The following is a 57,523-nucleotide window of genomic DNA, read 5'->3' as shown; positions in this document are numbered from 1 at the left end:
GTTTGACATGGTTCACCTCGAACGGATGGCGCTGGACGGCTGGAAGCTCACTTTTATCGCACCGGTTCATCGCATGCTTGGATGCATACTCGGCTTTATAGGCTGCAATGCGGGCAGGACTATTCGGCGAGTTTTGGTCCTCGTGCGAGGAAGAGGGCAGCTTGTTAACGCTGCACGCACCCAAACAGAAAATCGGAAAAACGAAGCCAATCAATTTGATCATCGCGGCACAGTAAGCTTACGCTTCACCTCCCCGCAACACCCACGGGCTTCCGGATCTTCATCAAGATCGGAAAGCTCGTCTGCAATCCGGCGCTGTCGTGTTCGTTTCTAGCGGAGCTCAGGGCGGCGTGGATGAGTTTGTCCTGGTCTTTGACCCAGTTGGCGGCGCGGAAGAAGATGGGGCGCTCATTTTCTTTCTCGCGGATCTGGACGCCATTAAGGCCGATGTCATCGACGATGACGCCATGAGGCAGGCCATGCACATCGAGGCTGAGGATGCCGTCGTTGCCCATGCGCACGGCGCGAATCCATGCCTTCACGGTTTGGCCGGGGGCGAGGGTGATTTCGAGGGGCTTGGTTTCGTCTTTGATCTCGCGCATGACCGGCTTGCCACCGGCATCAGGCTCCATGACGATGATGAACTTCGGTGCGGCACCGAGTGTGACTTTGCCCAAAGTGCCAGCGTCATGCGTGAAGGCTTTGGATTTCGCGGTGATCTTGAGTTTGCTCCAATCGGCGTTTGCAGCGGCATCTGGCGCGGCGTGGAGGCTGCCGCTGATCAGATCGTGCCCGGCTTCAATGAGGAGCGGTGAGGAGGCATAATAACCAGCGGGCAAGCCGGTGACTTCGATCTGGATGGGATCATCGTGGCCATCAGTGCGATCTGCGCGGAAAGAGAAGCCGACGGAGGCACCGGGCATGACGGTGGGATTCATGCCGGCGAGTTTCACGCTGAAATCGGGCATCGGTTGGCGAATGGAAAGAGCATAGACGTAGCGCTCACCACCCCAGGCGCGGGTGTCAGAGACTTTGATGATGTAACGACCATCCGCTGGTGCGGTGAAGGTGAGGCGGGAGTCACTGCCGAGCTTGCGGTCGCCGCTGTCGTCGTTGGTGTAGTTGAGAGTGAAGACAGGCAGGCCGTTTGGCACGATCTGGCTGCCGATGGGCTTGGGCTCGACGATGTAGCATGGCTCGTCGAGCGAGTGCGAATTTGCCGTGGTGTCAAAGTAGGCGCGGCGTTTGCCACCCGTGGTGTAAAAGAAACAGCCGCCGTCCGGGCCACGCGGCATGCGGATGATTTTCATCACGTCGCCATTGAAGTAGGCGAACTCGTTCAGCTCCATTTCCTCCCAATTTTGCAGGCGTATGTCGGGGTTGTTGGCATCGACACTGCGGAAGTTATTATAGCTGTCGCGCACGGCTTGGAGCAGGATGCGCTGCACAGGTTTGCCGTCGGCATGCAGGACTTCCAGTTTTGTGTCAGCGGGTGAACCGGCAAGGTCTGCGAGTGTTTCGATGATCCACGTCTGGCCTTTTTTGGCGTCGAAGGCGAAGCAATCGGTGTCGTTCGCTTTTGCCAGGATTGCATTCACCGTGACAGGCGCGGTGACGTTTTGTGCCTTGGCAATGTCGTCATTGCTTTCCACTTCTTCGATTTGAGCAAGCGCGCTTACGCGCAGCGCGGGCATGGAGCGGAAACGCAAGGCCTTGGCATCGAGCGGCACGCTCATCTGGCCTTCCTTGTCGGGCTTCATCATCACGGTGGCTTTGTCGCCGAGGTGATGACCGATGAGGGTGACTTTTGTGTCCTTGCCGATTTGCGCGAAGAGGGGTGACCAGGCGGTGACGTAGGGCAGTGCGCCGAGGGTGAGGCGGTAGGCGTGATCAGCGCTGCCATCCATGGTGGTGTTGCTCACGAGCACGATGTAGTCACCATCCGCAGGCGCTTTCCATGCGAGGAAGGGATCGCTGCCGCTGTCGAGACCGCGATTCACGGCGAGCACGGTGCGATTCGTGTCCATGATCTCGATGGCCGGTGATTTCGCCATGCTGCCTACCTGTGCGACGGCGAGATCAAAGACGAGTTCCTCGCCGGCTTTGGCTTTGAAACGATAGGCGTCATGCTGGCCGATCTCGGTGAGGGTGCCCCAGAGGCTGGCGGGCAACGAAGGGACGCTGAGCGGGGCCGTTTTGAAATCAGCCGCCTGTGTGATGGCGGGGGCAAGATCATCGGCATAGATTTTCATCCGTGCTGATTCGCCACCGGCGCTCTTGAGCCAGACTTCGTATGTGCCGCGCGGCACTTCGGCACCGGCGGTGATTTTGACGCGGGCCGTGGTGGGTTTGACCGAGGTTTTGATGAGCTGCACTTGCAGTCCGGGATGCGAAGCCATGACTTGCGTGTCTTGAGTGAAGCCTTTGCCAGCAAAGGTCACCAACAGCTCGCCACCGATGTGTGCGGCGCGTGGGGTGACGCGAATGAGTTCGGTCTTGGCGACCATGGCTGGCTTCGCAGGTGCAGGGGCCATCACCGTCTTGCCGGTGGTGGATTCGTAGACGCTGAGGCTGCCATCCACGCGACCGGCCACGAGTTGTGCTTTGTCGGTGAAGGCGAGTGCGGAGGACCAGTCAGGCTGCTTTTCCAGCGGGATCTTTTCCGTGAGATCGGCGGTGTTCCAAATCTTGAGCGACTTGTCGGTGGAGGTGGAGGCGAGCAATTGTCCATCGATGGACACCGCGAGATTTAGGATGCCACCTTCATGGGCGAAGCGACTGGTGATGATCTTGTTGGTGCCCTCTTTGGCATCGGCGCTGATCAGCCATTGGCGGATGCGATTGTCACCGCCTGCGGCGAAGAGGTGCTTGCCATCGGCGCTGAAGACGACGCTGGTTTGCTCTTTGGTGGGTTGTGAGAGTGTGTCGAGACGCTGGCCACCCGGGATGCTCCAGAGCTTCACGGTGCGGTCGGCGCTGGCGCTTGCGAGCACCTTGCCATCCGGACGGAATGAGAGGCCATTCACCGCGCCGTTGTGGCCTTTGAGCAGGGCGAGCTCCTTGCCCGTCGCAGCATCCCATAGGCGGATTTTTTGATCGTAGGCCCCTGTAGCGATCATCTTACCATCGGGCGACACAGCGAGGGCATAGGCGGCATCGAGATGACCTTCGAATGACTGCAGGGGCGTGCCATCGCTGGTCTTCCAGCTCTTCACGATGCCCACGATCCCTGCCTCGCCGCCGGCGGCATACATCGTGGCGCCATCCGGTGAAAACGCGATGGCATTGGCCTTGCCCTTGAAGCCCGTGAGCTTGCGCACCATGGCCCGAGTGACAGGATTGAGCAGCGCAACCTCGCCGTAACGGCCCACTGCGACGAGCTGGACTTTTGGCGAAAAAGCCACGGCCTGGATCGCATGCTTCAGGGGCACCGTTGGCATGATTTTCTGGGTGATGACCTCCCGCGGCGTCGGCTTCGTCTCGGCGAGGACCGGCCCCTTGGCACCGGTGTCGATCCAGGTCTTAATCAACGCAATCTCCTCGGGTTTGAGTTTTTCGCGCTTGCCGGGTGGCATGAATTCGTTTTTCCCGCCACGGCCTGAATGACCTTCGAGAAACTTCACCAGCATGCTGTCATTGGCTTTGCCCGCAACGATGGCCGCGCCCTCTTTGCCGCCCTTCATCAAGTTTGCAAAAGTGTCCAGGCGGAACTCGCCATCTGCGTCCGTATCGTCATGGCAGTCGATGCAGTAGGTGTCCCAGAGTGGAACGATCTGCTTGGTGTAGTCCACGGTCTGGGCGTGGGCGGTGTTGGAGAAAACCGCGAGGAGAAAGATGGAACGGAACAGGCGCATGCAAGGCTCGTGGTTAGTGATTGAACAAAAACTCCTTCGATCCCATCAGGCTCCAGAAGATGTCTTCCAGGGTAGTGCGACGGTCTTCGGGTTTGGCGGTGGCGAGCATCGCGCTGGTCTTGGTGATTTCGCGTTCGGTGGGGAGACGGGCGAGGGCGATGAGGTAGGCTTCTTCGACGATCTTCTCATTGCTGAGCTTGCTGGAGAGCAGCGCATCGAGGCGGTTGTTTTTTTGGGCGAGTTTTTGGTTGAGGGTGTCGCCGTTGGAGATGTGCAGGGCCTGGGCCATGCTGGGTTCATTGGTGCGTTCGCATTCGCATGTGGCCACGCGGTCGGCACGACCGAAGCTCTTGAGGAAGTAGCTGGCGATGTTGCTGTCTGGCAGTTGCAGGGCGCGGAAGCCCATGGGGTAGCTTTCGCTGGTGCCTTTGTTGGCGTTGCGTTTGTCGATCTTGAAGGTGGTGGGTGCAGCGGTGACCTGGGAAACAGTGTCGAGCAGGACTTCGGCTTTCAGGCGGCGCGGCACGTAGTGCGAGCCGTAGCGAAGATCGGTGATGTTTTCCGGCTGGGTGATGCTGCTGCGCTGGTAGGTCTCGCTTTGCAGGATGGTGCGCATGAGGGCCTTCAGGTCGAATTTCTGCTTCACCAGATGCTCGCAGGCGGCGGCGAAGAGCGGCTCATTGCTGGCGGGATTTGTCACACGCAGGTCATCGACGGCTTCGACGAGGCCGGAGCCGAAGAAGTTAGCCCACACGCGGTTCACGATGGCGCGCTGGAAGAGCTTATTATTGGCGCTGGTGAGCCATTTTGCGAGGGGTACGCGGCGGTCTTCGGTGGAAGTCATGGAGACAGCCGTCGTGACATCCAGCGGGTGCGGTGCCTGCGGCTTGCCGGTGAGTGGCTGCACGAGTTCGCCATCGGCGGCGGAGAAGAGCACGCGTTCATCGGCCTGCGCACCGTTCTTTGTGCGCACGCGGGAGAGCATGTTGGCAAAGGCGAAGTACTCATTGTTCGTCCACTTTTCCATGGGGTGGTTGTGGCACTTGGCGCAGGCGATGGAGGTACCGAGGAAGGCAACACTGATGGTTTCGGCGCACTTGGTGGGCTCGTCATTCAGGATGAAGAAATTGCCCGCGCCATTTTCCAGCGTGCTGCCGGTGGCGGTGAGAAGATCGCGCACCATGACGTCCCACGGTGTGTTCGCGGCGACGTTGCGACGGATCCAGTTGTAGTAGGACCACATGGCCTGCGGCATGAGCTTGTCGCCATTGACGAGCAACAGATCGCTCCAGCGGTGCGACCAGTAATCCACGAACTCAGGCCGCTGCAGCAGCGCTTCGATCAGGCGGTCGCGTTTGTCGGCGGCTTTGTCCGCGAGGAAGGCGCGGGCTTCCTCCAGCGTGGGCAGAATGCCGATGGTATCGAGAAAGGCGCGGCGCAGGAATTCGTGGTCTTCCGCGCGGCCGGAGGGCGGGATGTTCAGGGCGCGCAGTTTTGTCAGCACCTGTTCGTCGATGAAATTGCGTGGCTTCATCTGGGCGAATGCCGCCTGATCAACTGCAGCATCGCTCGGCACCACCAGCGTGGAAACGGCGAGGCGGCTGAGATACCAGGCGCTGATGACTGTTTCACCCCGACCGGTGGTTTTGACGACGCCATGCTCGTCCACGGTGGCGACGCTGGCGTTGACGCCGTTGTATTTGGCCCAGCGCGTCACGTCCTCGCTGTGGCCGTCGCTGAATTTCGCGGTGACTTTGAGCGGCAGCGTGATGCCGGGCCTCGTCACCAGCTGTTTCGGCTCCACATCGAGCGCGACGATGAGGGGATCACTGGCCTTGGGTCCCGGCGCACCTGCGGCGATCCAGTCAGTGATGGCCTTGTATTCCGGGGAGTTCACCTCGAAGCGCTTGTCACCCTTGTGCGGCACTGCTTTGACGGCCTTGAGCAAAAACAGACTGCGTGCCGGATCTTCCATGGTGAGGCGGCGGCCATTCGCACTGCGCGTGACGGAGATCCAGTCCCCCTCGTCATCGAACCCGCGCAAGGAAAGACGAAAGCCCCCCTGCCCTGCGGCGGCTCCATGACACGCGCCCATGGCGCAGCCGTAGCGCGTGAGGATGGGCTGGATGGTGTTGCGGAAGGACGGGGCTTCGGCGGCAGCCGCCGAAGTGAGAGCCGCGAAGGCGATGAAGGAACGAAACGTCATGGATGACACACGATGAGGGTTGGCGGGAGGCGTATGCTCGTTCTACGCAAACAGCTCTTTGATGGCCTGCGTGCCGAAATCGACGACAGGATAGGGCCTGCCCTGTGGTCCGGGAAGCTCGGTGGTGAGATCGATGCCGAGGGCCTGGTAGATGGTCGCGACGATTTCTTTCGGTGCGACGGGGCGTTCGGTGGGGTAGCCGCCGATGTCGTCGGATTTGCCGATGACTTCGCCGCCTTTGATGCCGCCGCCGGCGAAGTTGACGGTCCAGCAGTTCGGCCAGTGGTCGCGGCCACCGGCGGGATTGATCTTGGGCGTGCGGCCGAATTCGGCGAGGCAGGTGACCATGGTGTCGTCAAGCATGCCGCGCTGGAAAAGGTCCTCGATGAGGGCGCTGTAGCCCTGGTCATACATGGGGGCGACGATGTCGCGCATGCCTTCGATGCTGGTGAAGGGCTTGGAGCCGTGGATGTCCCAGGTGATCTCGCCGAAGACGGTGATGAAGGTGTTTACGGTGACGAAACGAACGCCCCGCTCAACGAGGCGGCGGGCGAGCAGGCAGCTCTGGCCGAAGCGGTTCATGCCGTAACGCTCGCGGACTTTGAGCGGCTCCTTGGTAAGGTCGAAGGCCTCGCGGGCCTGCGTGCTGGTCATGATGCGGTAGGCGGACTCGAAATTGGAATCCATGAGCTTGGCCTGCTCGCTGTATTCAAAATTGCGCACGCTGCTGTCCACCAGTTCACGCAATTCGCGGCGGCGTTCGAGGCGAACCTCGCCGATTTCCTTGGGAGGCAGGAGATCGGGCACTTTGAAATCTTTGACAGCAGGGTCAGCGTTCAGAACGAAGGGATCGTAGGCTTTGCCGAGGAATCCGGCGTCCTGACCGTGGGGCATGTTGCCACCGGTGGGGCCCATCGACTCGGGCAAAATCACATGCGCCGGCAGATCGCTGCGGCGCCCTTGGAGAAATTCCAGGGCGCTGCCGACGTGCGGTGTGTTCACTCCGCCGGTGAAAAGGCGGCCCGTCTGCATCATCTGGTGCCCGGTGTCATGCACTGCGGCTGCGGTGTGGTAGCAGGAGCGGACGAGGCTGAATTTGTCCGCGATCTTCGCGTGCAGTGGCAGGATCTCGGAAATTTCGAAAGCATTGCTCTTGGTGCGGATGGGTTTGAAGGGGCCGCGAATCTCGCTCGGCGCATCGGGCTTCATATCCCAGAGATCCTGCTGGCTCGGGGCACCGAGATTGAAGATCATGATGCAGGCCTTGTTGCTCTTTTTGGAGTCCACTTTGCCCTCCGCCTTTAGTTTGGCGAAGCCGGGCATCGTCAGCCCGATGGCGCCGAGGGCGCCTGCCTGCAGGAAATCACGACGCGAAATGCCGTCGCAATTGGTGATGGAGCCTTGGCCGGAGAACTTGAACATGGTGCGCGTGGGGGTTGAACTCCATAATAATACGCAGTCCGAGGCTGAAACTGAATGGATGATGCCGCTTTCGAAGATGGGCCTTTCCGGCCCCCGGATTCTTTAGCCAGAAACATTCTCGTAAATAAAGGGTTGTTCTTTTACGCCTCTGTCGTGCTAGTCTTACCTCCTAACCTTCCCATGAAAGCTCTTCTCATCAGCCTCTCGTTGTTTTTGACCGTTTCTCTTCAAGCGCAAACCGCCGCGCCCAGCAGCCAGACCACACCACAGGATGCTGTGACGCAGGACGGTCTGTGGCAGGGGAAATTCAACGGAGGCAACTACATCGTGCGCTGCAACGCCATCATCGCGCTTTCCAAGCATGAGTACATCTCCGATGGCGTGGCCCGTGTTGTGGAAGTGAACCTGACGCTCAACTCCGCCATGATCGTGCGTTTTTACTATCTTGAGCCTTACAAGCCGGAGTCTGGCAGCAACACGGTGGGTGTCGGCACTCAAGCCTTGGAAAAGGCGAAGGGATTGTTTGAGCAGGCGGCCGGACGCATCTCGCCCGATCTGGTCACCCCGAAAGTAGTGAAAAACTATCCGGCGTCCACGCATGCGCATACGGTCGAGTTTGTCCTTAAGGACGAAGCCAAGCTCAATTTGCTCTTCGGCAGTCTGCAACGCGCGTTCGAAACGGGCCAAGGCCGGACTTGGAGAGAGTGAGGTACATCGGGCACTCCTGCCCGCCATGAAACTCATGCTGCGGGCTGGAGCGCCCGCTCCACATCAGACGTTGAAGCGCCATTCGACGACGTCGCCGTCACGCATGACGTATTCTTTGCCTTCGATGCGCCACTTGCCCTTTTCCTTTGCCTTCGCATTGGAGCCGAGTTCGACGAGGTCATTGAAATGGACGATCTCGCCGGCGATGAAGCCGCGTTCGAAGTCGCCATGGATGACGCCAGCGGCCTGGGGAGCCTTCATGCCTTTGACGATGGTCCAGGCGCGGGTTTCCTTTTCACCGGTGGTCAGGTAGGTCTGCAGGCCAAGGAGGTCATAGACGCCCTTGATCAGGCGGGAGACGCCGCTGTCCGTCACGCCGATGTCGGAGAGGTAGGCTTTGGCTTCTTCGTCGCTAAGGTCGATCAACTCGCTTTCGATGGCAGCGCTGACGACGACGGCGCTGGCCTCGTGGGCATGCTTTACGTATTCACGCACCTTGCCAACGAAGGGATGGTTGTCAGGATCGTTTGAAGCGGTCGCGAGATCGTTCTCGGCGACGTTGCAGGCGAAGATGCAGGGCTTGGAGCTGAGCAGGAAGAAGGATTTCACCAGCTTGCGCTCCTCCTCGGTCATTTCGAGCGTCACGGCGGGCTTTCCGGCGTCGAAATGCGGGATCAGCCTTTCGCAGATGGCGAGTTCGGCCTTCGCGTCTTTTTCGCCTCTTTTCGCATTCTTTTCAGCCTTGTCCTTGCGGCGCTGGATGGCGTCCATGTCGGCGAGAATGAGCTCGGTGTTGATGACTTCGATGTCACGCACGGGGTCAATCGTGCCGCTGACGTGGGTGATGTCGCCATTTTCAAAGCAGCGGACCACATGGACGATGGCGTCCACTTCGCGGATGTGACTGAGGAATTTGTTGCCCAAGCCTTCGCCCTGGCTCGCGCCTTTGACGAGACCGGCAATGTCCACGAACTCGATGGCGGCAGGCACCAGTTTCGAGGACCCGGAGATCTTCGAGAGCACGGCGAGGCGCTCATCCGGCACGGTGACGACGCCGGTGTTCGGCTCGATGGTGCAGAATGGATAGTTGGCTGCCTCCGCCTTGCGGGTGCGGGTGACAGCGTTAAAAAGGGTGGATTTGCCAACGTTAGGAAGGCCTACAATACCGGCTCTGAGCATAAGGGCGGCGAGATTAGCGGTATGCGGGTAGGAGCGCAAGCTCGCGCTGCAAACCCTGCAGAACTAATCAGGGCGAGGACGCGCCTGCGACGCTGGAGGTATTTTGAATCCGCAGGTTACCGGTGCTGAAGTTTATGATGGCTCCTGCGTTGCTGCTGGCTGGAGGAAAGTTGTGCAGCCTGCCCCTGGCTGGAACGCGTGCCGATGCGCATCGCCTCACGCATCGTCTGCTCCACGGCGGGGCCGTCTGCCGGGTCCATGCGGAAGAGCCAAAAACGAAATTTCGGTAAAATCTAAGTTTGTGCGCCAATACTGATGGGGATTCTCCTGAAGTTTTTGGCGAACAACGCACCATGCTTGCTCTTTCCGCCACATCGACGAGTGTCAGCGCCCTTTTTGCGGTTCCACCATGTCTTTTGAGCTTCTTGCCACCGATCCTTCATCCCACGCCCGCCGCGGGAGGCTGACGACGCCCCATGGCGTGGTGGAGACGCCGGTGTTCATGCCCGTGGGGACTCAGGGCACGGTGAAGGCCATGCACCCGGAAGAGCTGAAGGCGCTGAACTCGCAGATCATCCTCGGCAACACCTACCACCTCTTTGTACGCCCCGGCATGGAGATCATGCAGGCGGCGGGCGGGCTGCATAAGTTCGCGAACTGGGACCGGCCGATTTTGACGGACAGCGGCGGATTCCAAGTGTTCTCGCTGGCGAAGCTGCGGAAAATCAAAGAGGAGGGCTGCCACTTCCAAAACCACCTCGACGGCACGGCGATGTTCATCGGCCCGGAGACCTCGATGGAGATTCAGGCGACGCTGGGCTCAGACGTGGCGATGCTGTTTGATGAATGCACGCCCTACCCATGCGAGGCCAAGGAGGCTGAGAAGAGTCTTGATCTGACCCTGCGCTGGGCCAAGCGCTGCCGGACCTGGATTGACGAACACCGGCCGCAGACTGGCGGCGGGGCGCAGCAGCACTTCGGCATCGTGCAGGGCAGTGTCTATAAGGAGCTGCGTGAAAAATCCGCCCGTGAGCTGGTGGCCATGGGGTTTGACGGTTACGCCATCGGCGGACTGAGCGTGGGCGAGCCGGAAGAGGACATGATGCGCATCGCCGAGTGGGTGACGCCGCATCTGCCTGCGAACCAAGCCCGCTATGCCATGGGGCTGGGCACGCCGCCGCAGGTGATCGAGCTGATCGCACGCGGGATCGACATGTTTGACTGTGTGCTGCCTACGCGGCTGGCGCGAAATGGCGCCGCCTTCACCCATGAGGGCCTGATGAACCTGCGAAATGCCTGCTATGCGAAGGATTTCCGCCCCATTTCCGAAGACACCCATCCGCTCTGCCAGGGCTTTTCAAGGGCGTACATCCGCCATTTGGTGCAGGCACAGGAGATTCTGGGTTTGCGGTTGATTTCTCTGCATAACCTGCATTTCTACGCGTCCCTCACGTCCAGGGCACGTCAAGCGATCGATCAGGGTTGTTTCGCCGAGTTCCGGGCTGAGGTCGTCGCGAAATATAAGTCCACCACCGCAGTTCCCGAATCATGATCTCCATCCCTCTCGAAAACACCCTTCTTCTGGCCCAGGCCGCACCTGCTGGAGCCCAAGGCGGCCTCCTTGGCAGCCCGATGATGCTGCCGATCCTCATGATCGTGGTGATGTATTTCGTCATCTTCCGCCCGCAGCAGAAGCGCATGAAAGAGCACCAGAAGCTGATCGCCAGCGTGGGCGTGAGCGACCACGTCATCATGGAAAGCGGCGTGCACGGCATCATCACCAGCGTGAAAGACCGCACTGTGATGGTCAAGATCGCCGACAACGTCAAAGTCGAATTCGAGCGCGTCAAGATCGCCGCCGTGACGAAAAAGTCCGACGTCGTTGAAGCGACCGAAGCGTAAGCGGCCCTTTTGATTTTCCCAACCCACCTGCCAACCTGTCCATGAATCCCTTCGCCACCTTTTTTGTCGGTGCTTCCCTGTTAATGATGCTGCTCGTCTATGTCGGCACCGCCGTGCATACGACCAAGCGGCGCGTGGGCACGCTCCTCATCATCCTCACCGCCTTCTCGGCCATCTATACGATCGAAGCGATGAAACTCCAGCTGGGCATCGACCTTCAGGGCGGCAGCGAGTTCATCGTTCAGCTTGCTCCAGGCAAGAATGATGACGGCAGCCCCAAGGCAGTGACCAGCAGCGATGTGCAGCAGGCGATCGCGATTCTTGAAAAACGTCTGAATGCTGACGCTTCGAAGGATCTCACCATGCAGCCTGAAGGAGCTGACCGGATCGTGATTCAGATGCCCGGCATCACCGAAGTGGAGATCAAGGAAGTGCGCGAAAAGATTCAGACCGTGGCGCACCTCGAGTTCCGCAGGGTGCACCCAGACAGCCAGGCCAAGCTGGAACAGATCAAGGCGCGCGGCGGCATCAAGGAGCCGGGCTGGATCGAAATGTTCTACAGTACTCCTATCACGGGTAAAGATGGCACGGTGATCAACCGGTCTGAACTCGTCCGCGATTCGGCTGATATCGAAGGAAAATATGTTTCCAAGGCCTTCCGCACCGTCGATGCCGAAGGCAACAAGGTGTCACTCCAGTTTGACAGTGCCGGAGCCAAGCTTTTTGATGAGCTGGCCGCTGTGCATTATCAGAAGGAAATGGCCATCATTGTGGACGGCCAGATTCACTCCGCACCCCGGCTGCAGGCCAAGCAATACGGTGGCAGGGCGGAAATCTCCGGCGGCGGCGGCAAGGGTTTTTCCCAGCAGGAGGCTGACACGCTGGCCACGCTGCTGAGCAACCCGCTGCAGAACCCAATGAAGATCCTGTCTGAGAGCTCGGTGTCCTCAGCTTACGGCCAGTCTTCCATTGATCAGGGCAAGTGGATCGGCGTCGCCGCGCTGATCATCACCACCTGCTTCATGATGTTCATCTACCGTCTCGCCGGTCTTGTGGCGATTGTCGGTCTGGTCATCAACATCGCGATCCTGTTCGGTGCGATGGCGTTGTTTGGCTTCACGCTCACCATGCCTGGTATTGCTGGTGTCGTGCTGACGATCGGCATGGCGGTGGATGCGAACGTGCTGATCTATGAACGACTTCGTGAGGAAATGGAGGCGGGCAAGACTTTCGCCGCCGCGCTGGAAGCCGCTTATGAAAAGGCTTTTTCCGCCATTGCCGACTCCAACATCACCACGCTCATCTCAGCGTTAATTTTGTTCCTCATCTCGGGCGGTCTGGTCAAAGGCTTCGCCGTCACGCTCATGATCGGTCTGATCTCCTCGATGATCGGCGCGCTGATCGTCACCCGCGTGATCTTCATGTGGGTGGTGGACAAGAACATCCTGAAGAAGATTCACACGACCAAAATCATCCCGGACAAGGTTTTCGACATCCTGTCCTCGGCTCCCAAATTCATCATCGCCTCACTCGTTGTCACCGCGATTTCGTTTGGCACGCTTGCTTACAAGTGGGACGCAAGCTTCGGCATCGACTTCCGCGGTGGCAGCCGTGTCGACGTGACGCTGGCCAAGGGCAAGGACATCCCCGACACCGATTTCGACGCCCTTTTCAAAGGACTCAAGCAGGACGACGGCAAACCCCTCGGCAGCTACTATATCCAGCGCAAGAGCGCGGGCGGCACAGAAAACCTGAGCATCCGCTGCGAAGAGAACAGCGGAGCGGTGATCCAGCATGCGATCACCGGCAAATGGAACAAAGACACCGTCGCCGGCACCAGCATCGCAACGGTGGGCTCCGTGATCGGCACCGAACTCGCCAAGCAATCCATGTGGGCCATGTTCGCCGCGCTGATCGCGATCTTTGTGTACCTGCTGATGCGGTATGAGTTTGCCTTCGCCGTCGGTGCCATCGTCGCGCTGTTCCATGACGTGCTCATGGTGCCCGGCCTGTGCGTGCTGTTTGGCCAGGAGCTCAGCATCATCCACGTGGGCGCGCTGCTCACCATCGCCGGTTACTCCATCAATGACACCATCGTGGTGTTTGACCGTATCCGTGAAACCATTCAGAAGGGCACGGGCGGAAGCATGCGCGACATGATGAACGAGGCCATCTGCAAGACCCTCTCCCGAACCCTCCTCACCGGCCCAACAGCCCTGGCGCCGATGATCGTGCTGCTTTTCCTCGGCAATCCTGCCATGCTTGAGTTCGCCATGCCGATCACCATCGGCGTGCTGCTCGGCACCTACTCCTCCATCTTCATCGCCTCTCCGCTGGTGCTGTGGTACGCCAAGAGGAGCGGTACCAGCCTCAAGCACCAGGTGCTGGATGCACAGATCGAGCAGCTCAAAGCCCAGCAGGCCATCGCCGCTGCGACCGTGGCTGCCGGCAAGAAGTAATCGGAATTTCGAAAGGTCTTCGTTTCGGTCCCCATCATCCATCTCCATGGCAAGGCAGGCGTTTTGCGCCTGCCTTGCCGAAGGAGGTGAATCGAGAAAGGTAATTTTTCAGCGGTCCGGAATAAGAAGTCCGGAGCAAACGCTGCCTGCAGGCAGGGGAGAAATGTACTGCCATTCAATGCTGGCCTGCGTCCGGCATGGCCTTATTCTTGGACTCAAGCCATTGTTCAAGATGACGCGCTCCTGGGCGCTTGAAGTGGCGGCATCATGATCCCTTCAGGCTGGCCCTTGTTCATTCATTCCAAACGGGGGATCTCCCGATGATCCCCTCCTCCTTGCGAGCCATGCTCTGGAATCCACTCGAGTAAGTTTTTCGATGGACTGTTAAGCACAAAAAAGAGGGCGGCATTGCTGCCGCCCCCTCTTGTTAGTTGAGCTTGTCGTTCGCTTAGTTGTTCGCTGGCGGCGCTGGGTTGGCCGGTTCTGCAGGTTTCACTTCGAGCGGGGATGGAGCGGGGGTGCCGGGAGGGGCTCCGATCGGAGGAGTTGTGCCGGGAAGCGTCGTACCCGCAGGCGGTGTTGTCACTCCGCCCTTCGGACCGTTGGGATCATCAGGAGCCAGCGTCGTGACGGCCGTAGCTGCGGCGGCGGCCTCAGCGGCTTTCTTCTTCGAAGCTGCGAGCTTTGCTGCATTTGCCTTCGCCTTTTCAGCGGATTGTTTGAGGTAGGTCTGATAGTCCGGCCCATTGCCCGTGATCGTCACTGGTGTGCCGACCGCGGTGTGTTCGAAGAGAATTGGCGCCATCTTGGAGGGCAGGCGGATGCAACCATGCGAGGCACGGCGCCCGGGTTTTGGAATGGGCCCAATGTGCATGCCGACACCGTCGCCGGTGAGGCGCATGAAGTAGGTCATCTTGGCGGCTTCAAAGTGGCCGCCTTCGGGCAGCAGATCGCGGCCCTGCTTGAAGTCCGAGTTCACCACCTTGCCGTTCTTGTCGAAGCCCTTGCCGTAGAGATTCGAGACCTTGTCCTTAATTTTCTCCAAGACCTTGAACTCGCCGGTGGGTGTTGGGAAGCTGGGGATGCCGCTGGCACAATAAGTCCAGCCAACAACGTCCCTGCCGTTGTACAGGGTCACACGTTGCACATCCACGTTCATGACCATGCTAGTGATGGGCTTGCTGCCACCGGTCCATTCACCCGGATACTTCCATTCGGCTTTCACCGGCTCCGGTGGGGGAGCGGGCTTTTTACGGGATGACTGGCATGAAGCAGCCAGCAGCATCATGCCAAGGACGAGCGCGGCCCGCAGCGGAGGAAGGGTGTTTTTGAGTTTCACAGCGGCCCGACATTAGGGGGCCTGTTTCCCGCGCTCAAGTACCAGCGGAAACAATATTTTCAGGAAAGATCGAACACTTCCGCAGGACGCGAAATGAGCAGGTCCGCGCCGCACTCGATCAGCTCTGCCTCGCTGCGGAAGCCCCAGCGAACTCCCACGGCGCGCATGCCGCTGTTCTTCGCAAATTGCATGTCGATGCCCGAATCTCCGACGTAGGCCATTTCATGGGTCTGCAAGCCAAGGAAGGACGCCATCTCGTGCGCACCGGCGGCATCCGGCTTGCGCGGGACTTCGGCGCGCTGTCCCAGGATGTGGTCAAACACTCCCGTGCCAAAGAAATGCTCGGTCATTGGCACGGTGAAGCGATGCGCTTTGTTCGAAATCACGCCCAGTTTCAAGCCACGGCGCTGCAGTTCTGCCAGCATCTCCAGGATGCCCTCGTAGGGCCGGGTCTGCGCCTGCCAGAGCAGATCGTACTGCGCCCGATATTCCTCGACGCAGACTTTGATCAGCTCATCGCTACGCACCGCCTGGGGCAGCGCCCGCTCGACGAGTTTCTCCATACCGTCTCCCACCATCTGCTTGAACACTTCCTTCTCGCAGCGCGGATACCCCCGGGCATCCAGCATCCGGTTGATGGACTCGGCGATGTCTGCGAGCGAGTCAATCAGGGTGCCGTCGAGGTCGAAAATGAAGGCTTTGAGGGTGGGCATGAATCCTTCATGCCGCGAAATGTCGCTGCGATCAACTTGCCAGAGCGCGCAATGCAGCGAAAAACTCCCATGCTCACCGATTACCACACGCACACGCCGCTTTGCCTGCATGCCGAGGGGAATCCCGTCGATTACGCGCGGCATGCGCAGAGCATCGGCCTCGGGGAGATCGGCCTGTCTGACCACAACCCGATGCCGGAGAAGTATGATGACTGGCGCATGCTGCGCTCCGACCTGCCGCGCTACTTTGAGCTGGTGGAAGAGGCGCGTGCGGCGCTGCCGGGCTTCCCGATCCGTCTCGCGCTGGAATGCGACCACATCGAAGGGTATCAGAAGTGGATCGATGAGACGGCGGGCATGGCCGACTGGGATTACCTCATTGGCAGTGTGCATTACATCCATGACGGCATCGCGGTGGATGATCCGAAGCATGTCTCACGCTGGAAGACGGCGTCTGACATCGAGCACATGTGGGGCATGTACTGGAAGCTCTATGAGCAGATGATCCGCACGAAGCAGTTCGATTTCCACGCGCACCCCGACCTGGCCAAACGCTTCGGACTGCGGCCTGAGGGTGATTTGCGACACTACTACGAACCGGTGATCCAGGCGCTCGTGGACACCAGCGGCATCCTCGAAGTCAGCACCGCCGGCCTGCGCAAGGACGTGCGCGAGATCTATCCCGCGCGCGAGATGCTGGAGATGGCTTTTGCAGCGAAGGTGCCCATCGTGATCAATTCGGATGCGCATCTGCCCACGGATGTCGGTGTGGATTTCAACAAGGCGTTCGATCTCGTGCGGAGCGTCGGGTACACGACCACCGTGCGGTTTGAGAAACGTCAGCGCAAGGTGGTCCCCCTGCCGGAGGCATGGGCGCCATGATCTGGCAGGCAAGACAGCACCGCATCGAATTTCCCCGCCGCCCGCTGGTGATGGGGATCGTGAATATCAATGACGACTCCTTCTGCGGCGACGGCACGCTGGATCCCGGCCAGGCGCTGGCGCAGGCGAAGCAGCAGCTTCAGGATGGTGCAGACATCATCGACATCGGTGCGGAGAGCGCACGGACCAACCGCGAAGCGATCAGCGTGTCCGAGGAGATCGACCGGCTGCTGCCTTTCCTCGAAAAGTGGCCGGAGCTCAGCTCCCGCTTTCATGCGCCGCTGCTTTCCATCAACACCTGGCGCAGCGACGTCATCGCCGAAGTGCTGCCGCATGGGGGTGACCTCATCAATGACATCAGCGGCCTGCCGGATGCGTTCAACGCCAAGCTCTGCGCGGAGCACAACGCGGGCCTGCTCATCATGCACAGCGTCGGCCAGCCGAAGGTGCCGCACACGCATGTGAAGTATGACAGCATCATGGACACGCTGGACCACTTCTTTGAGCAGCGTCTGGTGCTGGCGGAGAGCGTGGGGCTGCCGCGTGAAAACATCGTGCTGGATCCCGGGATCGATTTTGCCAAACAGAAGGACGACAATCTTGTGATCTATCGCGAGCTCAAGCGACTCCACCGTTTCGAGCGGCCCATCCTGCTGCCGGTGTCACGCAAGACGGTCATCGGCGATGTGCTCGGCATTCCCGCCCTGGAACGCGATGCGGGCACCCAGGCCTGCATCGCCGCAGGCATGCAGCGTGGCGCGCAGATTTTCCGGGTTCACCACGTCAAAGCCGCGGTGCAGACGGTGAAGATGCTGTGGGCGGTTGAAGGCAGCCGCTGAGTGGAAGGTTGGGAGTGTTTGGCGCGCTGGAAGGCGCCGAGCTACACAGCGTCTCCACACGCTCATGGACGGGCGGGCTTTCGCCACACCCACCCTACAAGCACGCGTGATCCTTGGCCGATGGAGGAATCAGGCAGCGCCTTCTTCCTTGGCAGGCTCTTCCTCCGAAGATTCTGCGAGGGCGGTTTCAGCCTGCTCTGCGAGCTCTGCTTCTGCCATGGATTCTTCGACCGGGGCTTCAGTCAGTTCTGGTTCAGAAGGCTGGGAAGTTTCCTCAGCAGGAGCTTCTGCAACGGGTGCTGCAGCAGGTGCTTCCTCTGGGGAGCCCGCGAGGGCAGCTTCAGCCTGCTCTGCCAGTTCTGCTTCAGCCATGGACTCTTCGACCGGGGCTTCTGTCAGCGCGGGTTCAGATGCTTCATGCTCTGCTTCAGCAGTCGTTTCTGCAGCAGCTTCTGCGTCAGGAGCAACGGCTTTCGCAGATGCCTTGGCAGCGGGAGCTTCCTTCTTTGCAGCGGCCGGTTCACCCTGCACACCGAGGAAGACCATGCCGTCGCTGTATTCGATGACGTAGCCTTCATTCGCGAGCCAGCGGATGTCCTTGATGACGGCAATCTGCTCTTCGGTGGGATGCTTCGGCGCATCCGGGGCGGTGCCTTCGGGGGCTTCCGGGGAGGGCACGATCGACTCCACCAACTTCTGCATGGGCATGCCGTTGTTGGCCTTGAGCTTTTCCACGACCTGCGCGAGGCGGTCTGAGAAGACCATGCTTGGCTCGATCGCGCGAGGCTTCACGCGGCAGACGAACTGCTTGCCGGCACGACGCTTGAACAATTTCATGCCACGGCGTTCCAAACCGGCACCGAGCTTCTGCGAGATTTCAAAGAGGTGCTTCCGAGCCGCATCCACGGACTGGCGCATCATGATGAAGAAAATATGAGCAAGCTTCTGCTTGTCGATATTCCCCGGCACGGTGGCGTCACGGACTTCAATGACGGCATCGTTGGCAAAGGTGCGGCGGAAATGCGCCTCCATGTCGGCACGGGAAGTGAGCGCGAGCGGCTCGCCGCCCTCGGGCACTTCGCCCTTGAGGCACACCCAGCGGCGGCCCTTGCTCATGTTTTCCTTCCACTTCGCGACGAGCTCCGGATTGGACTCCACACGGATGCGGCGTTTGAAATCTTCGAGCGGCATGTTCGAGAAGCGCTCACGGTGCAGCCTGAGGACACCGGTTTGATAGCTGTGATGGCTCGGCGGAGCGATGAGTTCGCCGCTCATCCCGCAGACAGCCACGGAGGCAAACTCGCCCTTTGGCGCTTCGAGTTCGATCTCTTCCACACGATAAAACTCATCCAGTGCGGCGCTGCGCAGCACATGATTGAGCGCTTCATCACGGGAGAGGAAGAGGCTGCCGTCCGCAGGCACATGGTAGAAGCCTGTGGGACGTTCTTCGGCGCAGCGGAAGCGCACCATGAAGCGGTCACCGCCTGCGAGCACGAGGCGTGCGGCATCAAACATGCTGAATGCGTGGCCCGTCTGGCGCACATGTGCGGCGAGTGCATCCACCGCCTTGTCTTCAGGGAAAATGATGACCTGCACATCCTTCGGGATCTCGACCCACTCACGCTGTGGCGGGCCTGCGCGATCACGATCACCAAAACGACGCGGTGGACCACGGCGGTCATCACCAGGACCATCACGGCGCGGCGGGCCGCCCTGACCACCGGGACGGAATCCGCCACCGGCACCTGCTGGACGCGGACCAGCACCGCCAGGACCATCACGGCGCGGAGGTGGGCCGCGACGATCATCACGACCGCCAAATCCGCCGCCACCGCCACGGCGGTCGTCACGACCCCCGCGCTGCGGACGGTCTTCTGCATCGGCATAGCGTTGTTTGATTTTATCTTCTTTGCCGAATTCGCCGACCCACGCGGGCATCAGTTTCAAATCGGAAAGGTCAACCAGGCCGCTTGGCTTTGGCGTCTGGTTGTCGGTGCTGGCTTCGGGTTCGGTCATACTTTTCAGGCTGGAAGGGGCCGCGACTATGCCTCGAATCGTGTTTGTCGCCAGTTTTGTTCGTGTGGCGTTTTCTTGGCATGGCATTATGTGAACAAGTCCCATGCCAGCCGCCCCCATCACTTTTTACAATCGCCTCACCGGCCAACTCGAAACGGAGGCCGTGTATGGGGAGGGTTTTCTGCGCTTTACCTACGAAAGCCCGCTGGGCGCCCTGCCGCTGCATGCGCTGGTGAAACGGGCGGCTTTTTCCCGCTGGTACGGCAGCCGTATGGACGCCCCGGCCAGCCGGGCAAAAATAGCCCCCTTCCTGGCCACGTACGGGCTGGACGTCAGCGAATTCGCCGATGCCCCGGAGTCCTTCCGCACCTTCAACGAATTTTTTTACCGCAAGCTCAAGCCGCAGGCACGGCCGATTGCCCCGCGCGACGATGTCATCACTTTCCCTGCGGACGGCCGCCATTTTGTACTGCCAGACATCGCCAGTTGCACCGATTTTTTCATCAAAGGCACCCGCTTTGACCTCCCTGCCCTGCTGCGCGATGCCTCGCTGTCCGAGTGCTTTGCCCACGGCAGCATGCTGATTTCCCGCCTGTGTCCGGTGGACTACCACCGCTTTCATTTTCCCTGCGCCGGCACGCCGGGAGCCTCCCGCCTGATCAATGGCCCGCTGTATTCGGTGAATCCCATCGCCCTGCGCAGCCGGGCCAGCATCCACTGGGAAAACAAGCGGGAGATCACCGTGCTGCGCACGCCTGGCCTCGGGGATGTGCTGCTGCTGGAAGTCGGCGCCACCTGCGTGGGCTCCATTGTGCAAACTTACACGCCGGGTGCCGCCGTCGAAAAAGGGGCTGAAAAAGGCTACTTCCGCTTCGGTGGCTCCTGCTTCATCACGATCTTTGAGCCGGGTAAAATCCAGTTTTCGGACGATTTGATCAAGCACAGCCAAGCTGGGCGCGAAGTCTATGCCCGCATGGGCGATGTGGTGGCTCACGCCCGCGGGTGAAAGCGCCGGTGCACGTCCTTGAGCCGTGCCTGATCCACGTGGGTGTAAATCTGCGTGGTGGAGATGTCCGCATGGCCGAGCATTTCCTGGATCACGCGCAGGTCGGCACCGTTGTTCAGCAGGTGCGTGGCAAAGCTGTGCCGCAGCAGATGCGGATGAACACGGGCGGGATCCATGCCGCAGAGCGCGGCGCGTTCCTTCACGATCTGCTGGATGCGTGCGGTGGTCAGTTTCGTGCCGTTGCGTGAGATGAAGATGTGGCTCTGGGATTTTGGCCCCACCAGCTCAGGGCGTGCATGCTCCACGTAGGCAGCAATGGCCTCGCGTGCCGCGCCGCCCACGGGTGAGAGACGGGTCTTGGAGCCCTTCCCCGTGACGCGAATCCAGCCCTCTTCGAGGCTGAGGTTTTCCAGCCGCGCATCGGCCAGCTCCGACAACCGCACGCCGCTGGCATAAAAAAGCTCCAGGATGGCCCGATCCCGCCGGTCCAACGGGGCGGTGCCGTTCACGGACTCGACGAGCTTGCGCACATCCTGCTCGTTCAAGGAGTCCGGCAGGTGCTTTTCCTGGCGGGGAGGCAGAATCGGGTCCGCAGGGTCAGAGGGGATGTGTTTGCGCGCGGTGAGCCAGCGGAAGAAGATTTTGACGGCGATGAGTTCGACCCGGGCCGAGGACGCAGCGATGCCGTCTTTTTTTCTCTGGGCCAGAAAGCCGCTCACGTGCTCCGTTGTCACGGCAGCCGCGCTGGCGGAGTCGTGCCTGGCCTTGAACCACGAGGCAAAGGCCTCCAGCACCCGGCGCACCAGGAGCTGATAGTTCGTGGACAGACCCCGCTCGGTCGCCAGGTGGAGGATGAAGCCATCGATAAGTTCCAGCATCGGCGTCTAGAGTGGCACGGATTTGCACGTCACGAGAATGACAAAATTCTTGCCCTCAGGGGCGGCGGGCGGCAAAGATGCCCCATTATGGCCTCCTACAACAAAGTCATGCTCATCGGCAATCTGACCCGCGACCCCGAAGTGCGCTACACGCCCAAGGGCAGCGCGGTGTGCGACATCGGGCTCGCCGTGAACCGTGTGTACACCTCCGACAGTGGTGAAAAGGTGGAGGAAGTCACCTTTGTGGACGTGGTCCTCTGGGCCAAGATGGCCGAGCTGGCCGGCAAGTATCTGAAGAAAGGCCGCCCGGTCTTCATCGAAGGCCGCCTGCAGATGGATTCCTGGGAAGACAAGCAAACCGGCCAGAAGCGCACCCGCATGCGCGTCGTGGGCGAGCAGATGCAATTCCTTGGCAGCCCTGGTGGTGACCGTGCTCCAGCCGGTGGTGGTGGCGATGACGAAAGCGGCTACTCCGGCGGTGGTGGCGGAGGAGGTGGTGGTGGCGGCGGTTACAATCGTCCTGCAGCCCGTCCGGCCCAGCGCCCAGCTCCAGCTCAGCAGCAACGCCCGGCCCAGCGCCCCGCTCCGCCGCCACAGAACGATGACTTCGGTGAAGGCCCGATCACCGACGGCATGGAAGACGACGACATTCCGTTTTGAGAAATGAAGCAGGCGTTTTGCCCTGCTTGATTGGAAGAGAACCTGCTCCTGAGCCGTTATTTGCGGCCCTGTGAATTGCTCTGTCTCCAGCTTGGTTTTTGCGCTCAGCGCCGTCGCTTTGTCGTCGGCGTCTGCCGCCGAGCCTGTGTCATTCCGCAACGACGTGATGGCCGCCATTTCCAAAGCGGGCTGCAACCTGGGGACCTGCCATGGCAATGCGACGGGCAAAGGCGGCTTCAAACTTTCGCTGCGCGGACAAGATCCTGATCTCGATTTCAAAGCGCTCGCCCGAGACGCCTCCGGCCGCCGCGTGGATGTCTTCGCGCCGGAGCGCAGCCTGATCCTGGTCAAAGGCGCGAATCAGATCGCCCACGAAGGCGGCAAGAAACTTGATCCGAAGGCCTGGGAATACCAGGTGCTGCGGAACTGGATCGCCGCGGGTCTGCCGCGTGATGACAGCACGGCACCGAAAGTCACCAAGCTCACCGTCACGCCGACCGAGCTCGTTTTGGACGAGCCGCAGGACAAGGTGCAGATCACCGTGCAGGCGACTTTCGCCGACGGCACGCAGCGCGACATCACTGACCGTGCGATCTATGAGCCGCTGCAAAACGGACTCGTGGATGTGAGCAAGAGCGGGCTGGTGAAGCGCCTGCAGTTTGGCGAGCCAGGCGTGCTGGTGCGCTTCCTGAATCAATCGGTGCCCGTGAGGCTGACGTTTGTGAAAGAGAATCCGGCTTTTGTGTGGAGCAAACCGCGCCGCGACAACTACATCGACTCGCACGTCTTCAACAAGCTCAAGACCCTGCGCATGAACCCCAGCGCGGTGTGCAGTGACGAGGTCTTCATTCGCCGTGCCTGGCTTGATCTTTGCGGCATGATCCCGCCTGCGGATGAAGCGCGCGCCTTTGAGGCCGACACGCACCGCGACAAGCGCGCGCGCTTGATTGACCGCCTGATGGTGCGGCCTGAGTTCGCCGACTACTGGACGCTCAAGTGGTCCGATGTCCTCAAGGTCGAATCCCGCACGCTGGACAAAACCGGGGTGCAGGCCTTTCACGACTGGATTCGCGATGGCATCACGCGAAACCGGCCCATCAATGAAATAGTGCGGGCCATGCTTGCCTCCCGTGGCAGCACCTATCACGAGCCCGAAACGAATTTTTACCGCGCCAACCGTACGCCGGAGCTGCGCGCCACCACGGCAGCACAGGTGTTTCTCGGCACCCGCCTTCAGTGTGCGCAGTGCCACAACCACCCCTTTGACCGCTGGACGCAGGACGACTACTACAACTGGTCCGCTGTTTTTGCGCAGGTGGACTACAAGATCATCGGCGACATCAAACCCCGTGATAAAAACGACAAGCATGAATTCAACGGGGAGCAGGTGGTCTTTCTCAATGCCAAGCTGAACATCGAAAACCCGCGGACTGGAGACAAGGCCAAGGCCCGGTTCCTCGGAGCGGACATGCCCAAGCTCGCCGAGAAGGAGGACGAACTGCAGGCCGCAGCCAACTGGCTCACGAGCGCACAGCATCCTCTGTTTGCCAAAGCACAGGCCAACCGCATCTGGTATCATCTGATGGGTCGTGGTCTGGTCGATCCCGTGGATGACATGCGCCTCACGAATCCCGCCAGCCATCCGCAGCTGCTCGAAGAACTTGCCCAGGATTTCATCCGCAGCGGTTTTGATCTGAGGCACCTCATTCGCACCATCATGCTGAGCCGCACCTACCAGCTGGACAGCACGCCGAACGAGACGAACGCCGCCGATCTCATCAACTACTCGCACCACCTGCCCCGCCGCCTGAGCGCCGAGCAGCTGATTGATTCGCTCTACTCTTCGATGCGTGTCACGCCGGATTTCAATGGGTGGAGCCGCGGCACACGTGCCAGCCAGATTCCCGGCCCCGACAATGGCCGAGGCAGCCCCAATCCCACATCACCCGAGGCATTCCTCGCCCAATTTGGCCGCCCGAAACGCGAGCTGAGCTGCGAATGCGAACGCGCTGCGGACACTTCCATTGGCCAGATTTTCCAATTCATCAGCGGCCCCATTGTCAGCAACATCGTCTCACAGAAATACAACCGACTCGGCTCGCTGCTCAAGAATCCCGACAACGGCGCCGTCACCCGCGATCTCTACTGGGCCATCCTGACCCGTGCGCCCACCGCCGACGAAGCCAAAGTCATGGAAGCCCTTCTCGCCTCCGCCAAAGACCGGCGGCTTGCGCTGGAGGACATCACGTGGAGTCTGGTGAATGCGAAAGAGTTTTTGCTCGCCCGATAAGCACGCCGCTTCGCGTCTGGATGACGCATGAGCTGGACCGTTACCGCATGACAAAGTGGGGGCTTCGTGGCATAACGACGCATGTCTTACATCCGTCAACGCGTCACACTCTTCCTCGCAAGTCTGCTCGCCGCAGCGGCACTCTCCTCCTGCACGGAAGGCAATCTCGGCCGGCTTAACCATGTGCGCACGGGGGCCATCGGCATCGGTCCCACCGGAAGTCATCCGGGTGATCGTCCGCTGACCCATTTCAAATCTGAAACCCCCGAGGAACTGCGCGTGCATCAGGCGGTGCGTCGCGGAGTGGAGCGTGCGTTGGATGACAGCCGCGCCTTCAGCTATGTGCCCTTTGCCCAGATGAAGCAGACCCCGCAGAGCCTGAACATTGCGAACGAGCGCAGCGAGGCCAAAAAATTCGCCGCCGTCAATCATCTCAAGGCCGTCATCCGCGTCTGGGCCACCCCCGACTTCAAGCAGCAGAGTGTCAGCGTGGGTCTCCTGACCCATGCGCGCAGCGGCAAGGCCATCGCCAGCAGTCTTGCCATGGCACCGGGTCCTGTCCCTCCGCTGAAGAACCCCACTGCCCGTGCATCACTCCCGACCTGGGAAAAGACCGCCTACGAGGCCACGAAAAAGGCCCTCGCCAAAGTGCGCGGCTGAAACGCCTGAGGATTTTGCATTTGTTGGTTCCCGCTGTGTCTCGCGATTGACGTGAGAACGAGCCGCTGCACGACGTACTGATGCGTTCTCATGAAACCAGCCATTCTCCTCGCCCTCTTAGTCAGCACCTCGCTGCTCGCTCAAACCGCCGCCCCCAAAGCGCCTGCAGCTGCTCCTGCGGCCAAAGCCAAAGGCCCGACCATTCCTGCGGATGCGCAGTGGCATGATGTGACGAGCTGGGGCGTGGAAGGACGCGGCTGGGGAGATCAGGAGCGGCTGCGCTGGTTTGACCGTCTGCCGGCGAAGGCTGAGAAAACCGTCACACCTGCAGTGTGGGGCCTCAGCCGCGACAGTGCGGGAATGATGGTGCGCTTCAAGACGAACGCGAACTCGATTTACTGCCGCTACGATCTCCTCAAAGCGAATCTGGCCATGCCGGCCATGCCTGCCACGGGCGTGAGCGGTCTCGACCTCTATGCACGTGATGCCGAGGGCAAATGGCGCTGGGTGGCCTGTCCGAAACCTGACAAGCAGCATGTCGAAGCTGTGCTGATCACAGGCCTGGCCCCGGGCGAGCATGAATTCGCCGCCTACCTGCCGCTCTACAACGGCATCGAGAAACTGGAGATCGGCGTGCCTGCGGATGCCAAGTTTGAAGGACTGGCCCCGCGTGAGAAGCCCATCGTTTTCTATGGCACCTCCATCACGCATGGCGCGAATGCTTCGCGCCCCGGCATGGTGCACACCGCCATCCTGGGCCGCCACCTGGACCGTCCGGTCATCAACATTGGATTCTCAGGCAATGGCAAAATGGATGCGGCCGTGGGGGATCTCATCAATGAACTCGATCCTGCCGTCATCGTCATCGACTGCCTGCCCAACATGGGGCCCGCCGACGTCACGGCCAAATGCGTGCCGCTGGTGAAGCAACTGCGCTCCAAGCACGCCACCACGCCGATTATCCTCGTCGAAGACCGTCGCAACACGAACTCATGGATCTTGCCTGCGAAGGCCAAATACCATGATGACAACCACGCCGCCCTGAAGGCCGCCTACGAGCAACTCAAGAAGGAGAAAGTCGCAAACCTTCACTACATCGGCGGGGATGCACTCTACGGCACCGATGCCGAAGGCTCCAACGATGCCTCCCACGGCACCGACCTCGGCTTTCTGCGTCAGGCGGAGATCTTTGAGCCGGTGCTGCGCAAGGCGCTGAAGTAACCCGCCTCACTCGGTCCCCGGCGGTTCCAGCAATCGCCGGGGCAGGTCACGCATGCCCTGGAGCACGCGGAAGATCCGAATGAGATTGTTCTCACAATGGTAGAACACAAGATGCGCATGAAACGCACCCACCATGCCGAAAGAGCGTAATCCGAAAAGCTGTGCATGCTCAAAATTCCTTGGCCTTCCGAAGTCGGGTTGTTTTGAAACAGCAGACAGCGTCTCATCGAAAGACTTCAGATAGCGTTCAGCAATATCAGAACCGGCGATCTCGGCATACCACGATGACTGAAGCTGCAAATCTGCAAAAGCCTCATCGCTGATAATAACACGATAACCGGTCATGCCACCTTGGCCGCTTTGTCTTTCCAGTTCTGCCGGATGCGGTTTTTCAAATCGTCATTCCACACATGCCAGGGGCCATCCAGAGCCTTAAGCAAGGCAGCCTCAAGTTCGGGAGGCTCGCGTCCTTGCTCACACAAAACCTCAACATGACGATGTTCCATCCAGTCCATCAATTCCAGGAAACCGGACGCAGGCAGCGCACGAATCGAGTCCTCAATCTGGGCGATTGTTGTCATGTGAAAAATTTATTCATCACCAGACGCAGTGCAAGCCTCGCAATCACGGTTCACTTCCCGATTTTATACAGCGCCTTGTCCGTGCGGATGAACAGGGCGCTACCATCGGCGATGGGGCTGGCCATGATCGGACCGTCGAGGGTGTTCTGGGCGAGGATTTTGAACTCCTTGGCGGCGTTGATGATTGTGACGACACCTTCGCGGCTGCAGAAGTAGAGTTTGCCATCTGCGATGATCGGCGAGGCGCTGAACTTTCCACCGATGCGCTCGCGGTAAAAAGCCTCGCCGGTTTTTGTGTCCACGCAGCTGACGATGCCGCCGTCATCGACGTAGAAGAGAAGGCCGTTGTGCAGCACGGGCGAGCACATCTTGGGAGCGTTCTTGTTGTTGCGCCAGGCGACTTCGGGCGTTTTCAAACCGGCGTATTTGAGAGCTATGACAGCCGATTTGCCGAAGGCGGTGCTGAAATAGATCTGCTGATCGTCGGCCACGGGGACGGTGGACATGGAGAAGCCGAGTTCGCCGTAGTGGATCTTCCAGAGCTCCTGACCCGTGACGGGATCATAGCCGTAGATGTTGTTGGCGGCGGAGCTGACGACTTGGGGCTGGCCGTTGATCGTCACGACGAGCGGCGTGCCATAGGCTTTCCGCTGCTGCGGGCGCGGGTCCATGTCCCCACTGCGGGGTGCCTTCCATGCGACCTTGCCGGTCTTCGTGTCAAAGGCGGCGACGAACTGCTGATCGCTGCCGTCAAAATGTGCGATCAATCTGTCTCCATGCAGCACGGCGGTGGAGCCGGGGCCGTTTTCGTGCATGACGTGGAGCTCCTCGTTTTTCCACAGCACCTTCAAGGTTTTCGTATCAAGGGCCACGGTGCCAAAGGAACCGAAGTGTGCGTAGAGCCGGCCCTCTGCCAGCACGGGCGAGGGTGAGGCATAGCTGTTGAGCTGATGCGCCCACTGCGGGTCCTTCACATTGAGCAGCTCGATGTCATGGAGGACTTTGCCGCTGGTGCGATCCACACAGAGGGCATGCAGGCTGACGGAACCCAGCACGGTGAGAGGCTGGTCGCCGGTGTTGGATTCCAGGCGGCGTTTGGCTTCCTCAGGTGTGGCTGCTTTTTCGAGGGCGGTGGTGAGCCAGATCTGATCGCCCCACATGACGGGTGTTGAATGGCCACGGCCCGGAAGCTCTGTCTTCCAGGCGACATTGCTCGTCTCGCTCCACGTTTCCGGCAGGCCGGAGGCGTTGGCGTGACCTTGGGCCGAAGGGCCGCGCCATTCGGGCCAGTTGCCGGCGTGGGAGGCGGAAGCGAGAACCAGGAGCGGGAGTAGAATGCGATGAATCATGAGCGAGAAAAAACGTGGCAGGCAGCCGGGAACTGTCTTTCACTGGGATTGATCATGCGCATCCCGTTTTTTCTATTTGTTTTCGCCGCCGCATTGCAGGCCCAGACTACGGAGCTCGAAACATACATCGAGGTGCGCTCCGGGACACTCCCCATCATTCTCACGGTTCCTCACGGCGGCATCTTGAAGCCGGACAACGTGCTGGCGCGGCGCTACGGTGTGACCGGCATTGATTCCAACACCATACCTCTGGCTGAAATGATCATTCAAGAACTGGAGACGCGCTACGGGGGCAAGCCGCACGCGATCATCTCCCGTTTGAGCCGCACGAAAATGGATCCGAACCGCGAGCTCGAAGAAGCCGCGCAGGGTGATCCAACGGCCATCGCGGCCTGGCACCGCTTTCATGACAGCACTCAAAAAGCCTGCGACACGGTGATGAAAAAGAACGGCGTGGGTCTGCTGCTGGACATTCACGGGCACCGCCATTTGGATCAAAGAGTGGAACTGGGCTATCTGGTGAAAGGAGACATCTTGAAGCACTCCGACGCGGAACTGAACGCGGATGCGGCGTTGATCGCCTCCACGAGCATCCGTGATCTGGACAAACGCTCGCCGCAGAGCTTTGCAGAATTGCTGCGTGGACCGCAGAGCCTGGGCGGTTTGCTGGAGTTCAACGGCTTTCGCTGCCTGCCCAGTCCTTCCAAAGCGAATCCGGCCTTCATGGCGGGTTACTTCAGCGGGGTATATGACGTGGCTGCCCATGGCTCACGCTCAGGCGGCACTGTGAGCGCCATCCAAGTGGAGTGTCCTTGGACCAATGTGCGTGAGACACCGGAAACTCAGCGCCGTTTTGCCAGAGCTCTGGCGAATTCACTCGGGGTTTACTTTGAGGTTCACTTTGGCCGGAAGCTGAAGTGAGCGTTCGGTCTGCGGTTGAGCTTGCTCAGGATCCGCCTTTTTGAGCTTGTCCCAGCAGCCGTCGGCGATTTCTTTTTGAGCGGTGAAAACGCGGATCTGTGCAGGCGTGCTGGAAGCCCAGTCAATGGGGATGCGCTCATCGCACAGGCCCCGGCGATGCAGCCAGCCAAAGAACGCGATGCTGCCGAGAAGGGCGATATTGAACGGCAGGCAGAGCGGCAGCAGGGCCAGGCGCAGCAGGGCTTCCGAGAGCGGTTCCCAAAGCAGGGCCATGGCAAGCGTGACGAAGAGCATCCACGCGACGGTCTTCACATTCAGCCGCAGGTAATGGCCGCCGAGAGCCAGGGCCAGAACGATGACGTTCATGGCGAAGGCGGGATCTCCAAAGACCGGCTTCCATGAGGAGCCCAACATGCAAATGAGGACAGCTGAAAGAGCCACGAGAGCGCTGGTGCGTGAATGCCAGAGAATGCCGATGAAGAACCAGACCCAACACAGCAGCAAACGGGTGGAGGTGAACTGCGCAGTCAGGCTGAGATGACTGCCGAGAAATGCGCCCCATGACTTCGCGTACTCCTGAGCTGTGCCTCCGGAGAGGGTTGCAGCAAATCCGGTGTAGGCATCAGCAAACAGAGGGGCACACAATGCCGCCGTGGTGAAATGGTGGCGGGCTTCATCTGGTTTACCGGCCTGAAGGGCACACCAGCCGAGGCCGTCCCAGGAGTCGGCGAAAAAGGAATCTAGGGCGACGGCACGCCGAAACGCCAGTGCAGCATCTTCATAGCGTCCCTGGCGGAGGCGGCTCCAACCAAGGCCATCATAGGCATCTGGGACGCCGATTTTAAGAGAGAGAACACGCGAGAAGGCTGTCTGTGCACCGGTCTGGTCTCCACGGCGGTACAAACTCCAGCCAAGACCGGCACAGCGATAGGCCTCCGCCATGTCGGTGCTGACTTCGGTGTTGAGGAAATGTTTCTCGGCTTTTTCAAAGCGGTTGGTGAGGAGTGCGCGCCAGCCGCGCGTGAGCTCGGCATCATGCACACCAAAGAAAATCAGCGCGGTCAGCGCAGTCCACGCTGCCATGACGTAGGGCAGGCTGAAGAGGACATATGGCGACTTTTTCTCGTGCATGCGCTCAGCAACGGGCACGAAGAAACAAGCCATGCCTGCACAGCCAAGCGCCGTAGCAAGCGCCTGCGTCCACAACGGCACCTGCGGAAAAAGATACCACAAGGCACCGAGCAACGCGCCATTCACGCTGAAGAGTCCGGTTTTGAGCACGGTGTCATCCTGCGCACGCCACTGCGCGAGTGCGGAGATTAGCAGCGCGCCGCCCAGGCTCATGAGCGCGGCCTCGAGCGAAAGGACCAACAAGCCGATGAGCACGCACACGCCAGTGATGCGGCTGTTCGCCACGAACATCTGCCCGTAACCACGCAGGGTGTGGTCGAGCAGGCGCTTCATGCGGCGAGTGGAAGTTCAGAAATCACGAGCGGCACTTTATGCGATCCTGGAGGCGCGGCAATCGTGGAGACGAAGGTGATTTGCAAATCAGCGGCGCCGGCCAAAACGGCTTCAAGCGCACTTTGCACAGCTTTTTCGACGCGATTACGCGATGTATCGGCGTCTGTCACAACCCGGACTTCGAGCAGGCCGGGCTGCTTTTGCACGATCTGATACTGAGCCAGGCCGGGCACATCCTCAATGGCATTGATGACGAGATACGGCGAAATCAAGGTGCCTGCGTGTGAATGGAGCATGGCGGCGCTGCGACCTTCCAGGTGGCGGATGCTGCGCGCCGTGCTGCCACATGGGCAGGGTTCCGGCTCCCAGCGGGCCAGATCACCGAGCCCGCGATAGCGCAGGATCGGGGTGGCGGTGTTGGTCAGATCTGTGATGACGATGTGGCCAAGGCCGGTGGTGGGCAGGCCGTGTTCATCGACGATTTCACAGAGGACGTTTGTCTCGGCGATGTGCCAGCGCGAGCCGTGCACGCACTGCCAGGCGACGAGCCCGCCCTCGGTGCTGGTATAGGTCTCGATGAGGCGTGCATTCGGGAAGATCTGGCCCAGAAGATGCCGTGTGTGGGCATCCAGCATCTCGGAGGTGAGATGGATGAGACGTGTTTTGCTCACGACGCGGTTTTGAGCACGCAGACCCAGTGCGATGGCGCGAAGCGTGGATGGATAGGATGAAATGAATTCAGGCGCGATGCCCAGGAGTTCGTGCGTGAGTTTGGCCACGGGATCCTGAGCCGAGAGGATGCGCGAATCCGGCACGGTGGTGCGCAGGAGATCAGCGGTGGCGAAGTCGATGCTGTCACGGGACATGTCGACCAGATAGAGGCCAGTGCTGAGCGGCCTGCCGTGGCACCAGTCATAGTACAAGGCCGTGTTGCAAGCCATGTAATGCCACAGCGATTCCTCCGTTCGTGCCATGCTGGCGGGTATCCCGGTGGAGCCGGAGGATGCGAGCCAGTGGATGTCACTCTGGTTGTCCTGAGCGATCAAATCCGACCGCGTGGCGCTGCGCAGATCGGGCTTGGTGAGAATGGGGAGCTTGGACAGATCATCCCAGTCATCGAGCATCGACGGGGTGAATCCTGCCTGGGCAAACAGCCGCTGGTAGAGAGGGATGTGTGCGTGGGCATGCTGAACGAGGGAGCGCAGCGTGCGCCACTGGTGCGCCCGGCGCTTCGGCGTGCTCCAGCCGCGTTGTTCGATCACTTGATCAAGCGCAGAGTTGAGATGCCGACCGCGGGCACGAATCTGGGAGGGCGAGTACATGCCGTTCTCCTCCATCAACGCTGGCCAGGAGGAGGCCCAGGCGGGCCCGAGCGGGTGATGGCAAATCCGTCATGAACCAAGTAGCCATCCGGATTGATCTGCATGAGTTTTTCAAACAAGGGTGCCGCAAGGCGGGCCTGCCCCTGATTGATCTGCGACCAGCCAAACCAGCTCATGGCGATGGGGTCTTCGGGTTGAAGCTTGTAGGCGCGCTCAAAGTAGACTTCTGCTTTGCGGTAGTCCTGCTGATTGAAGAGAATCTCTCCGGCAATGAGAAGCGTCGGCCGATGGAACTGGTCGATTTTCAGGACTTCACGTGCTGAACGGAGGACATCCTCGGGTTTGTTCTGTGCCTGATACACATTCATCATGCCGAGATGAGGTGTGAGGGCGCGTGGTTCCTGTTTGGCTGCGGTGGTGTAATACTGGACGGCCTTGGTGTAGTCCTTGTTGAGATAGGAGAGCCAGCCGGCGCGCACCGCCGCCAGGTAGGTTTCACCGCCGGCGTTTTTGAAGGCGAGGACGCTTTCGAGAGCAGCGGCATAATCATTGTTGGATTCCTCGGTGAGAGATTTCTGCCAGGCTTCAGCGATGGCGGGGAGCTTGTCGGCGGCGTTCGCCGCAGTGACGCAGGCGAAGGCGAGAATGAGGAAGTGTGTTTTCATGGTTGAGAGGAGAGTGGTTTATTCGGCATCGCCGTTGGGCAGAGTGGGCGTGAAGCTGGTTTGCGTGAAGGTGGTGTCGTGAGTTTTGAAATGAGCGGTGAGCTGGAAGAGACCGCGCATGGGTTCGAGGGTGAAGTCGATCTCACGCGGGAGATCACCCGTAGGATTTGCGATGGTGGTGGCGAGGTGAAGGCGCTGCGTGGTGGGATGCAGTGAGTGGCGGGTGATGACGCGCTGGGCGGGGTGTCCGAGATAGGGCGCGAAAACGCCCGCCAATGCCCGACCGTGCTGCTTTGACTGCAAAGCGACACTATCCTCCCAGATCATGCCGCTCTGATAAGCGAATGGCACGGTGGGCATGGCGAACGAAAGGAAACGCAGGAGCTGCGAATGACCGCTGAGGCTGCTCTGCGTGATCTGCAGGGCGTGCAAACCGAGCACCGCCGTGAGTGATTCTTTGCCACTGCGGAAAAGGTAGCGGCCGGATTCATCCAGTGTGGTGGTGATCGTTTCGTATGAAACTGATCCTGCTGTACAAACGCGATACGTGGCCACACCAGGGGCAAAATGGGCCAGCGTGCCCAGCACGGTGGTGGAGACTGACGCCGGGGCAATGCGGTCTCCCACTTGAGGCACACTGGCGAAGTTCCAGCGGACACCCTCGGTGGTGCGCGTGAAAAAGTTCGTGAGACAGAAAGGCGTGGTGGGTGCGCCGGTCTCGTTGGTGGCTTGATTGTGCAGATGAATGTGCGGCACAGGGCTGCGTCCGGAATTGCCGCAGTAGCCCAGAAGGTCGCCTGCACCGACACGCTGGCCGGTTTTCACGACGATGCCGTTCTTCATGAAGTGTGCGAGCTTTACGATGCCGCCGTAATCGAGGCGCAGAATGAGGTGATTGCCCCAGTTGTTGGCAAAGTTGCAGCCGCCGGGTGCATTATCGGCCACGCCGTCAATGACGCGGATGATTTCGCCGGTTCCGGGAGCACGCACTTCAAGGCCCTGCGTGTAGTAGCGGCTCAGATCGTCATCCCAGCCGGGAGGGCAGGCGTTGTCAGCGGCGTCATGCACTTCGAAGTCGAGCGCGTGTTTCCAGTCACCGCGATGGCTGAGTTTGTCGTCGAAACCCTGGGTCACGGTGACTTCGCGTGCGGTGGGGAGCAGCACATGGGTCTCATTGCGATGCGGAAAGCGAGCGTTCGCGAGAGCCAATGAAGCAGCAGCGGCTTCGGGATTGTCGAAGACGCCTGTGGCAGGCAGCAGCGAACCCGGTTTCTCACGCAGGCGCAGGCAGCAGAGCATGCTCCAGATGGTGAGCAGATAAGGCAGCGGCAGGTATTCCCAGCCCGAGCCACGCAGAAAGTGCTGCACCGCCGCGACGTGCAATGCGGCGACGGCACCGGCCAAAAAGGCGAGAGCCAGGCTGCTCCAAGAAGGCACAAAATAGATCGCGCCAAGCGCCATGCCGGCGAGCAGGTAGTTGTGCCCGGCAAACCAGCCGAGCCATTGCAGATCGCAGGCTTCGAGCAGCTTCACGATGAGGACGCCGCCTGCATAACCCGCGAGGGCATTGATCATGGCGACGCGAGACCAGACCAGGATTGACAGTGTCACAGCGAGGCCGGCCCACACGTTTGGCAGGAACAAAATCGTGCCCATGCTGCGCAGAAAAGCGGTGACTACGAACGGCAGGGCAGGCTCATCAGGCAGTCCCATGTCGAGCAGGGTGGTAGCAGACGCCCAGTGTGGGAAAAATGTCAGCAGCGTGCCGAAGGCGACGACAAATGCGACGCTGAGCGGCGGCAGACCGGCGCGCAGCGGAAACCAATGCCACAATGCCGCGGACAACAGCAGCGTGTAGACTGTGACGACCGCCAGCATGCCCCAGATGGCAGGTGCAGAGAGGAAGGAACCGCGAGTGATCCATGCGACAGCGAGAGCACTCAGGAACACATTGTAGAGTAGCGTGCCGTCCTTTCGCATGGCCGCAGGCAGATGCAGGAGCTTCGCGATGAAGCTCCCGAGCAAACACGCGCTGACGGCAAAGGCAAAGTAACGCGGCATGAACAGAAGTGTGGCGCACAACAGCGCACCCGTTTTCCAACTGCTGCAAAGGAAGATGGAACTGGCGGCGCGTGCGACTTCGAGCAGCGGCGTCGTGACTGTTTGCAGATGAGAGCGCAGTGATCTGGCGCAGGCAGCCGCTTTCAGCATGCTCCTCTTCCATAGAGAAGGCGAATGACCTGAGGCCTCTTCAAGAATGGCCATCACGGGGAGGGTAGATGGGGCTTCTGAGTTCATGGCCGCGATGGGTTGAGCAGATGTTCTGGCACGCGTTCAAGGCGCTGCACGTAGTCGAGGTCTTCGCGCTCGCGGATGACATCGACTCGGCCATCCAGACCGATCATGACGACCGCCGGCCGATAGGTGATGAACTGCATGCTCTGCGTGATGTTGTAGGCGCCCACGGGATGCATGACGAGGTGATCGCCCGTGGTCATCGCGGGAAGGGAGACCTGCTCACGAATGACGTCGATGTTCATGCACAGGCAGCCGTAGAGTTTGACGGGCTGCTGGGCGCTTTCACGCTGAGCTTTGGCGGGCTTCACATTGAAGCGATACCAGTTGCCGCTGTAGAGAATGTTGATGCCAGCATCAATGACGTAGGCGGCACCATTCGATTCGGGCATGTAGGCGGGCGCCTTTGCCGCCTTGCCGGCGAGCGTGATAGGGCCTGAGGCGCCGATTTGCTTCACGGCGACGATGCTGGTGATGAGGTAACCGGCTTCATCAACAAGGGCACGACCACTTTCCAAGTAGAGACGCGGGCGGCGGTCGCGTGGCAGCGTATTCAATGCACTGGCGATGGCTTCGGCGTATTTTTCGATCGGAGGGACCACCTGCTCGGCAGGCTGATACGAGTAGTGCAGCGTGCTGAGCGATGGGAAGCCACCGCCAAGGTTCAGATAGCGCAAGGACCAGCCGTAGCTCTCACGGCAACGCTCCATGAGAGTGATGAGCTTCTCCGCTGCGACCTTGTAGGCGTTGGGTTCGAGGATGTAGGTGCCGATGTGCGTGTGCAGTCCCTGCAAACGGAGGCGCCCCTTGCTCTCCGCGATGCGCCGGATCGCACGCCAGGCTTCGCCGTGCTCAACGCCAAAGCCGAACTTGCTCCACACGGGCTGGATACCGGCGTCCAACCAGCAGCGGATGGCGATGTCGACGCTGCGATTTTGCTCCTTCGCGATGGTGTCGAGCAGCAGGAGTTCATCCCAGTTGTCGACCTGGATCATCGCACCTTCGCTGATGGCGAGCTCTAGACCGGCGCGGGTTTTATGCGGTCCGTTGAAGATGATGTCGCGCCCGGCCACGCCATTGCGGCGTGCTTTTTCATATTCGAACTCGCTCACCACTTCGGCGATGGAGCCTTCGCTGTGGAAGACACGGCAGATGGCGTTGAGGTAGTTTGTTTTATAACTCCAGGCGAAGCGTGTGTTTGGATAGCGGCTTTCAAAGGCTTCACGTGCGCGCTGGATTTTCTCACGCAGCGTGCGCTCGGAGAAAACAAAGAGCGGTGAACCGAAGCGTGCGGCGAGATCCGCCACGGGCACGCCGTCGATGCGTTCGCAGACATTGCTGTTGAGGCCATGGGCATGGCGATTGCGATTGGCGGCGCTGTTTTGGCCGCTGAGATGACGAGTGATCGTCGGCGGGGAATAGGGCTGGAGTGTTTGCATGGGAGGATGCGGTGGAAGGTTGAAATTAATGACTGCGGGAGGAAGCCGGGTGCGGGATGACTTCGCGCGGCTGACGGAAGAACTGGCCGCTCGTGGTGAGGGCGGCGAGATCGCGAATGTCGCCGGTCATGTCGATGGCATGGCGGATGAAGAACTTTCCGGGGCTGGCGTGGCGCAGCGGCTCGCGCGGCTGCCAGCCCAGGGCGAGCTCCAGTGCAGCAGCGGGCAGATTGCAGTTCAGCGTAGAGGGGAAATCACACCAGGCGGGGAAGCGCGGATTGATCTCGATGAGGCAGTATTCCCCCTGGGGGCCTTCGGATTTGACGAACTCAAGTTCGAAGGGGCCGTTCCAGCGCAGTTCGGCGATGAGTGATTGCGCAACGGCATCGAGCTGCGGATCTCGCACCACCATGCCGCCAAAGCCTTTGCCCATGGCGGTGCGGAGCATCTTGCGGATGGAGCCGGAGCCGAGGATGTGACCACGGCCATCGCCCAGACCCACGACGTTGTATTCTTCTCCCAGCACATTTTCCTGCACGAGCACGGGCGCACCCCATTGCTCCAACATGTGCCAGTAGGCTGCTTCGCGTGCGGCAGGCGTGATGGCGTGCCGGGCTTCATAGTAACGGCCTTTGACGAAGACGTTGCCGCCGAGGGTCAGTGCCGCCTGATGGAGCGAGTTCACATCACTCACGGCGATGGTCTGCGGTGTGCGGCAGTGCGTGCGCTCGCAGAGCTCGGCCAGCTTGGATTTGTCGCGGCATTTGAAACTCGCGGCGGTTGGCAGGCAGACGTGAATACCGCGCTCACGAAGTTTTTCGGGGGCATCGACCAGCGGACCCATCTCTGCGTCGAGACAGGGAATCAAAACATCGAAGCGTTCGATCTCACGGATCGCATCGAGGCGCTGCCAGAATGCTTCTTCACCCGCACCGGGGTAGGACATGGTGAAGGCGGCGTCCGGGGCGTCCTCTTCGCTGAAGAGACCGCTCTCGAGTGAATCGTAAACAAGGCCGATGATGCGCAGCTCTGGATAAACACGGCGCAGGCTGCGAATGACGGCGGAACCAGGCTGGGGATTTTCACCGCGATGAAGCCCGGTGACGGCGATGACAGGGGAAGCATTCATGGGAGGGTGAAGCGTGGTGAGGTGAAACTCAGTTCGATTCCGGGTTCAGGCCGATGTGGACGAGTTCGGCGAGGAAGGATTCCAGATCCCGCTCCGCCGTGCTGCGGGCGACTTCGAAGCGCGAGGTGAGACGCTCCAGGATCTGCGGGCGCGCCATGCCCTCGCTCAAGGCCTGCATGACCATGAGCGCCGTCGGGCTGGCGGTGAAAAACTCGCCGCTGGTGGCGTCAAAACCAAAACCGTCAGCCTGCCAGGTGACGGTTTGAAAATGGAAGGAAGCCAGTTCGGCGTGCGGGGCCACAACGGGAGCCGCGACCATGGCAGGCTCCATGGCATGCGGCTGGCCGTTGTGGCGAATCTGAGCGGGAATAGACGCGAGTTTCATGGTGGTGGATGATTGAATCACACCCCATAGAAACCCGGCCGGTTAACGCCACGGCAGGGGCCAAGATGAATATGCGTTTATTTTTGCCGCTACCGGGCAGGAATTTGGTCAAGTGGCACCTTGTTGAAGTGCTCCCGATCCATCGCATCGAGCTTGATCAGCATTTCCTGCGCATTTCGGCGCTGGTCATGCCAGACATGGTCAGGATCTGTGGGCCAGTTCCAAGTGCTGCGCTGCTTGGTCTCCAGTACGAACTCGGCGCTGCCTTCAGAGAGGCTCTTGAAGAGCGCCCTGCGGCTGTCCTCGTTCTTAATGGCTTCCCGGAGCAGTTCGTTATCCTTCACTGTGCCAGCATACTTTTCCCGGATTTCCTGAAGCCGTGCCAGCTGCTGCTGACTTTCAGCCTCCCTGCGCCCGTTGTAGTAGCGGACGCTTGCCCACCATGTGGTGGCGGGGACCAGCAGGGCGGTGATCAACATCACCCCCCTGGATAATTTTGAGGATGTCGTTTTCATGGGGAAAATGAATTCCTTTTTCCATGCCCTGCAAGCCCTGCTTTGAGTGGGTCATGCCCGCTGTGCTGAGTGGACATCGCCTGCTTTTTCCACGGCCAGGATGAGCATCGCGAGGTTGCGACCCTGGACTTGAATGTCGATTTTTTCACCCGCAGTGCGGCGCAAGACCGCCCTGCCGAGGGGTGCGTCCTCCGAGATACGGCCGCTGTCAGCATCGGCCTCATATCCGGGCACCACCTGAATGGTGATGTCAAACTCATGCAGCGTCGCCAGTTCATTGAGAGGACGCAGGGTGACGTGATCATAGTGATGTATCGAAAGAGTGTTCATGAAGAGAAGAAGAAAAAGGGGGAAAGCATGGATGGAGAAAGGCCTGCGACGAAGGCAGGCGGAAGCGGCTCCTGCCCAGAGTGGCAGGAGCCTTTCCAACGATGAATGCGGCGTTAGAGGTGCGGGGTCAGACCGTCACTGCCGCGTGGCCTGAAGAGACTGAATGCAGCTTTCAGGATGCGTCCGGAGTATGAAGGAGCGCACGGATTCCCGTGCCTCCTCCTCGGTGCGGGCCGCCACTTCATAACTGGCTTCGGTGGAAACCTTGCCGAAGATTTCCTGCCGTTTGAATACACAGGTGACCAGCCATGTGGGCCGCTCATAGCGAAGAGCGCTGCCAACGCGCACCGGTTTGTCATCCTGGTTGATAAGTCGTTCCAATAGTTTCATAAAAAGAGTGTTTGAGATGTGTCTGAACAGGGGAAAAAAGCCTGACTGACGCATGTGCGCGCAGACAGGCAGCACACCGCACCGTGTGTGGTAAACACCGTGATGCATGCGCCGGAGTGATGACCAGAGTGAAGCCTGCACGTCATGCAGACGCGGGCTGGAGATGAATGGCGCAGGTTCTGGTACCTGCTGGGTGCGCGGACAATCCCTAATCAGGGGCTGTCCGCTTAAGCCCGGCTTGCCGCCAGTCGGTGGCAAAGCGGATGGATCACACTGCTTTCAACCAGGATGGCGAAAGAAATTGGATGGCGTGAGTTCGGCTTCACAAAAACAATATACGCCCCAAACCTCGAAAAGGCAACCCTAAGTGGACTGCAGACCGCCAGAATCCGTGCATCAGCCAGAAGGGTGATGTTGACGTCATCCAGTGGTGAGCGTAGCCATCGTCCCCTATGAGCACCACACGCACACAGGGCATTTCGCTGATCACAGCCACGGCGGTGGTGGTGGCCAACATGATCGGCACCGGGGTCTTCACTTCGCTGGGCTTTCAAGTAGGTTCCCTGCCCTCGGGCTTTGTCCTTCTGATGCTGTGGGTCGTGGGTGGTGTGTGCGCCTTTTGCGGCGCCGTGTGCTATGGAGAGCTGGCGGCGGCACTGCCACGCTCTGGTGGTGAATACCACTTTCTCTCGAAGATTTTTCATCCTGCCGTGGGGTTTCTTTCCGGCTGGCTTTCGGTGACGGTGGGCTTTGCGGCCCCCATCGCACTGGCGGCCATGGCCTTTGGCAAATACTTCTCGGGCATTTTTCCCCATGCGCCCGCAACGACCTGGTCCCTCGTCATGGTATGGGTTGTGACCTTGATTCACGTGGGCGGCATCAGCATGGCCGCCAAGTTTCAAAACACCGCCACGTGGCTGAAAGTCACGCTGATCCTCGTCTTCATCGGCGCTGGTTTTTGGTTTGGCAAAGCCCAGCCTGTGCACTTTCTGCCAGTGTCCGGTGATTTGAATTTGATGGGCAGCACGCCCTTCGCGGTGAGCCTCGTCTATGTGATGTATGCCTACGCCGGCTGGAATGCGGCCACTTACATTGTCGGGGACATACGCGATCCGCAGAAGAACGTGCCGCTGGCGATCGCACTGGGCACGCTGCTTGTCGCAGGGTTGTATCTCGCGCTCAACGCGGTGTTCCTTCAAGTGGCTCCGATGAGCGAACTCGATGGCAAACTGGACGTCGGCCACATCGCTGCGGTCCACATCTTTGGCCACACCGGCGGCAAAATCATGTCGGGGCTGATTTGTCTAGGCCTCGTTTCCAGCATCAGTGCCATGACCTGGGTGGGGCCACGGGTGATGAAAACCATGGGCCAGGATTTGCGTGTCCTCGCCCCCCTCGCGGCGAGCGATGAGCGCGGCGTGCCGGTGGCCGGTTTGTTTGTGCAGCTGGCGATCGTCGTGACGCTGCTGCTCACCGCCAGTTTCGAAACCGTGCTCACCTGCGTGCAATTCAGCATTCAGCTCGGCTCGTTTGCCACGGTGGTGGGCTTGATCGTGCTGCGCATCCGGCAGCCGGACCTGCCGCGGCCCTACCGCTGCTGGGGATATCCGGTGACGCCCATTCTGTTTCTTGGCATCAGCCTGTGGATGATGGTGTTCGTGGCGAAGAAACATCCGGATGAAACACTGGCCGGCATGGCGTTAATTTTGCTGGGTTGGATCATTTATTTCATCTCACCGCGTACTCCACGCACCCCATGAAGAACATACTCATTCTGCTGCTTGTCCTGGCTCAAACCGCCATCGCGGAACCGCCCACGCCCAATGAGCAGGCGCGCTTCCTCGCCGGCATGCCGCAGGAAGGGTCATCGCTGGCCGAACTGGCGCAGCGTGGCGAGTTCAACTCTCATGCCAAAGAACTCGACGCCACTTGGGCGGATGCGGAGGAGCGGCAGCTGGGCCCGATCCGGGCCTGGGCACCGCTGGGCCTGCCAGAGGCAGTTAATGACACCTCGCCGCTGCTCTATGTCTTCAGCGGTCCTGATTTCCTGCATGCGTACACTTTTTTCCCGAATGCCTCCACTTACGTGCTGGCAGCAGTAGAACCTGTGGGACTGCCGCCGGATGTGACGAAACTCAGCGAAGGCGAGCTAGGCTCATCGCTGCGCAATCTGCGCAACACGCTCAATGCTTCGCTGAGCTTCAGCTTCTTCATCACGGCGGACATGAAGAAGGATCTGCAGGCCACCAAGCTCACCGGCACGCTGCCGGTGCTGTACGTCTTTCTGGCACGCTGCGGCTGCCACATTCAAAAGGTGGAAAACATCTGGCTGGATGCCGAGGGAAAAATCCTGACCGACAAGCAAACCAAAACTTCGGGCGCACGCATCACCTTCCTAGGTGCGCAGGGCAAACGACAGACGCTGTACTATTTCTCCACCAACATCGCGAGCTGGGCGCTCAAGCAGGATGCGTCCTTCCTGCGCTTCTGCGACGGGCTCGGAACCATGAACGGCTTCACGAAGTCCGCCTCATACTTGATGCACCTCAATGAATTTCACGCCATCCGCGACTACCTCCTCACCCACTGTCATACCATGACGCAGGATGACTCCGGCATCATGTGGAAGGACTTCCCGCGTGAATCCTGGGACGTGAAAGCCTACGGCTGGTATCCCGGCCCGATCCCCCTCTTCAAACAGCACTATCAGCCCGATCTCGCCGAGTACTATCGCACCAATGAGGTTCCCGCGATCCCCTTCGGCATCGGCTACCAATGGCGGCCCAAGCAGAGCACGCTCATTTACGGCGTGTCCAAGATGATGGTGCGCAAGGCGATCCCGGTGGTGGAGGAGAAGCCCGCAGCGGCCCCTGGAGCACTCAGTGCACCGCCTCCAGCCCCGACGCCGAAAGCTTTGCCCGTGACGCAATGAGGCGTTCAACTTTTCGGAGCAAATAGCAGCTTCAGCATCTGCGCGTCGTTCGGTTTTGAATCCTTCGCCAGACGCACGATGACGAGCTTCATGGATGGCACGATGTACAGCCGCTGGCCGTAGGAGCCGATGCAGGCGATGAGATCGGCGGGCGCCGAGCGGCTGAGGCAGGCGTTGCGCCAGGACTGCTGCTGCCACTTTTTATCGAGCATGGCCTCCGCATCCACCTCACGGGCGGCTTTGGATGCAGCCGCGTGATTGTTCCAGAAGCCGAAGGCAAAGGCGGCGTTGGCGCTGCTACCCTGGAGTTTCATCAGCACATCCTCGTGTTTGAGCATCCAAGTGCCCAGCTCCGACCACTGGCGTGCGGTCTGCATAAAGCCGGCGGCGAGCAGCGGTGCGCCATGCTGATCCGGCAGGTAGCGCTGCGAGCCGAGGCCGAGCGGGCCGAGCACCTTGCGCTCCAGATAGCGCGCGGGCGTCTGTTTCCGCTCCAACTTGCGCGCAAGCAGCTCGTGAAAGACCTGCAACGCGGCGGGACCGTAGATGAACGACTTGCCCGGTGCCGCCACCGCTCCAGCCTTCAGCGCGGCGGTGGTGCGGTCTTTGAACGAGTTTTCGTGCAGTCCAAACATCGGCTCCAGTCCGTGGCTGAAATCGAGCAACTGGCGCACGGTGATGTTTTTCTTGCGCGGGTCCTTCTGCCATTCGGTGATAGTGTCGGCCACGCGCTCATCCATGGAAAACAGCCCATCCTTCTCAGCCGCAAAGGCGGTGAGGCCCCAAAACGCCTTCGTGCCGCTGTAGATGCGGTGCGGTTCGTACTTTGTGTGGCCGTTTGTGTAGGACTCGAAAAGAGTTTTGCCGTTCTGCTTGATCAGCAGGGCATGGCCGCCGTGCGCAGCAGAATGGGCCGCCGCCGCCTGGATGCTCTGCACTGGCAGCGTCTCCGCCGCAGGTGAGAACGTGAAAAAATGCAGAAATGCCAGCAGGGGCTTCATGCGAGATGAGTAACAGAAAAATGACGAATGACTAAACCCGAATAACAAAATAAACCCAGATGCCGGGCAGGCATCCAGATTGAGGATTTTGTCACTCTTACTTCGTCTTTCATTCACCATTCGGATTTGCTCGTTCGTCATTTACACATGTGCTGGTGGACAAGCGTGGAACTCGCCGCATCGTCCGCCGCATGCGCATTCTCCTCGTCGAAGACCAGGCCAAACTGCTTTCCTTTGCCAAAAAGGGGCTGGAAGAGCAGGGCATTCAGGTGGACGCCATCAGTGATGGCGATGAAGCCTGGGAAATGGCCACGACGGTGCCCTACGACGCCCTGGTACTCGACATCATGGTGCCGGGTCGCGATGGCCTGAGCATCCTGCGCGGCCTGCGGGAAAAGCGCAACAACGTGCCGGTCATCCTGCTCACAGCACGCTCCACGTTGCCTGAAAAAATCGAAGGCCTGAACCTCGGCGCGGATGATTACATGACCAAACCGTTCTTCGTCGAGGAACTGGCCGCGCGCCTGCACACGGTGGTGCGCCGCAAAGCAGGGGATTCCAGCCATCTGCTGCGTGTGGATGATCTCTGCATCAACCTCCTTGAGCGCAAAGTCAGCCGCGCTGGTGCGGACATCGAGCTGAGCACGCGCGAGTTTGAGCTGCTGGAGCACCTCATGCGCAGCCCCGGACGCGTTTTTGGCCGCATGCAAATCTATGAGCATGTCTGGGGCTACAACATGGACCCCGAAACCAACCTCGTGGAGGTGTACATCCAGCGCCTGCGCGCCAAGATCGACAAGGATCACGATAAAAAGCTCATCCGCACCGTGCGGGGCGTGGGTTATGCGCTCGGTGGTGGTTGACGCCCTTCATCCCATGATTGCCAATCACCGCTGGCTGGCTCTAAATTGCCCCACATGAGCGTTGCGAGCACTTCCGGCACGGCACCCCAAGGTGGCACCTTCCGCCACGGTCTCATGCTCGTCGTTGCGATCGCTTTTCTCTCCGTGATCGGGCTCGTGCTGCCGCATGGCGACAGCGGGGAAGCATTTCGTGACTGGTTCATGGCGCATGCCGTCTTTCGCCCGCTCATCATGGCCTTGTGGGCTGTGGTGATCATCGAAGGCATCGCGGGATTGTTTGTCACGAATGATGCCTGGCCTGCCCGCCTCAGACGCCTGCTGCTCACCTCTCTGTTGCCTCCGCTGCGCATGATCACCGCCAGCAGCAAGCCGCATGGCTGGCTCTGGCTGCCCGGCATCGGCTGGAAGCCGGTGGGCGAGGAAACTTCCGAACAGCTCGAGCAAAAACTGGCCCTGCCGATGGTCATTCTCACGTTGCTGGTGCTACCAGTTCTGGGCGCCGAACTCACCGGTGGCGAGACGCTGGAAAATCATCCGCGTATGGCGCTGGCGACGCATCTGACCACCTGCGTCATCTGGATCGGCTTCACCATGGAGTTTCTGTGGATGGTCGCGGCGGCTCCCAACAAACTGGCCTACTGCCTCAAAAACTGGATCAATCTCGTCATCATCCTGCTGCCGCTTGTCGCCTTCCTGCGGGTGCTGAATCTCTTCCGTTTCACCCGCATGCTACGCGCCGGCAAGCTGCTGCGAGCCTACCGCCTCCGGGGGCTGTGGACGCGGCTTTGGCGGCTGGCGCTGCTCTTCAATCTCCTCGACCGCCTCCAGCAGCGGGATCCCGCTAAGTACTGCGCATCCTTGGAAAAGAAGATCGCTGATCTGGAAGAAGAACTGGCCAAACTGCACGCCAAGCTCGCGGAACAACGCGCGAAGACAGAAGCAGTCACCCTCCCAGCAGATGGGATCCAAGGAACCAGCCAAGGCTAGGCTCGCTCTAGATTCACGCTCATTGACCCAAGCTCAAATATTCGCGCACGGTGTGGTTCATCGCCCGGCGCGCAGGCGGGAAGCACTGCGCCACTTTTTCGAACGTCTCCTCCATGGCAAACTCGTCCGCCAGCACGTGCTTGCGTGCGGCGTCGAGGTGGCTCACCACCACCTGCTCATAGTAGTCCACATCCGGTGCGCCGCGCCTTGCCGCACGACGGTGCAAGAAGTCAGGGTACAGGCAGGTCAGCACCAGAAACTGGTTCGCGCACTGCACATGCAGGAAGAACTTGTGATGCCGGCTGGCGTTCTCGATCGCCTCCAGATAGTCGACACTGTAAAGGCTGTCGATGCTGTGATTGATGTCCTCCGGCCCCTTCGTCGGGGAGCAGCCGAAGTCTGCGCACACCACGGCCATGTAGTCGGCCACCGCCATCTCCTTGATGCCAAACTCCTTCAGGGAGTGGCGCACCACGATAAAGAAGAAGAGCTCTGGTGAAAGAATGGCCGCCTTGCGGGAAAGGATTGCCGCATCGAAGAGCTTGTCGTTGTCGAGGATGATCGGCACCGCGTCCGGATCGTCCATCATCGCCTTGAAGCCCTCTTTGCCGCGCTCGGTCAGCGCCAGGGTGTCTCGAATAAAATTCCAATCCGTTGGGGTGAAACGGAACCAGCAGCCCGGGCGAGGAAAGCGCGTCATGGAGATTAATTGTGAACTGTCAGCTATCTTTAGCATAACGAATGCCAGTTAAGTTAAAGCTTTGGACGACGGGCTTTGCCGCTTTGTTCAAATGCACGATGACAACCTTATAAAAGGCTTTGGCGCACCCTCGCTTCGTGCTAAGCACGGTGATGCCCAGAACCGACGGCCGCACTCCCGACCAACTCCGCAAAATCGAATACGTCCTCGACGTCGCCCCGCACGCCGCGGGCTCCGTCCTCATCGCCTTTGGCAACACCCGTGTCATCTGCACCGCCTGCATCAATGAAGAGGTGCCACGCTGGATGAAGGTGCAAAACGTCAAAGGCGGCTGGCTCACCGCCGAGTACTCCATGCTCCCCTACTCCACGCTGGAGCGCAAAGACCGCGAAAGCTCACGTGGCAGGCCCGATGGCCGCAGCACGGAAATCCAGCGCCTCATCGGCCGCAGCCTGCGCGCCGTTGTTGACCTCGAAAAACTCGGCCAGCGCACTCTCTGCGTGGACTGTGACGTGCTGCAGGCCGATGGCGGCACCCGCACCGCCGCCATCACCGGCGCCTGCATCGCCGTCTCCATCGCTTTCAACCGCCTGCTCGAAAAGGGCAAGATCACCCGCCAGCCGCTCAAGAAGAAGATCGCCGCCGTCAGCGTGGGCATCGTCAATGGAGAAACTCTCCTCGACCTCTGCTACAAGGAAGACGCCGCCGCTGATGTGGACAGCAATATTGTCCTTACTGAAGACGGCGAGTTCGTCGAAATCCAGGGAAGCGGCGAAGAAGCCACCTTCACCGAGGCGCAGCTGCATTCCATGCTGGAATATGGCCGCAAAGGCATCAAGGAGCTCATCGCCATTCAGGATGCCGCCATCGCCAGCGCCATGAAACCGGCTGAAGGCAAGGACCTGCAAAAGCTGGCGGAATTCTTCGGCAAACGCTGAGGAAGAGTTGACGGTCGTTTGCAGTTGTTGACCGTAGTTGACGATGGTTTGGCCAAAACCAGCGTCAACAATCGTATAGTACAGTCGACCACCGTAAACTCTGCATGACTGCCCTGCTCCTCGATCCCATCTACCAGCAGCATGACCCAGGCCCGGGGCATCCTGAGAGCGTCAAGCGCCTTGTAGCCATCACGCAGGCGCTGACGGATTCCGGCATCGTTGGCAAAACCCAGGCGATTGCGCCCCGTGTGGCGACGCTGGATGAACTCGCGCTCTGCCATGATCGCGGTTACATCGCCACGGCCAAAAAGGATGTCGAATCGGGCCTTGATGACCTCAGCACCGGCGACACCGCCATCTGCGCGCGATCCTTTGACGTGGCGGTTCAGGCTGTCGGCGGCGTCTTGAATGCCGTGGATGCCGTGTTCGCAGGAAAGGCGAAAAACGCCTTTTGCGCCGTGCGACCGCCCGGACACCATGCGCGCCCTGCCCAGGGCATGGGCTTCTGCCTGTTTAACAACATCGCCATCGCCGCACGTCATGCGCAGCAGAAACATGGCGCACAAAAAGTCGCCATCGTCGATTGGGACGTGCATCACGGCAACGGCACGCAGGACATCTTCTATGAGGATGGGAGCGTCCTGTTTTGCAGCACGCATCAGAGCCCTCTCTACCCTTTTACCGGACATGCCAATGAAACCGGCAGCGGCAAAGGCAAGGGAACCACGCTGAATCTCCCCTTCCCCGCCCGCACCGGCATGAGCGCTATCGGCGGTGCTTTCACCGACCGTGTGCTGCCCGCCGTCGACGCGTTCAAACCGGACCTGATTCTCATCTCCGCCGGCTTTGACTCCCGCATCGACGATCCTCTTGGCCAGTTCCGCCTAACGGATGATGATTTCGTCGCTTTGACCAAGCTCCTGCTCGAATCTGCCCACAACCACTGCCAAAGCCGCCTCGTTTCCATCCTAGAAGGCGGCTACAACATTCAGGGACTCGCCAGCGCCGTGACGCATCACGTGCAGACACTCCTTGGGTAAACAAACCCAAGTTTCTGCGGCGTTGACAGTTTATTTACAGAAGCCGTTCTTGTCAGAACGCCCGTTTTCTGGTGGCATGTATCAGCATTCCTAAAATCACCTATGTCCAACTCTCCGCTTCCGCAAGACGACGTCGCCGCCATTGATGAGCTTCGAAAAGTTTACGTCCAGCTCTGCGACGAGCTGAAGAAGATCATCGTCGGCCAGGAGAAGGTCGTCGAGCAGCTGGCCATCTGCCTCTTTGCCCGCGGTCATGCGCTGCTCATGGGCGTACCCGGTCTGGCCAAGACGCTGCTGATCTCAAGGCTGGCCGAAACGATGTCGCTCAGTTTCAGCCGCATTCAGTTCACGCCGGATTTGATGCCCATGGACATCACCGGCACGGACATCCTGCAGGAACTTCCCGGCGGCAAACGCGCCTTCGAGTTCGCCAAAGGCCCCGTGTTTGCCAACATCGTCCTCGCTGATGAAATCAACCGTGCCCCCGCTAAAACCCAGGCCGCCATGCTCGAGGCCATGCAGGAGCACAAAGTCACCGTCGCAGGTCGCACCTACACGCTCGACAGCCCGTTCTTCGTTCTCGCCACGCAGAATCCCATCGAGCAGGAAGGCACCTATCCCCTGCCCGAAGCCCAGCTCGACCGCTTCATGTTCATGATCGGCGTCGATTACCCGACTCGCGCGGAAGAGATCGCCATCGCAAGAACCACCACCGGCGCCAGCCTGCCGAAGCTCGAACACATTCTCCACGGCCCGAAGGTCATCGCCTTTCAGGAACTCGTCCGCCGCGTGCCGGTGCCGGATCATATCTATGAGTTTGCTGTCGATCTCGTCCGCAAGACCCGGCCTGCCAGCAGCGAAGCGCCCGCATGGCTGAAACCTCTGGTCAGCTGGGGTGCCGGTCCGCGTGCCGTGCAGTATTTGATCCTGGGTGCGAAAGCGCGAGCAGCGTTGTACGGCAGCTACATGGTGCGCATGGAGGACATTATGGAAGTGGCTGAGCCGGTGCTGAGGCACCGTGTGATGACGACCTTTACGGCAGAGAGCGATGGCATCAGCAGCCGGGATGTGGCGAAGAGGTTGGTGGAAGAACTGGCGAAGGCTGGGTGATGTTCTTTCAGAATCGTCCTCGTGCTCGTTCTCCTACTCGTCCTCGATCAAACCGCCCCGCATGCCAACCAGCATCCAATTCGACCATGAGAAACTCGAAGTTTATCTGCACGATCGTGCCAGCATTAGAGGCACGATGAACTTGGCGCCGTCAGCAGTGAGGACGAACGGAGGGCACCACGAACATGGCTGAGTCTTCCCGATCATTCTTGGAACCAGCGGTGCTGAGTCGCCTCATGGCGCTCCCGCTGAACGCGCGACACGCCATGCTCGGCGGCGTATCCGGCAAGCACCGCAGCCCCGTCCGAGGGTCCTCTCTTGAATTCGCCCAGTATCGCAAGTACGTCCCCGGTGATGACACCCGCCGCCTCGACTGGCGCACCTGGGGCCGAAGTGACCGCTTTTACATCAAGGAATTCGAGGCCGACACGAACCTGCGTCTCTGCCTGCTCATGGACACCAGCGGCAGCATGAACTACGGCCCCGCAGGCAGCACACGCTTCGACTATGCGCGCAAGCTCGCGGGAACGCTCGGCTACGTGGCCGCGCAGCAGGGCGATGCCGTGGGCCTGTGGAGTCTCGCAGAGAAGCCCGTGGAGATCCCCGCCAAACGCGGCGCCTCGCATCTCGGGCTCGTGCTCGATCAAATGTCCGGCATACAGCCCGTCGGTGGCACCACGCTGCTCACGGCATTGCATGACGCTGCTGAAAAGATCCGCCAGCGCGCCCTCGTCATCGTCTTCTCCGATCTCTTCGTGCCGCCCGCCGAACTGAAGTCTGCCATCCAGCACCTGCGCTTTCGCAAGCACGACGTCGCCGTCTTTCATCTGCTCGACCAGCAGGAGCTCGACTTCGATTTCGACCGCCCAGCACGCTTCATCGACATGGAAGGTGGCGAAGCCATCCTCGCCGACCCCAGCCTCATCGCCCGCAACTACCGCGAAGCCGTGCGGCAGTACATGCATGAGATCGACGAACTGGTGCGCACCACCGCCATTGATTACCACCGCGTGAAATTGCACGAGAAGTATGATGATGTGCTCGCTAAGTTCCTGCTGGCGAGGATTCAGAAGAAGGGAGGCCGGTGATGAGTGAAGATCTCACGCCTTTGGCTTCAATCCTCAAGCGTCAGCCGCATTACAGTTTCATGCGGCCTGGCGACTTTGTCTGGTTTGTTCTGCTCCTGATCTTCACCGCTTGGAAGTTCTGGATCCTGAAAGACTTTCCTGACCCATATTTTACAGAGTTGCTCAACTTTGCGATCATTTCACTGCTCGCATTGGTCTGGTATGCATGGATACGCATCCGAAGAAGAAACTGCTGTGCTGACACGGGAGAGTTAATCATCGCCGTCTTTTTTCCGCAGGCCTACAAAATTGCCCTCGACTACTTTGCGGCAGAAGGTTGGTCTGTGTGGAGCGTTCCATTTTGGATGTACGCGCTCTTCTTACCTGTCGTGGCATATCGAATTTGGAATGCCCCCAAGGTCGCAAAAGAGCTGGAGTATCTGCGGTCCGCAGCAGAAGAAGCGTTCCGGGCTGCGCAGGCTGGTCCTCGTTTCACTCACATCGAGAACCCATGACCTTCCTCGCTCCAGCGCTGCTCTTCGCCCTGCCGCTCGCGCTGCTGCCGGTGGTCATTCATTTGATCCACCTGTACCGCCGCCGTCAGGTGAAGTGGGCGGCGATGATGTTCCTGCAGATGGCGCAGAGGATGAACAAGGGGCTGTCGCGGCTGCGGCAGATTTTGATCCTGGCGTTTCGAGTGCTGGCCGTGGCAGCGATCCTGTTTGTGATCACGCGGCCGATGGCGGGCGGGCTACTCGGACTCACGGGTGGTGTGCCGGACACGGTGATCGTGCTACTGGACCGCTCGGCCAGCATGGAGCAGCAAAACCTTGCCAGTGGCACGAGCAAGCGTGCGGCGGGCATTTCCAAACTCGCACAGGCTTTGCGTGATACCGTGGGCACACGATCAAAGCTGGTGCTGATCGAAAACGCGCACCTGCAGCCGCAGTTGCTGGAGAAGCCGGAGTCGCTGATCGATCTGCCGCTCACCGGACCTACGGACACCACGGCGGATGTGCCTGCCTTGCTGCAGGGCGCGCTGGATTACATCACCACGAATCAAACGGGCCGCACTGATGTCTGGGTGCTGAGTGATCTGCGCCAAAGCGACTGGGATGCCGGCAGCGGGCGCTGGCAGGCGCTGCGCAGTGCCTTCGCCACCTTGAAGGGGCTGCGCCTGCATCTGCTGAGCTATGCGCAGCCTGCGGCGCAAAATCTTTCCGTTTCGGTGCAGCGTGTCATGCGCAACGAAACGGCGGGCAAAGCGGAACTGCTGCTGGATCTGCGCGTCACACGTGATGCGTCCTCACGCGAGCCACTGGAACTGCCGCTGCGGTTTGTGATCAATGATGTGAGCACCACAATCAAGGTGGAGATGAAGGACTCGCAGCTTGTGCTGCAAGGCCACGCGATACCCATCGACAAAGCGACCAAACGTGGCTCAGGCCGGGTCGAACTGCCCGCCGATGCTTCGCCTTCCGACAATGTGTACCACTTCGTGTTTGATGAACCGGCGGTGCTGCAGTCGGTGATCGTCAGTGATGATGAAGCCGAGGCCGGGCCGCTGCAGGCGGCGCTGGAGGCCGCTGCTGATCCCACGCGCAAGTATGCCGCCACGGTGCTGTCTCCGGCACGTGCAGCGGAGATTGCGTGGGAGGATGTCGCGCTCATCATCTGGCATGCGCCATTGCCGAAGGCGGATGACTTGATCGGCAAACAGCTCACGAATCATCTCAGCTCAGGCCGCAGCATCTTGTTCCTGCCCACGGACGCAGCAAACGCGGAAGCTTTCGGTGGCCTGCACTGGGGTGCGTGGAGCAGCGAGAGCAAACCGGCCAGCGTCGAGTGGTGGCGCAATGACACAGGTCTGCTGGCCAACACCCGGAGTGGCACCGCGCTCCCTGTGGGCGATCTGGAAGTGAGCCGCCGCTGCGAGATCCTCGGCGAAGGCACTCCGCTGGCCCGCCTCACCGGCAATCTGCCGCTGCTCATGCGCGCCGATATTCCTGGCGATGGCAATGCGTGGTTCCTTGGCACGCTGCCCGGTTCCGGCTCCTCGAGCCTCGCGCGTGATGGCGTAGTGATGTTTGCCATGCTGCACCGCGCGCTGAATGAAGGTGCGCGCAGTCTCGGCAAAGCACAGCAGCGCGAGGCAGGTGCCACTGCTCTGGGCAGCGGCGATCTGAGTGCGTGGAAACGCCATGGCCAGACGGTACTGAGCTCCGAGCAGCCACTGCGGGCTGGCATCGTCGAGAACGGCGACAGGCTCGTCGCGCTCAATCGACCGCTGCGGGAAGACCATCCCGAAACATTGGGCAAAGCGGGCCTCGCAGAGCTGTTTGCCGGACTCGATTACCATGTCATCGAAGACCAGGTCGAAAATGACGCCAGCCTCGCCAGCGAAATCTGGCGCACTTTCCTCTTCGTGATGGCTCTCGCGCTTCTTGGCGAAGCCTTGCTTTGCATGCCGGCCAAGCGTGACCCCCAAGTTTCTCCTGCCCGATGACACCCACCACCTCACAGCTCGTCTTCAATCCCACGCCGGCCGCCTTCGGTGTCGGGGTGGCGTTTGTCGTGGCGATGGGTGGCCTCGCGTTCATGGCATGGCGGCGCAGCGGCTATCGAGTGATCGTGGGCTGGTTGGAGTTCCTGCGCTTCATCATCGCCATCGGCATCGCGGTCACTCTTTTGCAGCCGGAGTGGCTGGAGACTTTCAAGCCGCAGACGAAACCCACACTGGCCGTGCTGCACGATGTCTCAGGCAGCATGACGACCAAGGATGTCATCGACAAAACGCAGACGAATGCAGAGCCGAAGTCGCGTGAAGAGATGGCCAAACCTTTGGTCGACGCCAAGCTGTGGGAGCCGCTGAAGCAGCGCATGGATGTGGTGATCGAGCCTTTTTCCTCGGCGCAAACACCTCCCACCGAAGGCACGGACATTCACGCGGCGCTGGCCGATGTGCTGGAGAAGCAGCCGAACCTCAAGGCCGTCGTGCTGATCAGCGATGGCGACTGGAACACGGGGGCAGCTCCATCGCAGGCCACCACACGGCTGCGCATGCGCGAGGTGCCGGTTTTTGCCGTGCCCACGGGTGCGGAGACGCGGCTGCCGGATGTCGAGCTGAGCAGCTTCGACGTGCCGACCTTCGCGGTGGCGGGCAAGCCGCTGCGCATTCCCTTCACCATCGAAAGCTCGCTGCCGCGTGATGAAGTCGTGGTGCTGGAGATGAAGTCCTCCAGTGGCGAGATCATCACCAAAGAGGTCACGCTGCCTGCCATGAGCCGCTATCAGGACGTCATCGGCTGGAAGCCCGACAAACCCGGCGAGGTGAAACTCACTCTCACAATCCCCAAGACATCGAGTGAACGCTACCCTGAAAACAACTCTCAGGAGGCACCGCTTTCGATTCGCAAGGAACAGCTCCGCGTGCTGGTGATCGAATCTTTCCCGCGCTGGGAGTACCGCTATCTGCGCAATGCGCTGGAACGTGATCCGGGCGTGGACGTGAGCTGCCTGCTGCTGCATCCCGGCCTCGGCAAAGTGGGGGATGGCCGCGGTTATTTGAAAGCTTTTCCAAAAGATGAAGAGCTCACGAAATACGATGTGGTGTTTCTCGGCGATGTCGGTCTGGCCAAAGGCCAGCTCACCGCTGAACAATGCATTTCACTGCAAAAACTGGTGCGTGATCAGGCGGGCGGCCTCGTCTTCATGCCGGGATTCCATGGCTTCCAATCCACCTTGCAGGACACACCGCTGGCCGATCTCCTGCCAGTGATCTGGGACGCCGCGCAGCCCCGCGGCTGGGGTTCGTCATCGCCGGGCAAATTTGCCCTCACCGAAGCAGGCACGCACAGCCTTTTGACCAAGCTCGAAGACAGCGATGATGCCAGCGCACGTGTGTGGGGCAATCTGCCGGGATTTCAGTGGTATGCCCCCGCCCTGCGTGCCAAAGCCGGCAGCGAGGTTCTGGCCACGCACGGCACCGAGTCCAATCAGTTTGGCCGCGTGCCGCTGATCGTGACGAAGACCTACGGCGCAGGCAAAATCCTCTTCATGGGCACCGATGGCGCGTGGCGCTGGCGCAAAGGCGTGGAGGACAAGTACCACTACCGCTTCTGGGGTCAGGTGGTGCGCTGGATGGCCTACCAGCGCAACATGAGCAGCGGCGACAAGATGCGCCTGTTTTATTCCCCCGACCGCCCGCGCACCGGTGATGTACTGACACTGAACGCGAACGTTGTAAGCCTCACCGGCGAGCCCTTGCGCGACGGGGTTGTGATCGCCCAAATCGCGGCGCCAAGCGGCAAGGTGAGCAGCGTTCGCCTGATGCCCGCCGGTGAGGAGGCCTGGGGGTTGTTCAACGGCGTCTTCAGCCCGGTGGAGCCGGGAGAACACGTGGTGCAGCTGAGTTGCGCGGAGGCAGGGTCGTCGCTGGAAACAAAGATTTCGATCCAAGGCACCAGCCGGGAAAAACGCGGTCAGCCAGCGCGGCTCGACGTGATGCGTGAGATCTCCCGGTTCACCAAAGGCGAAGTGCTCGATGCCAGCAACCCCGCCGCCATTCTCGCCGCGATCTCCGCCATGCCGGAGCCGGCGGTGCAGGAGCGCCGGCTGCAAATCTGGGCGCATCCCGCCTGGGCGGGGCTGCTGGTGCTCTTAATGAGCCTTTTCTGGGTCGGAAGAAAGGCCGCCGGGACGTTCTAAACACCCAATCAAAAGCTCGTCAGAGACGTTTCATCAGGATAACATTCGCCTATTATGAAAACAGCACTGCCTGTCATCCTCGAATCAAAGCTCGCGGATTTTCGCAAGCGCGTCTGGATCGTCAAGCTCACCGAGGGCCTGCTGGCAGCGGCATTCGGGATCGTGTTCTCCTACATTCTGGTCTTCGCGCTGGATCGTGTCATGGAGACGCCAGTGTGGCTGCGAACGACGCTGTTGGTTGCTGGCGCAGCGGTTCTAGGCCTGGGCCTGCCGCTGAAGTGGCACCGCTGGGTGTGGCGTCAGCGCAGCCTGGAAGATGCGGCACGGTTGTTGAAGCGCACCTTCCCACGGCTCGGGGATCAATTGCTCGGCATCGTGGAGCTGGCGCATGTGGAGGCGGGTTCCGCAGGTCGCAGCGAGCGCCTCGTTCAGGCGGCGATGGATCAGGCTGCGGAGGCCGTGAAGGACAAGGACTTCTCCCATGCCGTGCCGGAGGCGAAGCATTTTCAATGGGGCTGGGCGGCAGCTGTGATGGCGCTGCTTGCCGTGGCGGCACTGACCTTGGTTCCTGACGCCGCATGGAATGCGCTGGCTCGCTGGGCGACGCCATGGCGTGATGTGGAGCGCTTCACCTTTGCGAAGATCGAGACTCTCCCCAACCGCCTCGTGGTGCCCTATGCGGAACCGTTTGATCTGAAGGTGATGCTCAACAAGGACACGCTCTGGTCGCCCGCTTCGGCCAAGGCCCAGATCAGCGATCAGCCCGCCGTGGTGAGCGGTCTGCAACAAGGCGCTTATCCACTGGCGTTTCCGCCGCAGAAGGAAGATGCGGCCCTGTCCCTCTCGCTGGGTGATGTGCGCAAGACGGTGAACGTGCTGCCGCGCACCCGCCCGGAATTGACCGCGCTTTCTGTGCGCACACGACTGCCAGAGTATTTGAAGTACAAGACTGAGCCGATGACCGAAGTGCGCGGCGGTTCGGTAAGCGTGCTGAAAGGAGCACAAGCTTCACTGGAGGCCACGGCGTCGCGTGAGCTGGCCTCGGCGGAAGTGGATGGCGAAGCGGAGAAAGTTTCGGGTGCCAAAGTGACGACGCCCTTCCATCCAATCACAGCCAACGCTGAAAAGCATGTGATGTGGCAGGACCGCGACGGCCTGACGCCACGTGAGCCGCTGGTTTTGAAGATCAATGCGATCGATGATGAAGCACCACGGCTGGCGGCACGGCGCGAGACGCAGGAGCAGGTGGTGCTCGATTCGGAAGTCGTCGTCTTCGATTTGGATGTGCAGGATGACTTCGGCATCCAGCGCACGGGGCTTGAATGGCGCAGCGTGAATGATGACAAGACGAAGGGCGACAAGATCGCGGCTGCAGGCGAGCCCGAGAAAAAGACACTGGCAGCCAAGGCAACTTTTTGTGCAGACCGCGACGGTGTGGCACCTCAGACGCTGGAGATCCGCGCCTGGGCCGAGGATTACCTGCCTCAGCGCAAGCGCGCCTACTCCACGGCATTCCTGCTGCACGTGCTGAACAAGTCAGACCACGCGCTGTGGCTGACGGAGCAGTTCGGCAAATGGCTTGAGGCAGCCCGCGAGAGCTATGAGCGCGAGCAGCAGTTGCATGCGACGAACAAGGAACTGCGCGCATTGACTCCGGCTGAACTGGACCGCCCGGAAAACCGGCGGAAGATCGCTCAGCAGGCGAGTGCAGAGAATGCGAATGCGGCGCGGCTGGGCATGCTGAATCAAAGCGGGCGCAGTCTGGTGGAGCAGGCGACGCGGAATGATGAGTTTGATGCCAAGCGTCTTGAATCCTGGGCGACGATGCTGAAGTCACTGCAGGACATCGCGGCCAAGCGGATGCCGAGTGTGGCGGATTTGTTGAAGCAGAGCTCGAATGCGCAGAGCGGCAAACCTGGTCAGTCCACTGCCGCCAATCCGCCCTCGAATTCATCCCAGCAGCCACCGAAGGAAGGCAAGCAGGGTGAAGGCAAAGCGGGCCAGAGCAAACCCATTGCACCCCAGATTGCCAACGGGCCGGACATTCCCGGAACGAAGCAGGGCGGCAAGGCCTCCACAGAGGAGCAGAAGAAAGACAACATGCCGAGCATCACCGACAAGGAAGGCTCGATGAGCAAGGCCGAGCCACAGCCTGCGGACCCCAATGCCAAGCCTTCGCCGCCCAAGCCCAGCACGATGAAACTGCCGACGACCCAGATGGCGGCGGCACCGGGCAAAAAGAAAGACGAGAAACCTGAAGAGAAGCCGCAGGAACCGCCGGCATCGCAGGCACAAAAGAAAATGCAGGACGCTCTCGATGAGCAGAAACTGCTGCTAGCCGAGTTTGCGCGTGTCTCGGATGAACTGGGCACAATCCTGGCCAGCTTGGAGGCGAGCACGTTTGTGAAGCGGCTCAAGGCGGCCTCCCGCCAGCAGCTCGTGGTGGCGAAGGATTTGAACACGAAGACTCTCACCGCCTTCGGTCTGGAGCGCAAGCCGGTGAAGGATGCGGCGGCGATCGCTGAGCATGAAAAGACGCAGAGCGAAACTGTGCGGGTGATCCAAAGCGACCTGGAGGCCTACTTCGCCCGCAAACCGGACATGCACTTCAAGAACATCATCGGTCAGATGAAGGACACGCAGGTGGTGAAAATGCTGACATATCTGGGAGATCAGGCGGCGGTGAATCTCAGCGGCAACAGCATGGCTGGCGCGGAGTTTTGGGCCGACACGCTGGACCGCTGGGCGGAGGAGATGGTCGCTGCGAGCGAGTGCAAATCATGCAGCAGCTGCAGCGCAGACAGCCTGCCGCCGGAGATCGTCCTCAAGGTCATGAAATCCCTGCGCGATGAGATGAAGCTTCGCGACGAAACACGTGAGCTGGAAAATTCGAAGGCTGCACTCAAGGAAGGAGAGCATGGCAAAAAATCGGCCATGCTGGCCTCGAAGCAGTTTGGCATCCAGGCCAACACGCGCGGCGCCTTTGATGACATCCTGCATCTGCCGCAGGGGAATGAAAAATTTGGCAAGGAACTCAAGCTTCTCAGCGCGGTGATGACGGTGATGGATGAGGCGGCGGGCATTCTCGACAAACCAGACACAGGAGCACCGGCGATAGCAGCGGAGACGGAAGCCATCGAACTGCTGCTGCAGGCGAAA

The 57,523-nt window shown here is 60.2% G+C and carries 48 protein-coding genes (2 of these 48 cut by a window edge); 24 read left to right on the top strand and 24 right to left on the bottom strand.

The genetic code is table 11. The annotated features are described in order from the left end of the window. The 4 genes in view from AC3RLQ_RS25120 to AC3RLQ_RS25105 are tightly spaced (at most 42 nt apart) and all read right to left on the bottom strand, a layout consistent with a single transcriptional unit that may run on beyond the window. Positions 1–223: the 5' portion of a hypothetical protein gene (locus AC3RLQ_RS25120; RefSeq protein WP_493031394.1), read on the bottom strand. 488 nt of this gene lie to the left of the window's left edge; the window shows 223 of its 711 coding nt (coding positions 1–223); the start codon lies at positions 221–223; its stop codon lies beyond the left edge, outside the window. A 22-nt stretch (positions 224–245) separates the two neighbouring features. Then, positions 246–3,854, bottom strand: coding sequence for a c-type cytochrome domain-containing protein (locus AC3RLQ_RS25115; protein WP_493031393.1), 3,609 nt, complete (start codon positions 3,852–3,854; stop codon positions 246–248). Positions 3,855–3,867: 13 nt separating this feature from the next. After that, positions 3,868–6,060 (bottom strand): DUF1549 domain-containing protein, encoded by a 2,193-nt coding sequence (locus tag AC3RLQ_RS25110; RefSeq protein WP_493031392.1) that lies wholly within the window; start codon positions 6,058–6,060, stop codon positions 3,868–3,870. A gap of 42 nt (positions 6,061–6,102) precedes the next feature. Then, entirely contained in the window at positions 6,103–7,482 is a 1,380-nt protein-coding gene (locus AC3RLQ_RS25105; protein WP_397381966.1) for a DUF1501 domain-containing protein, read from the bottom strand. A gap of 180 nt (positions 7,483–7,662) precedes the next feature. Here AC3RLQ_RS25105 and AC3RLQ_RS25100 point away from each other — a divergent pair, with 180 nt between their 5' ends. After that, complete coding sequence (locus AC3RLQ_RS25100; RefSeq protein ID WP_493031390.1) at positions 7,663–8,190, top strand: hypothetical protein; 528 nt, start codon at positions 7,663–7,665, stop codon at positions 8,188–8,190. Positions 8,191–8,253: 63 nt separating this feature from the next. On the opposite strand, the gene ychF is transcribed toward AC3RLQ_RS25100, so the two are convergent. Then, the gene (ychF, locus tag AC3RLQ_RS25095; protein ID WP_487681578.1) at positions 8,254–9,369 is read right to left on the bottom strand and encodes a redox-regulated ATPase YchF; all 1,116 of its coding nucleotides are present in this window, start codon (positions 9,367–9,369) and stop codon (positions 8,254–8,256) included. Positions 9,370–9,778: 409 nt separating this feature from the next. Here ychF and tgt point away from each other — a divergent pair, with 409 nt between their 5' ends. Genes tgt through secD form a run of 3 tightly spaced genes read left to right on the top strand, consistent with a single transcriptional unit; the run spans position 9,779 to position 13,730 of the window. Beyond that, positions 9,779–10,921 carry a tRNA guanosine(34) transglycosylase Tgt gene (tgt, locus tag AC3RLQ_RS25090; RefSeq protein WP_493031388.1) on the top strand — a complete coding sequence of 381 codons (1,143 nt, stop codon included), beginning with the start codon at positions 9,779–9,781 and terminating at the stop codon, positions 10,919–10,921. Then, positions 10,918–11,271 (top strand): preprotein translocase subunit YajC, encoded by a 354-nt coding sequence (gene yajC / locus AC3RLQ_RS25085; RefSeq protein ID WP_422317507.1) that lies wholly within the window; start codon positions 10,918–10,920, stop codon positions 11,269–11,271. The genes tgt and yajC overlap by 4 nt, the downstream gene beginning before the upstream one ends. 41 nt (positions 11,272–11,312) lie before the next feature. Continuing rightward, positions 11,313–13,730, top strand: a complete 2,418-nt coding sequence (gene secD / locus AC3RLQ_RS25080) for a protein translocase subunit SecD (RefSeq protein WP_493031387.1) — start codon at positions 11,313–11,315, stop codon at positions 13,728–13,730. A 448-nt stretch (positions 13,731–14,178) separates the two neighbouring features. Here the strand turns inward: secD and AC3RLQ_RS25075 are convergent, their stop codons facing one another. Further along, positions 14,179–15,069 (bottom strand): L,D-transpeptidase, encoded by an 891-nt coding sequence (locus tag AC3RLQ_RS25075; protein WP_493031385.1) that lies wholly within the window; start codon positions 15,067–15,069, stop codon positions 14,179–14,181. A gap of 59 nt (positions 15,070–15,128) precedes the next feature. Continuing rightward, a complete protein-coding gene (locus AC3RLQ_RS25070) occupies positions 15,129–15,782 on the bottom strand; it encodes an HAD family hydrolase (RefSeq protein ID WP_493031383.1) in 654 nt (217 codons plus the stop codon). A gap of 69 nt (positions 15,783–15,851) precedes the next feature. On the opposite strand from AC3RLQ_RS25070, the gene AC3RLQ_RS25065 reads away from it, so the two are divergent. Continuing rightward, on the top strand, positions 15,852–16,664 hold the full coding sequence (locus AC3RLQ_RS25065) for a histidinol-phosphatase HisJ family protein (protein WP_493031382.1): 813 nt from the start codon (positions 15,852–15,854) through the stop codon (positions 16,662–16,664). Then, on the top strand, positions 16,661–17,503 hold the full coding sequence (folP, locus tag AC3RLQ_RS25060) for a dihydropteroate synthase (protein WP_493031380.1): 843 nt from the start codon (positions 16,661–16,663) through the stop codon (positions 17,501–17,503). The genes AC3RLQ_RS25065 and folP overlap by 4 nt, the downstream gene beginning before the upstream one ends. A gap of 129 nt (positions 17,504–17,632) precedes the next feature. On the opposite strand, the gene AC3RLQ_RS25055 is transcribed toward folP, so the two are convergent. Then, positions 17,633–19,519, bottom strand: a complete 1,887-nt coding sequence (locus AC3RLQ_RS25055) for a hypothetical protein (RefSeq protein ID WP_493031378.1) — start codon at positions 19,517–19,519, stop codon at positions 17,633–17,635. Positions 19,520–19,622: 103 nt separating this feature from the next. Here AC3RLQ_RS25055 and AC3RLQ_RS25050 point away from each other — a divergent pair, with 103 nt between their 5' ends. Beyond that, on the top strand, positions 19,623–20,525 hold the full coding sequence (locus AC3RLQ_RS25050; RefSeq protein WP_493031377.1) for a phosphatidylserine decarboxylase: 903 nt from the start codon (positions 19,623–19,625) through the stop codon (positions 20,523–20,525). On the opposite strand, the gene AC3RLQ_RS25045 is transcribed toward AC3RLQ_RS25050, so the two are convergent. After that, positions 20,510–21,403 carry a site-specific tyrosine recombinase XerD gene (locus AC3RLQ_RS25045; protein WP_493031375.1) on the bottom strand — a complete coding sequence of 298 codons (894 nt, stop codon included), beginning with the start codon at positions 21,401–21,403 and terminating at the stop codon, positions 20,510–20,512. The genes AC3RLQ_RS25050 and AC3RLQ_RS25045 overlap by 16 nt on opposite strands. An 87-nt stretch (positions 21,404–21,490) precedes the next feature. Here AC3RLQ_RS25045 and AC3RLQ_RS25040 point away from each other — a divergent pair, with 87 nt between their 5' ends. From AC3RLQ_RS25040 to AC3RLQ_RS25025, 4 genes are all read left to right on the top strand, one after another. After that, the gene (locus AC3RLQ_RS25040; protein ID WP_493031374.1) at positions 21,491–22,063 is read left to right on the top strand and encodes a single-stranded DNA-binding protein; all 573 of its coding nucleotides are present in this window, start codon (positions 21,491–21,493) and stop codon (positions 22,061–22,063) included. Between the two features lie 166 nt (positions 22,064–22,229). Continuing rightward, a complete protein-coding gene (locus AC3RLQ_RS25035; protein ID WP_493031372.1) occupies positions 22,230–24,353 on the top strand; it encodes a DUF1549 and DUF1553 domain-containing protein in 2,124 nt (707 codons plus the stop codon). A gap of 81 nt (positions 24,354–24,434) precedes the next feature. Continuing rightward, positions 24,435–25,013, top strand: coding sequence for a hypothetical protein (locus tag AC3RLQ_RS25030; protein ID WP_493031371.1), 579 nt, complete (start codon positions 24,435–24,437; stop codon positions 25,011–25,013). Positions 25,014–25,103: 90 nt separating this feature from the next. Then, positions 25,104–26,234, top strand: a complete 1,131-nt coding sequence (locus tag AC3RLQ_RS25025; protein ID WP_493031370.1) for an SGNH/GDSL hydrolase family protein — start codon at positions 25,104–25,106, stop codon at positions 26,232–26,234. A gap of 6 nt (positions 26,235–26,240) precedes the next feature. On the opposite strand, the gene AC3RLQ_RS25020 is transcribed toward AC3RLQ_RS25025, so the two are convergent. Genes AC3RLQ_RS25020 through AC3RLQ_RS25010 form a run of 3 tightly spaced genes read right to left on the bottom strand, consistent with a single transcriptional unit; the run spans position 26,241 to position 28,164 of the window. Then, positions 26,241–26,579, bottom strand: a complete 339-nt coding sequence (locus tag AC3RLQ_RS25020) for a type II toxin-antitoxin system RelE/ParE family toxin (protein WP_493031368.1) — start codon at positions 26,577–26,579, stop codon at positions 26,241–26,243. Further along, positions 26,576–26,815, bottom strand: a complete 240-nt coding sequence (locus AC3RLQ_RS25015; RefSeq protein WP_461525922.1) for a hypothetical protein — start codon at positions 26,813–26,815, stop codon at positions 26,576–26,578. The genes AC3RLQ_RS25020 and AC3RLQ_RS25015 overlap by 4 nt, the downstream gene beginning before the upstream one ends. A 50-nt stretch (positions 26,816–26,865) precedes the next feature. Continuing rightward, positions 26,866–28,164, bottom strand: coding sequence for an outer membrane protein assembly factor BamB family protein (locus tag AC3RLQ_RS25010; RefSeq protein ID WP_493031367.1), 1,299 nt, complete (start codon positions 28,162–28,164; stop codon positions 26,866–26,868). 54 nt (positions 28,165–28,218) lie between these two features. On the opposite strand from AC3RLQ_RS25010, the gene AC3RLQ_RS25005 reads away from it, so the two are divergent. Next, positions 28,219–29,085 carry a hypothetical protein gene (locus tag AC3RLQ_RS25005; protein ID WP_493031365.1) on the top strand — a complete coding sequence of 289 codons (867 nt, stop codon included), beginning with the start codon at positions 28,219–28,221 and terminating at the stop codon, positions 29,083–29,085. Here the strand turns inward: AC3RLQ_RS25005 and AC3RLQ_RS25000 are convergent. The 10 genes from AC3RLQ_RS25000 to AC3RLQ_RS24955 form a co-directional block, all read right to left on the bottom strand. Continuing rightward, the gene (locus tag AC3RLQ_RS25000) at positions 29,038–30,549 is read right to left on the bottom strand and encodes an urea transporter (protein WP_493031363.1); all 1,512 of its coding nucleotides are present in this window, start codon (positions 30,547–30,549) and stop codon (positions 29,038–29,040) included. The two genes, AC3RLQ_RS25005 and AC3RLQ_RS25000, sit on opposite strands and share 48 nt — an antisense overlap. Beyond that, entirely contained in the window at positions 30,546–31,871 is a 1,326-nt protein-coding gene (locus AC3RLQ_RS24995; RefSeq protein ID WP_493031362.1) for a phenylacetate--CoA ligase family protein, read from the bottom strand. Before AC3RLQ_RS24995 ends, AC3RLQ_RS25000 begins: the two co-directional genes overlap by 4 nt. Before the next feature lie 14 nt (positions 31,872–31,885). Further along, positions 31,886–32,536 (bottom strand): tetratricopeptide repeat protein, encoded by a 651-nt coding sequence (locus tag AC3RLQ_RS24990; RefSeq protein WP_493031361.1) that lies wholly within the window; start codon positions 32,534–32,536, stop codon positions 31,886–31,888. Positions 32,537–32,554: 18 nt separating this feature from the next. After that, positions 32,555–34,834, bottom strand: coding sequence for an urea transporter (locus AC3RLQ_RS24985; protein ID WP_493031360.1), 2,280 nt, complete (start codon positions 34,832–34,834; stop codon positions 32,555–32,557). Then, positions 34,831–36,270, bottom strand: coding sequence for a diaminopimelate decarboxylase (locus AC3RLQ_RS24980; protein ID WP_493031359.1), 1,440 nt, complete (start codon positions 36,268–36,270; stop codon positions 34,831–34,833). The genes AC3RLQ_RS24985 and AC3RLQ_RS24980 overlap by 4 nt, the downstream gene beginning before the upstream one ends. 25 nt (positions 36,271–36,295) lie before the next feature. Then, positions 36,296–37,399: an ATP-grasp domain-containing protein gene (locus tag AC3RLQ_RS24975; protein WP_493031358.1), complete on the bottom strand. Its 1,104-nt coding sequence runs from the start codon at positions 37,397–37,399 to the stop codon at positions 36,296–36,298. A 28-nt stretch (positions 37,400–37,427) separates the two neighbouring features. Continuing rightward, complete coding sequence (locus AC3RLQ_RS24970) at positions 37,428–37,784, bottom strand: PqqD family protein (protein WP_493031357.1); 357 nt, start codon at positions 37,782–37,784, stop codon at positions 37,428–37,430. A gap of 89 nt (positions 37,785–37,873) precedes the next feature. Then, positions 37,874–38,299: a hypothetical protein gene (locus AC3RLQ_RS24965; RefSeq protein WP_493031356.1), complete on the bottom strand. Its 426-nt coding sequence runs from the start codon at positions 38,297–38,299 to the stop codon at positions 37,874–37,876. 51 nt (positions 38,300–38,350) lie between these two features. Next, complete coding sequence (locus AC3RLQ_RS24960) at positions 38,351–38,629, bottom strand: GreA/GreB family elongation factor (protein ID WP_422317557.1); 279 nt, start codon at positions 38,627–38,629, stop codon at positions 38,351–38,353. A gap of 135 nt (positions 38,630–38,764) precedes the next feature. Further along, entirely contained in the window at positions 38,765–39,019 is a 255-nt protein-coding gene (locus AC3RLQ_RS24955; protein ID WP_422317559.1) for a hypothetical protein, read from the bottom strand. 452 nt (positions 39,020–39,471) lie between these two features. Here AC3RLQ_RS24955 and AC3RLQ_RS24950 point away from each other — a divergent pair, with 452 nt between their 5' ends. Beyond that, positions 39,472–40,779: an APC family permease gene (locus AC3RLQ_RS24950; protein ID WP_493031355.1), complete on the top strand. Its 1,308-nt coding sequence runs from the start codon at positions 39,472–39,474 to the stop codon at positions 40,777–40,779. Further along, positions 40,776–41,951: a hypothetical protein gene (locus AC3RLQ_RS24945; protein ID WP_493031354.1), complete on the top strand. Its 1,176-nt coding sequence runs from the start codon at positions 40,776–40,778 to the stop codon at positions 41,949–41,951. The genes AC3RLQ_RS24950 and AC3RLQ_RS24945 overlap by 4 nt, the downstream gene beginning before the upstream one ends. A gap of 5 nt (positions 41,952–41,956) precedes the next feature. Here the strand turns inward: AC3RLQ_RS24945 and AC3RLQ_RS24940 are convergent, their stop codons facing one another. Continuing rightward, positions 41,957–42,952: a serine hydrolase domain-containing protein gene (locus AC3RLQ_RS24940; protein ID WP_493031353.1), complete on the bottom strand. Its 996-nt coding sequence runs from the start codon at positions 42,950–42,952 to the stop codon at positions 41,957–41,959. Between the two features lie 191 nt (positions 42,953–43,143). Here AC3RLQ_RS24940 and AC3RLQ_RS24935 point away from each other — a divergent pair, with 191 nt between their 5' ends. Then, entirely contained in the window at positions 43,144–43,815 is a 672-nt protein-coding gene (locus tag AC3RLQ_RS24935; protein ID WP_397381825.1) for a response regulator transcription factor, read from the top strand. A gap of 54 nt (positions 43,816–43,869) precedes the next feature. Further along, positions 43,870–44,802, top strand: a complete 933-nt coding sequence (locus AC3RLQ_RS24930; RefSeq protein ID WP_493031352.1) for a potassium channel protein - like protein — start codon at positions 43,870–43,872, stop codon at positions 44,800–44,802. A 19-nt stretch (positions 44,803–44,821) separates the two neighbouring features. On the opposite strand, the gene AC3RLQ_RS24925 is transcribed toward AC3RLQ_RS24930, so the two are convergent. Continuing rightward, positions 44,822–45,502, bottom strand: coding sequence for a hypothetical protein (locus tag AC3RLQ_RS24925; protein ID WP_493031351.1), 681 nt, complete (start codon positions 45,500–45,502; stop codon positions 44,822–44,824). A gap of 152 nt (positions 45,503–45,654) precedes the next feature. On the opposite strand from AC3RLQ_RS24925, the gene rph reads away from it, so the two are divergent. The 8 genes from rph to AC3RLQ_RS24885 form a co-directional block, all read left to right on the top strand. After that, on the top strand, positions 45,655–46,440 hold the full coding sequence (gene rph, locus AC3RLQ_RS24920) for a ribonuclease PH (RefSeq protein ID WP_487681522.1): 786 nt from the start codon (positions 45,655–45,657) through the stop codon (positions 46,438–46,440). A 104-nt stretch (positions 46,441–46,544) separates the two neighbouring features. Beyond that, positions 46,545–47,480, top strand: coding sequence for a histone deacetylase family protein (locus AC3RLQ_RS24915; protein ID WP_493031350.1), 936 nt, complete (start codon positions 46,545–46,547; stop codon positions 47,478–47,480). A gap of 102 nt (positions 47,481–47,582) precedes the next feature. After that, the gene (locus AC3RLQ_RS24910; protein WP_493031349.1) at positions 47,583–48,590 is read left to right on the top strand and encodes an AAA family ATPase; all 1,008 of its coding nucleotides are present in this window, start codon (positions 47,583–47,585) and stop codon (positions 48,588–48,590) included. Positions 48,591–48,826: 236 nt separating this feature from the next. Next, on the top strand, positions 48,827–49,678 hold the full coding sequence (locus AC3RLQ_RS24905) for a DUF58 domain-containing protein (protein ID WP_493031348.1): 852 nt from the start codon (positions 48,827–48,829) through the stop codon (positions 49,676–49,678). Next, entirely contained in the window at positions 49,678–50,172 is a 495-nt protein-coding gene (locus AC3RLQ_RS24900; protein WP_493031347.1) for a hypothetical protein, read from the top strand. The genes AC3RLQ_RS24905 and AC3RLQ_RS24900 overlap by 1 nt, the downstream gene beginning before the upstream one ends. Beyond that, positions 50,169–52,163: a BatA domain-containing protein gene (locus tag AC3RLQ_RS24895; RefSeq protein ID WP_493031346.1), complete on the top strand. Its 1,995-nt coding sequence runs from the start codon at positions 50,169–50,171 to the stop codon at positions 52,161–52,163. Before AC3RLQ_RS24900 ends, AC3RLQ_RS24895 begins: the two co-directional genes overlap by 4 nt. After that, positions 52,160–54,364 (top strand): hypothetical protein, encoded by a 2,205-nt coding sequence (locus tag AC3RLQ_RS24890; RefSeq protein ID WP_493031345.1) that lies wholly within the window; start codon positions 52,160–52,162, stop codon positions 54,362–54,364. Before AC3RLQ_RS24895 ends, AC3RLQ_RS24890 begins: the two co-directional genes overlap by 4 nt. 54 nt (positions 54,365–54,418) lie before the next feature. Next, positions 54,419–57,523, top strand: the 5' portion of a protein-coding gene (locus tag AC3RLQ_RS24885; protein WP_493031344.1) for a hypothetical protein. 258 nt of this gene lie beyond the right edge of the window; only the first 3,105 of its 3,363 coding nucleotides appear in the window; it begins with the start codon at positions 54,419–54,421; its stop codon lies off the right edge, out of view.

It is taken from the genome of Prosthecobacter sp. GW821-HT29F12, from assembly GCF_058803405.1.
The sequence above is the reverse complement of the archived record's forward strand: the minus strand, read 5'-3'. Positions and strand labels throughout refer to the sequence as shown.

Bases quoted from the DNA above. Each gene is read 5' to 3' on its own strand.
- AC3RLQ_RS24935 (WP_397381825.1), top strand. From the start codon at position 43,144: ATGCGCATTCTCCTCGTCGAAGACCAGGCCAAACTGCTTTCCTTTGCC.
- AC3RLQ_RS24925 (WP_493031351.1), bottom strand. From the start codon at position 45,502: ATGACGCGCTTTCCTCGCCCGGGCTGCTGGTTCCGTTTCACCCCAACG.
- AC3RLQ_RS25005 (WP_493031365.1), top strand. From the start codon at position 28,219: ATGCGCATCCCGTTTTTTCTATTTGTTTTCGCCGCCGCATTGCAGGCC.
- AC3RLQ_RS25070 (WP_493031383.1), bottom strand. From the start codon at position 15,782: ATGCCCACCCTCAAAGCCTTCATTTTCGACCTCGACGGCACCCTGATT.
- AC3RLQ_RS24950 (WP_493031355.1), top strand. From the start codon at position 39,472: ATGAGCACCACACGCACACAGGGCATTTCGCTGATCACAGCCACGGCG.
- AC3RLQ_RS25020 (WP_493031368.1), bottom strand. From the start codon at position 26,579: ATGACCGGTTATCGTGTTATTATCAGCGATGAGGCTTTTGCAGATTTG.
- AC3RLQ_RS25015 (WP_461525922.1), bottom strand. From the start codon at position 26,815: ATGACAACAATCGCCCAGATTGAGGACTCGATTCGTGCGCTGCCTGCG.
- AC3RLQ_RS25040 (WP_493031374.1), top strand. From the start codon at position 21,491: ATGGCCTCCTACAACAAAGTCATGCTCATCGGCAATCTGACCCGCGAC.
- ychF (WP_487681578.1), bottom strand. From the start codon at position 9,369: ATGCTCAGAGCCGGTATTGTAGGCCTTCCTAACGTTGGCAAATCCACC.
- tgt (WP_493031388.1), top strand. From the start codon at position 9,779: ATGTCTTTTGAGCTTCTTGCCACCGATCCTTCATCCCACGCCCGCCGC.
- AC3RLQ_RS25025 (WP_493031370.1), top strand. From the start codon at position 25,104: ATGAAACCAGCCATTCTCCTCGCCCTCTTAGTCAGCACCTCGCTGCTC.
- secD (WP_493031387.1), top strand. From the start codon at position 11,313: ATGAATCCCTTCGCCACCTTTTTTGTCGGTGCTTCCCTGTTAATGATG.
- AC3RLQ_RS24960 (WP_422317557.1), bottom strand. From the start codon at position 38,629: ATGAACACTCTTTCGATACATCACTATGATCACGTCACCCTGCGTCCT.
- AC3RLQ_RS24980 (WP_493031359.1), bottom strand. From the start codon at position 36,270: ATGCAAACACTCCAGCCCTATTCCCCGCCGACGATCACTCGTCATCTC.
- AC3RLQ_RS25010 (WP_493031367.1), bottom strand. From the start codon at position 28,164: ATGATTCATCGCATTCTACTCCCGCTCCTGGTTCTCGCTTCCGCCTCC.
- AC3RLQ_RS24970 (WP_493031357.1), bottom strand. From the start codon at position 37,784: ATGAAACTCGCGTCTATTCCCGCTCAGATTCGCCACAACGGCCAGCCG.
- AC3RLQ_RS24890 (WP_493031345.1), top strand. From the start codon at position 52,160: ATGACACCCACCACCTCACAGCTCGTCTTCAATCCCACGCCGGCCGCC.
- yajC (WP_422317507.1), top strand. From the start codon at position 10,918: ATGATCTCCATCCCTCTCGAAAACACCCTTCTTCTGGCCCAGGCCGCA.
- AC3RLQ_RS24905 (WP_493031348.1), top strand. From the start codon at position 48,827: ATGGCGCTCCCGCTGAACGCGCGACACGCCATGCTCGGCGGCGTATCC.
- AC3RLQ_RS25035 (WP_493031372.1), top strand. From the start codon at position 22,230: ATGGCCGCCATTTCCAAAGCGGGCTGCAACCTGGGGACCTGCCATGGC.
- AC3RLQ_RS25055 (WP_493031378.1), bottom strand. From the start codon at position 19,519: ATGACCGAACCCGAAGCCAGCACCGACAACCAGACGCCAAAGCCAAGC.
- AC3RLQ_RS24930 (WP_493031352.1), top strand. From the start codon at position 43,870: ATGAGCGTTGCGAGCACTTCCGGCACGGCACCCCAAGGTGGCACCTTC.
- AC3RLQ_RS24955 (WP_422317559.1), bottom strand. From the start codon at position 39,019: ATGAAACTATTGGAACGACTTATCAACCAGGATGACAAACCGGTGCGC.
- AC3RLQ_RS25050 (WP_493031377.1), top strand. From the start codon at position 19,623: ATGCCAGCCGCCCCCATCACTTTTTACAATCGCCTCACCGGCCAACTC.
- AC3RLQ_RS24975 (WP_493031358.1), bottom strand. From the start codon at position 37,399: ATGAATGCTTCCCCTGTCATCGCCGTCACCGGGCTTCATCGCGGTGAA.
- AC3RLQ_RS24945 (WP_493031354.1), top strand. From the start codon at position 40,776: ATGAAGAACATACTCATTCTGCTGCTTGTCCTGGCTCAAACCGCCATC.
- AC3RLQ_RS25105 (WP_397381966.1), bottom strand. From the start codon at position 7,482: ATGTTCAAGTTCTCCGGCCAAGGCTCCATCACCAATTGCGACGGCATT.
- AC3RLQ_RS24900 (WP_493031347.1), top strand. From the start codon at position 49,678: ATGAGTGAAGATCTCACGCCTTTGGCTTCAATCCTCAAGCGTCAGCCG.
- AC3RLQ_RS24985 (WP_493031360.1), bottom strand. From the start codon at position 34,834: ATGAACTCAGAAGCCCCATCTACCCTCCCCGTGATGGCCATTCTTGAA.
- AC3RLQ_RS24915 (WP_493031350.1), top strand. From the start codon at position 46,545: ATGACTGCCCTGCTCCTCGATCCCATCTACCAGCAGCATGACCCAGGC.
- AC3RLQ_RS24895 (WP_493031346.1), top strand. From the start codon at position 50,169: ATGACCTTCCTCGCTCCAGCGCTGCTCTTCGCCCTGCCGCTCGCGCTG.
- AC3RLQ_RS25065 (WP_493031382.1), top strand. From the start codon at position 15,852: ATGCTCACCGATTACCACACGCACACGCCGCTTTGCCTGCATGCCGAG.
- AC3RLQ_RS25110 (WP_493031392.1), bottom strand. From the start codon at position 6,060: ATGACGTTTCGTTCCTTCATCGCCTTCGCGGCTCTCACTTCGGCGGCT.
- AC3RLQ_RS24990 (WP_493031361.1), bottom strand. From the start codon at position 32,536: ATGAAAACACACTTCCTCATTCTCGCCTTCGCCTGCGTCACTGCGGCG.
- AC3RLQ_RS25000 (WP_493031363.1), bottom strand. From the start codon at position 30,549: ATGAAGCGCCTGCTCGACCACACCCTGCGTGGTTACGGGCAGATGTTC.
- AC3RLQ_RS24965 (WP_493031356.1), bottom strand. From the start codon at position 38,299: ATGAAAACGACATCCTCAAAATTATCCAGGGGGGTGATGTTGATCACC.
- folP (WP_493031380.1), top strand. From the start codon at position 16,661: ATGATCTGGCAGGCAAGACAGCACCGCATCGAATTTCCCCGCCGCCCG.
- AC3RLQ_RS24940 (WP_493031353.1), bottom strand. From the start codon at position 42,952: ATGAAGCCCCTGCTGGCATTTCTGCATTTTTTCACGTTCTCACCTGCG.
- AC3RLQ_RS25100 (WP_493031390.1), top strand. From the start codon at position 7,663: ATGAAAGCTCTTCTCATCAGCCTCTCGTTGTTTTTGACCGTTTCTCTT.
- AC3RLQ_RS25115 (WP_493031393.1), bottom strand. From the start codon at position 3,854: ATGCGCCTGTTCCGTTCCATCTTTCTCCTCGCGGTTTTCTCCAACACC.
- AC3RLQ_RS25045 (WP_493031375.1), bottom strand. From the start codon at position 21,403: ATGCTGGAACTTATCGATGGCTTCATCCTCCACCTGGCGACCGAGCGG.
- AC3RLQ_RS24910 (WP_493031349.1), top strand. From the start codon at position 47,583: ATGTCCAACTCTCCGCTTCCGCAAGACGACGTCGCCGCCATTGATGAG.
- rph (WP_487681522.1), top strand. From the start codon at position 45,655: ATGCCCAGAACCGACGGCCGCACTCCCGACCAACTCCGCAAAATCGAA.
- AC3RLQ_RS25030 (WP_493031371.1), top strand. From the start codon at position 24,435: ATGTCTTACATCCGTCAACGCGTCACACTCTTCCTCGCAAGTCTGCTC.
- AC3RLQ_RS24995 (WP_493031362.1), bottom strand. From the start codon at position 31,871: ATGTACTCGCCCTCCCAGATTCGTGCCCGCGGTCGGCATCTCAACTCT.